This is a genomic window from Kocuria sp. 2SI (assembly GCF_005502825.1).
GTDB classification, from domain to species: Bacteria; Actinomycetota; Actinomycetes; order Actinomycetales; family Micrococcaceae; genus Kocuria; species Kocuria palustris.
In genome coordinates, this window is sequence record NZ_SCNB01000007.1 from 1 (window position 1) to 56281 (window position 56281).

Below are 56281 nucleotides of genomic sequence, written 5' to 3' on the forward strand. Positions count from 1 at the left end.
ACGGATGACACCTCATGGGATCACTATTGCACATTCGCGCACGCGCGTCGGCAATGTTTCTTCAGCGCCGCGCCCCTCGCTCACCCCGCAGCCTCTGCTTCACCTGGCCGTCGACATCCGAGCTGCGCACCGTCCGCTCGACGACGGCCGCACCCGCAAGCGTCGCGCGGGTGCGGCCGTCGTGCTGCGGAGCCGTCACGGTCAGGACTCCGAGTCGGAGGCCTCCGCAGATGCCTCATCCGAGGCGCCCTCCGACGGCTCGGCCGGACCCTCGACGAAGGTGGGTGCGATCTCCTCGAGCATCGAGGTGTAGTCGGTCGGCTCGGCGCTCTCCTCACCGCCCATGCCCGCGCTGGGATCCGAGATCGAGATGACGACGTTGCCGACGCTCATCATGGCGGTCGAGGTCGTGCTGGTCTGCCCCTGGGCCTCGACCTCGGCGTCCTGCGAGATGGCCGCGCCGGCACCCTCCACATCGACCTCCTCGGTGGTGGTCTTGATCCCCATCTCCTCGCCCATGAGGGTCATGGTGACGTCGCCGCAGTCCTTGTAGGCGTCGCGCAGGCCGTTGACGTGGTCGTCGGCCGCCTCCTTGGAGTCCATGGGGTAGGCCGTGATGGAGACGCCGTCGGCAGTGGTGCCCATGACCGAGTCCTCCATGACGTCCTCGAGCATGCCGCCCGTCAGCTGCCCCAGGAGCGGATCCTGGCACTCGGCCGGATCGATCTCGGCCTCCTCGAGGATGCCCTCCATCATGGAGATGCCCTCCTGGCTCATGTCCTCGCCCACGGCATCTGCCGCCGGAGTGACATTCGACAGCTCCTCGCCGTCGACCGTGGAGGCCGCCAGCGTGGACTCGACCTGCTCGGTCGTGTAGTCGGTGGGAGCCTCAGGCGCGGCGCTCTCCTCGCCGCCCGAGGAGTCGTCTCCCCCGCCGCCGCCGGCGCAGCCGGTGAGGGCAAGTGCGGCGATGGCGGTGCCTGCGAAGAGAGTGCGGAAGCGAAGCGATGCTGCCATGGGAGGTTCCAGCCTTTCGACGGCTCCGGGCGACGAGCGCCGGAGAAGAGCTTCATGGATGCGGGCGACGGCCGCCCTGAGGTGCATGTGATGCATGCCACCTCATGTTGATAACTATCGCACACGCAACAGCCCCCGCCGGAATGTTTCACCGGCGGGGGCTGTATGACTTCGAAAGGAAAAGCGTCGAGGCGGCTGCCCCGTCCTCGGGATCAGGACTGCGAGGCGGTCTCGAACAGGGACTGCATGCCCTCAAGACCGTCCTTGGTCTCCTGGCTCTGCAAGCTGCTGAGGCTGGAGACATCGGGGATGGACTCGCCACCGCACTGGCCGCATCCGGTCAGGGCGAGCGCCGCGATGGCGGTGCCCGCGAAGAGGGTGCGGAAGCGCAGCTGCTGGGCCATGGTGTGAGTGCCTCTCGCAGGCTCGCCGTTCGGCGGGCGCGGTCGGGGAAGGCAGACGAGCCAGCCGGGACGAGCTCCTCGGCGTCGAATGCCGGGAGCAGCAAAACTATTGCGAACCTGCCGCGCGAACCGGCACTCCGGCCTCAGAAGAGCACGGTCGCGAAGGTCCCGTGCCGCTGGAATCCCACCCGCTCGTACGTCCGCAGCGCGGCGGTGTTGTAGTCGTTGACGTAGAGGCTCACGGCCTGGAAGCGCTGCAGCGCCTGCTCCACGACGGCGGCCATGCAGGGAGCCGCCAGCCCCCTGCCCCGCAGCTCGGGGCGCACCCACACGCCCTGGATCTGGCAGACATCGCCCGCCGCGGCGCCGAGATCCGCCTTGAAGTCCACCCGACCGTCGCGCATCAGCACGAAGGTGCGCTGCCGGGCCAGCAGCTGCTGGACGCGGCGGACATAGGACTCCCTGCCCTCCACGTACGGGGAGAAGCCGACCTCCTCCTCGAACATGGCCGCACTGGCCGGCAGCACGGCTTCGATCTCGCCCGGACGCCCCAGGCGCACCTCGGGATGCCCTTCGATCGCAGGGGCCTGATCGATGCTCAGCAGCGGCTGGCACTGCCGGATGGCGAACGGGTCGCACCAGCGGCGCTGCACCGCTGCCCATAGCGCCAGGACGTCGTCGCGGGGGCCGAAGAAGGAGGCTCGGGCCTGGCGCGCGCCGACCAGGTGCGCCCCGACGGCCTCCGCCCCTCCTTCCCCCAGGTGGACGGGGACCACGTTGGAGCCGACCCAGCAGGCGCCCGAGAGCTCGAGCGAGCGCCCCGCTGCGCCGGGACGGGGACGACGACCGCGTGCGAGTCCGACGACCGGCTGCGTCGCGCGGGAGGGCACGTCGCGCAGCTGCGCCACGTGCTCGGCGACGAACACCGAGGAGATCGGATCCTGTCCGAGGAGCCGATCGAGCTCCGAGCGCGGAACGGCGTGGGGCGGGACGAGCCGCGTCTGCGCGTTCGAGAAGAGCTTCACCCGACGGTGACGGTGGGCGAGGCGCCGGACTCCTCGTCCTCCTCCAGGCCCATCTCCTCTGCAACGCGGTTGGCCTCGGTGATCAGGGTCTCCACGATCTGATCCTCCGGGACGGTGCGGATGACCTCGCCCTTCACGAAGATCTGGCCCTTGCCGTTGCCGGAGGCCACGCCCAGATCGGCCTCGCGCGCCTCACCGGGACCGTTGACGACGCAGCCCATGACGGCCACCCGCAGCGGCACCGTCAGGTCCTTGAGCCCCTCGGTGACGTCGTCGGCCAGCTTGTAGACATCCACCTGGGCCCGCCCGCACGACGGGCAGGAGACGATCTCGAGCTTCTTGGGACGCAGGCCCAGCGACTGCAGGATCTGGGCGCCGACCTTGACCTCCTCGACCGGAGGAGCCGACAGCGAGACGCGGATCGTGTCGCCGATGCCCTGGGAGAGCAGGGCGCCGAAGGCCGTGGCGGACTTGATGGTGCCCTGGAACGCCGGACCGGCCTCCGTCACGCCCAGGTGGAGGGGCCAGTCGCCGCGCTCGGCCAGCAGCTGGTAGGCGCGCACCATGGTCACGGGGTCGTTGTGCTTGACCGAGATCTTGAAGTCGTGGAAGTCGTGCTCCTCGAACAGCGAGGCCTCCCACTGCGCGGACTCGGCCAGCGCTTCCGGGGTGGCCTTGCCGTACTTCTCCATGAGGCGCCTGTCGAGCGAGCCCGCGTTCACGCCGATGCGGATCGAGACGCCGGCGTCCTTGGCCGCGCGGGCGATCTCGCCGACCTGGTCGTCGAACTTGCGGATGTTGCCCGGATTCACACGCACTCCGGCGCAGCCTGCGTCGATCGCGGCGAAGACGTACTTGGGCTGGAAGTGGATGTCCGCGATCACCGGGATCGGGGACTTCATGGCGATGATCGGCAGCGCGTCGGCGTCGTCCTGGGAAGGGCAGGCCACGCGCACGATGTCACAGCCGGCGGCGTTGAGCTCGGCGATCTGCTGCAGCGTGCCGTTGATGTCGGTGGTGGGCGTGGTGGTCATGGACTGCACGCTCACCGGAGAGTCCGAGCCCACACCCACCGAGCCCACGCGGATCTGCCGGGTCTTGCGGCGAGGCGAGAGGACGGGAAGGGGTGCGGCGGGCATGCCCAGGCTGACCGGACTCACAGTTGGCTCCTGATTGCGTCGAGGATGGATCGGCCTCCATTGTGCCCCAGCGGTCAACCCGGTTCGTCCGCTGAGTGAGCCACGGCTCATGCCTGACTGCGGCGCCTCAGAGCAGCTGCACCGGCTCAATCAGGTCTGCCAGCACCAGCACCGCGGTCATCCCGAGCATGGCCATCGAGACGGCGTAGGTCATCGGCAGCAGCCGCAGCGGATCGAACGGCCCGGGGTCCCTGCGGCCCAGCACGCGCGCGGCGGTGCGGCGGATCCGCTCCCACAGCGCACCGGCGATGTGCCCGCCGTCCAAGGGCAGCAGCGGGATGAGGTTGAAGGCGAACAGGGCCAGGTTCACCGACCCCACGAGCCCCACCAGGGTGGCGGTCTTCTCCCGCAGCTCGAGCTGATCCGAGCTGGCGACCTCACCGGAGATCCGCCCCACGCCCACGACGGACATGGGCCCCTCCGGATCGCGCGGGGCGTCCGTGAAGGTCGACACGGCCACGTTCCACACGTTGACCGGCAGCCGGATGAGCCCGCCGGCCACGCGCTCCAGACCGTTCAGCACCTCCCCCGGCACCGCGCTGATCGGCTGCTGGGTCAGCTCGGTGAGCGACGAGGCACCGATGAATCCCACGTCCTGCATGACGTAGCGCCCGTCCTCCACGATCGGGGCACCGGTGGAGTCGACGGCCGGACGCGAGGTCTCCACCGGAGTGATCGTGGTCGAAGCACGCTCGCCGTCGCGGTCGTAGACGACCTCGATCGGCTGGCCGGCCCCCTCCCGGACGATCTCGGTGAGCTCGTCCCAGGACTCGACCCGGCTGCCGCCCAGGGACACGACGACATCTCCGGGACGCAGCCCCGCCGCGTGCGCCGGAGCCGCGGGGTCGTCCTGCGCGCACTCCCCCTCGGAGGCCGGTGCGGACTCGGAGGCGTCGGCCGGGTCCACGGCCTGCACGCAGCGGCTCACCGAGGCCAGCGTGGTGGTGGGCTGCTGGGAGCCGAAGCCCGTGACGAGCACCGTGATGCACACGATCGCGATCAGCAGGTTCATGATCGGCCCGCCGAGCATGATCACGATGCGCTTCCACACCGGCAGGCGATAGAAGGCCCGGTCCTCGTCCCCCGGCAGCAGCTGGGCCGCTGCCACGGATCGGGTCTGCGACGTCATCTGCTGCATGACCCCGGTGGAGTCCACGCCGGCTCGGTGGCCGGCCACCGGCGGATACATGCCGACCATGGCCACGTAGCCGCCCAGGGGGACGGCCTTGATCCCGTACTCCGTCTCCCCGCGCACCCGCGAGAACAGCGTGGGCCCGAAGCCCACCATGTACTGCATCACCCGCACCCGGAACAGCTTGGCGGGCAGCAGGTGCCCCACCTCGTGCAGGGCGATCGAGGCGATGAGGGCCAGGGCTGCCAGCAGGACGCCGAGGACGAAGATCAGGACGCTCACGCGCATATCCCACCACACCGGCAGGACGGCGCAGGGGTTGCCTCGCCCTTGGGCTTCCGTGGGCTTCGCCCGTCGTCGTGGTCCCTCAGGACGGGGCCCGGGGAAGGATGAGGATCACGACGACGGGCGCGGGCCCGGCTCCCTTGGAGGAAGCCGGGGCCGCGCCCGTGAGGCGGTGCCGCTGACGGGTCAGCGGCGCATGATCCTGCGCGCCATGGCGTTGCCGACGAACTGCACGGTCTGCACCAGGACGATGATGACCGCGACCGCAGCCCAGGTGACCTCGTCGTTGAAGCGCTGGTAGCCCAGCCGCAGCGCGAAGTCGCCCAGACCGCCAGCGCCGATGGCACCGGCCATGGCGGACATGTCGGTCACACCGATGACCAGGAACGTGTAGCCGAGCACCAGAGGGCCCAGGGCCTCCGGCAGGATCACCGTGGTCATGATCCGGAACCGCGAGACGCCCATGGAGCGAGCCGCCTCGATCACACCGGGATCCACCGACATGAGGTTCTGCTCGACGATGCGCGCGACCGCGAACAGGGCGGCGATCGTCATGGCGAAGATCGCGGCGTTCTGCCCGAGCCTGGTCCCGATCACCGTCTCCGTCAGCGGGCCGAGGGCCGCCAGCAGGATGATGAACGGGATCGGCCGCACGAAGTTCACGATCAGGTTGATCGCGGTGTTCAGCGGGCGGTTCGCATAGATGCCGCCCGGACGCGTGACGTACAGCGCGACGCCGAAGACCAGGCCCAGGAACCCCGCGATGATCATGGTCACCACGACCATGTAGAGGGTCTCGCCGATGGACGTCAGCAGCTGAGGGCCGAGAACGGACCAATTGGTCATGCCGACACCTCCTTCACGGTCGTGGCCTCTGCAAGCCGGGCGATCGTGTCCTCCACGGCCTGCGGCTCGCCCAGCAGCTCGACGGTCAGGGAGCCGAAGGACTGCTCCTGCAGCACCGACACCCCGCCGAACACGATCCTGAAGCCCACGCCGCGCTCAGCAGCGGCGCGGCTGAGCACCGTGCCGACATCGACGCCCTCGCGGATCTCCATGACCACCAGGCGGCCGTGGTGGCGCGCGCGCAGGTGCGCGAGCTCCTCGGCGTCCGGCTCGGCGTGGACGACGGTGGAGACGAAGCGACGGGTCGTGGGCGACTGCCCGGCCGAGAAGATCTGGGCCGTGGGGCCCATCTCGACCACGCGTCCGCTGTCCATGACCGCGACGCGATCGGCGATCGAGCGCACCACGTCCATCTCGTGGGTGATCAGCACGACCGTGATCCCGAACTCCCGGTTGGCCCGGCGCAGCAGCGCCAGCACCTCCTGGGTGGTCTCCGGGTCCAGTGCGGAGGTGGACTCGTCGGCCAGCAGGATCTTGGGGTTGGCAGCCAGCGCCCGGGCGATGCCCACGCGCTGCTTCTGCCCGCCCGAGAGCTGCTCGGGGTAGTTGCCCGCCCGCTCGGAGAGCCCGACGAACTCGAGCAGCTCCTTCACGCGCGCCCTGCGATCGGCCGCCGACCAGCCCGCCTGCTTCAGCGGGTACTCGACGTTGCCGGCCACTGAGCGCGACGTGAACAGGTTGAACTGCTGGAAGATCATGCCGATGTCGCGACGGATCGGGGCCAGCTGATTCTCGGTGCGGCCGTCGACCCGGCGGCCGTCGACCTCGACGACGCCGGAGGTCACCGGCTCCAGGCCGTTGATCAGGCGCACGAGCGTGGACTTGCCGGCACCCGAGTAGCCGATCACGCCGAAGATCTCGCCTCGGCGGATGTCGAGGGTGACATCGTCGACTGCGGTCACGTCCCGCTTGGTCCTGCCCTTGCCCGTGGTGAAGGACTTGGTGACGCCGTCGAAGCGCACGATCGCCTCGGTCTCGGGCCCGGGCCGACGCCGCTGCGTGTCAGCGGCGTCGGCCACCGGCTCGCTGTCGGGGTGGAACTGCTCGGCCGGGGTCACTTCTGGAGGTCCTCCTCGTAATCGGAGAGGACCTGCTCCAGCTCCTCCTGCGAGAGTTCCATGGTCACCGCGGTGCCCTTGGTGTCCTCCTTCTCGGCCTCCTCGACCTCCGGGGTGTGGAAGAGATCGGCGACCTTGTGGAGGGTCTCGTCGTCCTTGTTGGCCTCGGTGGTGGCGAACAGGTTCACGTACGGACGGGCGTTCTCGTTCTCGGCGCCGTCGGAGGCCAGGGCCGAATCGGGATCGATGTCGCCGCGGGCCAGGAAGTCGTTGTTGATGACGGAGCCGGCCACAGAGTCCAGAGACAGCACGGTCTGCTCGGCCGAGACCGGGGTGACGGAGACCTTCGAGGCCTCGGTGTCGATGTCCGACTCGGTCGGGGCGGTGGTGTCCGAGGTGAACTCGACCAGGCCGTTGGCCTGCAGCAGCAGCAGCGCGCGCGACTGGTTGATCGAGTCGTTGGGGATGGCGATCTCGTCGCCGTCCTGGATGTCCTCGAGCGACTCGTACTCGTTGGAGTACAGGCCCAGCGGGTAGATCGAGGTCGAGGCGATCGGGGTGACGGTCTCCCCGGAGCTGTTGTTGTAGTCCGCCAGGTACGCGATGTGCTGGAACCAGTTCATGTCGACGTCGCCGGAGACGGTCGCCGGGTTGACCTGGCTGTACTCGGAGAGCTCGACCAGCTCGACGGTGATGCCCTCCTCCTCGGCCTTCTCCACGAGGGCCTCGTTCACGGGGGTGGTGCCGACGACGCCGATCTTGATGACCCCGTCGTCGTAGGGGGCCTCATCGGAGTCGCCGCCGCCGCAGCCGGCGAGGGTCAGGCCGAGGACTGTGGTCACGGCCAGGGCGGAGAGACGGTGTGCGCGCATGGGAGGGGTTGCCTTTCGTTCAGCGAGCTGTCCGATCCCATCGGGGTGACCGGCGGCGCTGAACGTCAGGCGTGCGCATCGATGCTGCGCACGAACCCAAATCCGTGCTTGCCGCGGTGCGGAACCGGAGCCGAATGGTCATCTGGGGCACCCCACCACGGTGAGAGGGTTGCCGTCCGGCCAGCCAGAGCTTCGCGCCGGATCTCGTCATCCGGCGCAGATCCTAGCATCTGAGTCCGGTGCGGGCGAGCCCCCCACGAGGCCTGGCACGGGCTCTGGCTCAGGCACCGGATGCACGTCGGCCGCGTCCCGGAGGCCGGCTCATCGACGCCTCTGCCTCACCAGCTCATCAGCGCGGGAGCGAGCCCAGGCCTCGGCTGCCAGCACCGATTCGAGGCTCAGCTCGTCGACGGGCTCATGCTCCCGCACGACTTCGGCCACGAGCTCGACGATCTCCAGGAAGCCCAGGCGCCCGGCGTGGAAGGCCAGGACCGCCTGCTCGTTCGCGGCGTTGAACACGGCAGGGCCGGTGGGCCCTGAAGCCGCCGCCTCCTTGAGCAGACGCACCGCTGGGAAGGCCTCCTCATCCAGCGGCTCGAAGCTCCAGGTCGCCGCCTGAGTCCAGTCGCACGGCGAGGCGGCGCCCGGGACCCGATGCGGCCAGCCGAGGCCCAGCGCGATCGGCAGGCGCATGTCCGGCGGGGAGGCCTGAGCCATGGTGGAGCCGTCCACGAACTGCACCATCGAGTGCACGACGGACTGCGGGTGCACCACCACGTCGATGCGCTCCAAGGGGATGTCGAAGAGCAGGTGGGCCTCGAGGACCTCGAGGGCCTTGTTGACCATGGTCGAGGAGTTCGTGGTCACCATCAGCCCCATGTCCCAGGTGGGATGAGCCAGGGCGTCCTGCGGGCGCACGTCCCGCAGGGAATCGCGCGAGCGCCCGCGGAAGGGTCCACCGGAGGCCGTCAGCACGAGCCGATCGACCTCTGCCGACGCGCCGCTGCGCAGCGCCTGGGCCAGGGCTGAGTGCTCGGAGTCCACGGGGATCAGCGGGTCGTCGTGCGGGGAGGCCTGCGCGGCTCGGCGCACCAGCTCACCGCCGGCGATCAGCGACTCCTTGTTGGCCAGGGCCAGCAGCTTGCCGGCCTCCAGGGCGGCAAGGGTGGGGGCCAGCCCGATCGAGCCGGTGATGCCGTTGAGGACGAGATCGGCCCCCGGCGCTCGCGCCGCCTGCACGGCGGCCTCCGATCCCGCGAGGATCTGCGGGGAATAGTCCTCCCCCAGCGCCAGGACCCGCGAGGCGATCATGCGCTCGAGCAGCGCCGCGTCCTGGACATCGCCGGACGTCGCCACGAGCGGGGCCCGGGTCTCGACGGCCTGCTCCGCGAGCAGCTCGAGGTTCGACGAGCCGGCCGCCAGGGCCACCACCCGGAATGGGGCCTGCTGATCGGCCGACGCCGCGGCGGTGCGCACGACGTCGAGCGCCTGCGTGCCGATGGAGCCGGTCGAGCCCAGGATGCAGATGCGGCGCTGGGACTCGGCCCACAGGGGAGCCTGGGGGGCGGGACGCTGTTCGCTGGAGATCTCGGACATGGCTCCAGTATGCCGACCTGCCTCCAGTGCTGCCGGAGCGCGTTGGACGCGCCCCCCCCTTCCGCGCACGCCCCCTGGCCCGGAGGAGACGAAGCGCCCCGCCCCTCTCGACGAGGGACGGGGCGCTTGCAGGTGCTGCGGAACGCGTCGGCTCAGCGCTCGACGGCACCGCCGCGGCTGCCCTTGGTGAGGGCGCCGTAGATGAACAGCACGACGAGCGCGCCGATGATGGCGAGCACGATCGAGCCGATGGACAGGGTGCTGCCGGCCGGGTGCAGGCCCGGGATGACCATGGCGATCAGGCCGCCGACGAAGGCGCCGACGATGCCCAGGATGATGGTCATCACGATGCCGCCGCCCTGCTTGCCGGGCATGATGAGCTTGGCGATGGCGCCGGCGATGATGCCGAGAACCAGCCAGGCGATGATGGATCCGATCATGGTGCTTCTCCTCTTCCGGGACGCAAGTGCGACGTCCCTGAACTGGGGGTCGAGTGCTCAGACTGCTGAGCATCTCCTCGAGAGTAGACCCTGAGCGGCTCGGGGGGAGCATCCTAGCCCCGAGCCGCTGAGGCGTCTCTCACACTTCTCTCAGATGCACTTGTGCATCGAATCGCCCCAGGTCAGCCCCGAGATGATCCGAGAGCCGCGCAGCTCAGTGATCGACCGGGGGCTCGGCCCCGACTCCCGTCATGGAGCGGACCTCCATCTCGGCCTGCTTCTCGCGGTTCTCGCGGCGGCTCTCCGTGAGCGAGCCGATGATGGCCAGCAGGAAGCCGACCGGGATCGAGACGATGCCCGGGTTGGTCAGCGGGAACCAGGCGAAGTCGGCGCTGGCGATCATTGAGGTCTCCGCCCCGGACATCACCGGGGAGAAGATGATCAGCACGACCGCGGTGATCAGGCCGCCGTACATGGACCACACCGCGCCGCGGGTGGTGAAGCGCTTCCAGTACAGCGAGAACAGGATCGTGGGCAGGTTCGCCGAGGCTGCGACCGCGAAGGCCAGGGCCACCAGGAAGGCGACGTTCTGCCCCTGCGCACCGATCCCGCCCAGGACGGCCACGACGCCGATCACGACCACGGTGATCTTGCCGACCCGCAGCTCCTCCTTGCCGGTGGCCTTGCCCTTCTTGAGCACGTTGCCGTAGATGTCGTGGGCGAACGACGCCGATGCCGTGATGGCCAGACCCGCCACGACCGCCAGGATCGTGGCGAAGGCGACGGCTGCGATGAACCCGAGCAGCAGGGATCCGCCGAGCTCGTAGGCCAGCAGCGGCGCCGCCGAGTTCACTCCGCCCGGAGCCGCCGCGATGCGGTCGGCGCCGATCAGGGCCGCGGCCGCATAGCCGAGCACCAGGGTGAAGAGGTAGAAGGTGCCGATCAGCACGATGGCCCAGACCACCGACTTGCGGGCCTCCTTGGCCGTGGGGACCGTGTAGAAGCGCATCAGCACGTGGGGCAGGCCCGCCGCGCCGAGCACCAGGGCCAGGCCGAGGGAGACGAAGTCGAGCTTGGTGACCTCGCTGAGCCCGTAGCGCAGCCCGGGCTCCAGGATCGCGTGGTCGCCTGCGGTGTCCACGGCTCCCCCGAGCAGGCCGGAGAAGCTGAAGCCGAACATTGCTAGTGCCCACACCGTCATGACCGCCACGCCGGCGACCAGCAGGCAGGCCTTGATGATCTGCACCCACGTGGTGCCCTTCATGCCGCCGATCAGCACGTAGGCGATCATCAGGACGCCCACGGCCAGGATCACCACGGACTGCCCGGTGCTGGAGGTCACCCCCAGCAGCAGGGACACGAGCGCACCCGCGCCTGCCATCTGCGCCAGGAGGTAGAAGAGCGTGACGCTGAGAGTGGAGATCGACGCCGCCATGCGCACGGGGGTCTGGCGCAGGCGGAAGGACAGGACGTCCGCCATCGTGAACTTGCCCGTGTTGCGCAGCGGCTCGGCGATCAGCAGCAGAGCCACGAGCCAGGCCACGAAGAACCCGATCGAGTACAGGAAGCCGTCGTAGCCCTGCACGGCGATCGCGCCCACGATGCCGAGGAACGACGCCGCCGAGAGGTAATCGCCGGCGATCGCCAGGCCGTTCTGGGTGCCGGTGAAGGAGCGGCCTCCGGCGAAGTAGTCGGCCGCGCTCTGCGTGGACTTCGAGGCGCGGATGACGACGACCAGGGTCACCGCCACGAAGGCCAGGAAGATCGACATGTTGATCCAGGGCGATCCGACCGTGCTCGAGGAGGTCTCCGCCAGGGAGATCTGGGGGCTCATGGGTTCAGGCCTCCTGTCCGGTGCTGCGGGAGCGGGAGGCGAAGTCGCCGGCCTCGAGATCGGCGCGGATGTCCTGCGCCTGGCTGTCGAGGTTCTTGTTCGCGAAGACCACGTAGGCCGCGGTGATGCCGAAGGTCGTCACGAACTGCAACAGGCCCAGGATCACTCCGAGGTTCACGTTGCCGAGCACCTCGCGGCCCATGAAGGACGGCGCGTAGATGGACAGCAGGACGTAGAGGAAGAACCAGACGAGGAAGAACACGGTCATGGGGAACACGAAGCGGCGGTGCGTGCTGCGCAGGGACTGGAACTGAGGCGAAGCCTGGGCCGCCATGAAGTCCTCTGCCGTCGGCTCCGCGATGCGGGGCTGGTCGGTCACGGGGATCCTCTCGATGAAGAGTCGACGTGAGCTCTGTTACTCACAGGTGTGACACACACCATAATCAGCGATCTTCAAGGTTGAGGGCGCCACTCCGAGACACGGCATCGAGTTGCCAAGACATCCCCCGGCCGGCGCTCAGTCCAGGATCAGCACCAGGTCCACGAGGGCATCCAGGAAGGCATCGACCTGGTTCTCCTCGTACACGTCCTGGCCGTAGGCGGGGTCGAACACCGCGCGGCGGATCATGTCGGCATCCGGGGCCTGCTGGCGATCGATCTCGGTGAGCACCGTCTCGCACAGCTCATCGACCTGTCGGGCGCTGTAGCCACGGGTCGAGGCCGACGACGGGGCGCGGAAGCGGTGTCCGCTCGGACGGCGGAGCCGGCCGTAGATCTGCTCGAGCCGGCGGTCCATGCGGTCGTCCCAGGCCTGGGGGCCGTCCTCCGCCTGACGGCGCCGGGCATGGGCTGCGGCCGCACGGTCCTCGAGCCGGTCGATCGCCGCGTCGACCTCGGCGGGGATGTAGCCGCCGCGCTGACGCCGGAAGGTTGCGGTGCGCAGCGTCTCGGGCTCGGGAAGCACGCTGTCGTCAGGCTCGTCATCCCCGGGGCCCGAGCCGAGCAGCGGCAGCAGCAGGGCGTCGACGTCGGCGACGCGGTAGCCCCACGAGCGCGAGGCGACCCGTCCCAGGCCCAGGCCGTCCTGCGGCGCCTGTGCGCCTGCGGTCCCCTCGGCGTCAGGGGTGTCGGCTGCGGTGCTCATGACGGATCAGCCTCCTTGTCCGAGCCTGCCGACCGCGACCAGCAGCTCGAAGACCACGTAGCCCACCGGGATCGCGAAGAGGATCGAGTCGATGCGGTCCATGACCCCGCCGTGGCCGGGAAGGAGATCGCCCATGTCCTTCACCCCGAGCTCGCGCTTGACCATGGACTCGGAGAAGTCGCCGAGTGCGGAGACGATGACGAGGAAGAAGGCCAGGACGGTGCTGTGCCACCAGGGGACGTCGAGCATGAGCGCGCCCAGCACCGTGCCGAGGATGAGGGAGCCCAGCATGGACCCGGCGAAGCCCTCCCAGGTCTTCTTGGGACTGATCCGCGGTGCCATGGGGTGCTTGCCCCACAGCACGCCGGCGATGTATCCGAAGGTGTCGTTGCCGACCGCCATGAGGATCACGAGCAGGACCTTGGCGGGGCCCTCCGGGGTGTGGAACAGCAGGACCGCCAGCGAGATCAGCAGGCCCGCCCAGGTCACCGCGAACAGCGACGACATCACGGACAGGACCATGCCGTCGGTCCGCCCGAAGACGCGGCAGAGGATCACGACGGTGCAGACCAGGATCAGCGCGATGATCAGCGCCTCGGACCCGCCGACGAAGGCGGCCAGCGGCAGCACGGCCGCGCCCACGGCGGCGGGAGCGCGAGGCACCTTGATGCCGCCGCGGGCCAGGGCGCCGCAGACCTCCCACACGCCCAGGCCCGCGGCCGCGGCGGCCAGGAGGGCGACCACCGGCGGCACCAGGAACAGGCCGACGAGGAGCACGACGATCAGCCCCGCGCCCACTCCGATCGCGGCAGGCAGATTGCGGCCTGCGCGGGAGGTCCTCTGGGCGGGGGCGGACGACGGCTCTTCGACGACGGTGGGCATCAGACCTTCAGCAGCTCTGCTTCCTTGTTCTTGGCCGCGGTGTCGATCTGCTCCGAGGCCTTCTTGGTCAGGGCGTCGAGCTCCTTCTCAGCGCGCTTGCCCTCGTCCTCGCCGATCTCCCCGTCCTTGACGAGCTTCTCGATGGCCTCCTTGGCCGCGCGGCGGATGCTGCGCACCGAGATGCGGCCGTCCTCGGCCTTCGAGTGCACGATCTTGACGTAGTCGCGGCGGCGCTCCTCCGTCAGCTCCGGCATGACCACGCGGATCACGTTGCCGTCGTTGGCCGGGTTGGCGCCGACGTCCGAGTTGCGCAGCGCCTTCTCGATCTCCCCCAGGGCGGAGCGGTCGTAGGGCGTGATGAGCAGCGTGCGGGCCTCCGGGTTCTGGAAGGACGCCAGCTGGTTCAGCGGCGTGGGGGCGCCGTAGTACTCGACCGTCACGTTGGCGAACAGGGAGGGGTTCGCGCGTCCGGTGCGGATGGCGGCGAACTCGTCGGCGGCGTGCGCGACGGCCTTGTCCATGCCGGTCTTGGCTTCGTTGTGGATCTCGTCGATCACTTCAAGCTCCTTGCGTGGTCTGCGGGATCGGTGCGAGGTCCGGACCGATCAGGTGGGCAGCGCGGCTGCGGGCACTGAGGCCCAGTCTAGCGAGGCGAGTGCACACGCCGCGGGACGACGGCGGCTCAGACGGTGATGAGGGTGCCCATGTCCTCGCCCAGGATCGCGCGCGTGACGCTGCCCTCGCCCTGCATGCCGAACACGCGCATGGACACGTTGTTGTCCCGGCACAGCGAGAACGCGGTCTGATCCATCACGCGGATGTTGCGGGTGATGGCCTCGTCGTAGGTCAGCGACTCCAGGCGCACCGCCGAGGGGTCCACGTTGGGGTCGGCGGTGTAGACGCCGTCCACGCCGTTCTTGCCCATCAGGACCTCGTCGGCCTCGATCTCCAGGGCGCGCTGGGCGGCGACGGTGTCCGTGGAGAAGTAGGGCAGGCCGGCTCCGGCGCCGAAGATCACCACGCGGTCCTTCTCCATGTGCCGGATCGCCCGCCGCGGGATGTAGGCCTCTGCGACCTGCTCCATGGAGATGGCCGACTGGACGCGGGTGTCCACGCCGCACTGCTCCAGGAAATCCTGCAGCGCCAGGCAGTTCATCACGGTGCCGAGCATGCCCATGTAGTCGGCGCGCGAGCGGTCCATGCCTGCCTGGGAGAGCTCTGCCCCGCGGAAGAAGTTGCCTCCGCCGACGACGATCGAGGTCTCGACCTGTCCGACCGTGGCGGCGATCTGCTCGGCGATGTTGCGCACCACCGAGGTGTCCACGCCCACGCGGCCGCCGCCGAACACCTCGCCGGAGAGCTTCAGCAGGATGCGGCGACGCTGCCCTCGCTCCCCCGGGCTCGTGGCCGAGCGATCGGTCTCGCGACCTGCGCGCAGCGCTCCGTCGCGGATCTCCGAGGGGGTAGTGGTGGGCATGGTGCCTCCTGGCAGTCGCTGACGTGCCCCGCGGCGATGGGCGAGGCCGCGGGCGCCGCGGCCGTGTCACGGCCGCTGGGCACGGACCAGCATAGCGGCCGGCTCGGATCTGCTCTGCGGCACGGACCGGGCTCTCCCTGCACGGCGAACTCGGTCGACGGGAAGCAGCGGCGCAGACCATGCCGGAGGCAGGCTCCGCAGACGACGAAGCGCCCCCGCCCGGTCCCGTGAGGGACGCGAGCGGGGGCGCTTGTGCGCTGAAGCGCTGCGGATCAGGCGCCGACGCGGAAGCGGGCGAACGCCTTGGGGGTCGCACCGGCGGCCTTCAGGACGGCGCCGACGGACTGCTTGGCGTCCTTGGCGAAGTCCTGGTCGACCAGCACGTTCTCCTTGTAGAAGCCGTTGAGGCGACCCTCGACGATCTTGGGGAGGATCTGCTCCGGCTTGCCCTCGGCCTTGGCGGTCTCCTCGGCCACGCGGCGCTCGTTCTCGACGGTCTCCGCCGGGACGTCCTCGCGGGTGAGGAAGTTCGGGGAGAGCGCAGCGATGTGCACGGCGACGTCGTGAGCGGCCGTCTCGGCCTCGGCGCCCTGGCCGTCCACGGCCAGCAGCACGCCGACCTGGGCCGGGAGGTCCTTGGAGGTGCGGTGCAGGTACAGCTCCACCAGCGGGGCCTCAACCCGGGCGATGCGGCGCACGACGACCTTCTCGCCGAGCAGCGCGCCGGTCTCGGTCACCAGGTCGGAGACCTTCTGACCGTCGACCTCGGCGGCCAGCAGGGTGTCCAGATCCTGAGCGTCGACGGCGACGGCGGCGTCCATGACCTTCTCGCCGAAGGCCACGAACGGCTCGGCCTTGGCCACGAAGTCGGTCTCCGAGTTGACCTCGACGAGGTAGCCCTTCTGGCCCTCGATGCGGCCGACGACGATGCCCTCGGCGGTCGCGCGGCCCTCGCGCTTGGAGACGCCCTTGAGACCCTTCACGCGGATGATCTCGAGCGCCTTCTGCTGATCGCCGTCAGCCTCGTCGAGGGCCTTCTTGACGTCCAGCATGCCGGCGCCGGTGCGCTCGCGCAGTTCCTTGATGTCCTTGGCGGTGTAGTTCGCCATGTGAGCTCCTTGATCGATCGTCGCCCTGTGCAGACCGTCGACGGTCCGCTCCGGGCGTGCTCCGCTCCCGATGATGCGGGATCGGAGCGAATGTCAGGTGAACAGCGGGTGGGATCGTCTCCGCCCGCGGGCTCCGTCCGGCGCCGGCGAGGGCACCGGACGGAGAGAGGATCAGCTCTCGGTGGACTCGGCGGTCTCCGCCTCAGCGGCCGGAGCCTCGGTCTGCTCGCCGGCGGCGGCGACCTTGGCGGACTCGGCGGCCGACTCGGCGGACTTCTCAGCTTCGGCGGCGGCGTTGTGCTGCTCGAGCAGCTCGCGCTCCCACTCGGCCATGGGCTCCTCGGGAGCCTCCGAGCCGCCCTTGGCACCGCCGCGGGCCAGCAGGCCCTCGGCGACGGCGTCGGCGACCACGCGGGTCAGCAGGTTCACGGAGCGGATGGCGTCGTCGTTGCCCGGGATCGGGAACGTGACCTCATCCGGATCGCAGTTGGTGTCCAGGATCGCGACGACCGGGATGCCGAGCTTCTGCGCCTCGTCGATGGCGAGGTGCTCCTTCTTGGTGTCCACGACCCAGACCATGGAGGGGGTCTTGGACAGGTTGCGGATGCCGCCCAGGGTGCGCTCCAGCTTCTCCGCCTCGCGGCGCATGAGCAGGAGCTCCTTCTTCGTGTACTGCGAGCCGGCGACGTCGTCGAAGTCGATCTGCTCGAGCTCCTTCATGCGGTCGATCCGCTTGGAGACCGTGGAGAAGTTGGTGAGCATGCCGCCGAGCCAGCGGTGGTTCACGTAGGGCATGTTCACGCGGGTCGCCTGCTCGGCGATGGTCTCCTGCGCCTGCTTCTTGGTGCCGACGAACAGGATGGTGCCGCCGTGGGCGACCGTGGACTTGACGGCCTCGAACGCGCGATCGATGTAGGCCAGCGAGCCCTGGAGGTCGATGATGTAGATGCCGTTGCGCTCGGTGAGGATGAAGCGCTTCATCTTCGGGTTCCAGCGACGGGTCTGGTGGCCGAAGTGGACGCCGTTGTCGAGCAGCTGGCGCATGGTGACGACAGACATGTCGTGCTCCTTCATTTCTGCGCTCGCGCACCCCTGGTCCGGGCATGCGGAGCGCGGTCTGCGGTTGGTCGACGGGTCCGCCGGGTCGGCGGATCGTCCCTGGCGCACCGCGTGGAGCGGCCCCGGGAACCGGGGATGGCTCTCCGTCCGCCGCCTGCGACCGGGAGGCCGAGGACCGTGGCGGGCGGGTCGGGTCTGCGAGAGGACGGAGCCTGACGGATCCCGACGACGATGCGCGCGAAGTCAGTGCCCAGCGCCGCTGCCGGTACCTGATTCAGGCATGCGGACAGCGCAGGTGGTGACACTGCGGGAGCAAGGGTACTACATGAACCGCGTCATGACGGGCCAGGCGCGGGGACTCCACAAGCGCCTGTCCGGGCCGTGACGCGGGGCTCGAGACTCCGCTGCATCCACAGTCGGAGCCGCGCTGCCGCGATCCACCGCATCCTGCCCGCATGAACGCACTCGCCTCCCACGCAACCGCTTCCGCCGGCCCCGAGCAGCCCTCGCCGTCCCCCAGGGCCCGACGATCGCGCAGCACGCTGCTGGTCGCGGCTGCGGTGCTGGTCAGCTGGGCGCTGTCCGCTCCGGAGACTCCCCCATCGGCACATGCCGCCTCCGGCCAGCCTGTCCGAGCTGCGCCGATCTCCACCGCGCTGCCGCTGGTCCCGGGCTCCCTCGATGCCGCCGATCAGCAGCTGCTGGCCGCCGTGCACGGGACCTGGCAGTGGCCCGTGACCATCCACCCCAGGGTGGTCCGCGACTTCGATCCGCCGTCCGAGCGCTGGCTGGCTGGGCACCGAGGCGCGGATCTGACCGTCGGCCTCAACGGCGAGATCCTGGCTCCGGCGGACGGGCGCGTCAGCCACGTGGGCACGGTCGTGGACCGGGCGACCATCACCATCGATCACGGCGACGGCCTGCGCTCGAGCTTCGAGCCGGTCGAATCGGATCTGAAGAAGGGCGATCGCGTGCGCAAGGGACAGGTCATCGGCGTGCTCTCCGGCCGCAATCACTGCCTCACCACAGTGCGGGCCTGCGTGCACTGGGGCGTGCGCCTGGACGACGACTACGTCCATCCCCTGCCGTTCGTGGGGGCCCAGCGACCGTCGGTCCTGCTGCCCGTGCCATAGGCCGCGCCTGCCGCGCGAAGCGCCCCGAGCCAGGGTGCTCGGGGCGCTGAGGTTCGCTGCGTAGGGCGGGCGGGGCTTGAACCCGCGACCCAAGGATTATGAGTCCTCTGCTCTGACCAGCTGAGCTACCGCCCCTCGTCGGCCCCGGGCGCCTGCACTGCGGTGCGGGCGCGAGGACGACGACTTGACAGTCTAGTCGAGCCGTCGGGTTGGGCCTGATCAGTCGCCCGATCCTGGGCCCGAAGCCGGCGGGACGATCGGGAGGGGTCCGGTCTGCGGCCAGGACCCCAGCAGCAGATCCGGGTCCACGCCGCGGTAGAGCTGCTCGAAGACATCGATCGTGGCCGAGAAGCTGTGCTCGGCGACCATCCTCCTGCTCGCCGCTCCCATCTCGCGGCGCTGGTCCTCCGGCAGCTCGAGGAGCCGCAGCAGGAGCCTGCCCAGCTGCTCGTGATCGCCGGGCGGGAACAGCCAGCCGTTGACGCCCTCGTCCACCAGGTGCGGAAGGGCGCGCGCATCGGCGAGCAGCACCGGAGAGGAGGCCGCCATGGCCTCGAGGGACACGAGGGACTGCAGCTCGGCGGTGCCGGGCTGGCAGAAGGCATCGGCGCGCAGGTAGGCCACCCGCAGCGCCTCATCGGAGACGAATCCCCGGAACACGGTTCGATCCGCGATGCCCAGCTGCTGCGCCAGCTCGGCCAGCCGGTCGTACTCACCGCCCTGGCCCACGATCTCCACGCCGACGTCGCTGCGATCCGCGATGTTCGCCACGGCCCGCAGCAGGACGTCGATGTGCTTCTCCGGGTCCAGCCGCCCGACGAACAGGACGGTCGGGCGGTCCCGCGGAGGCAGGACCTCCCCGGGCTTGAGGTCGTACTGGGCGGCGTCGATCCCGTTGGACAGCGCATGCATGGGGAAGTCGAAGCCGTTGGCTCGCATGGACTCCACCGCCAGCGGGGTGGGTGCCGTGACGACGTCGCAGCGGCGGAAGACCGAGGCCATATCCCGCCACGAGAACCTGCGGTACAGGCGTCGGAGCGGGTCCGGCAGCGGGAGGTACTGCTCGATGTTCTGCGGGATGAAGTGGTTGGTGCCGATCAGGCGGATGCCGCGCGACTGAGCCTCCTTGGCGAAGTACCTGCCCAGGATGTAGTGGCACTCGATATGCACCACGTCAGGGCGCAGCTCGTCCATCAGCCGAGAGATCTCGCCCCGCACCTCCCACGGGAAGCACAGGTGGAACGTGTCGTAGGTGAAGGCGGTGTGCGAGCGGAAGCGGTGCTCGGTGACCGCGCCGTCCATCCGGGTCATGGTCCGTCCCTTGCTGGGACGCGGTGCGGCGATGTGGACGTCGTGGCCCCTGCCCGCCATGGCCTGCGCCAGGCGGTGGGAGAACTGCGACGAGCCGTTGATGTCCGGCGGGTAGGTCTCCGCCACCACCAGGACCCGAAGGCGCCCGTCGACAGGCTCCGGCACGCCGTCCAGCGGGAGCTCCGGGAGCATGTAGTCATCCCGGATCACCCCGCGGGGGTCCTGGGGCGGCTGCGGATCTGCCGGGGAAGGGCTCACGGAGAATCGACTCCCGAAGGGTTGAGGGTCAGGGCGGGGTCCGCGGTCCGTCGGGCCAGGACCTCAGGGTGGAACTGGGACATCACGAAGACGCCGCTGATCGAGGCTGCGGCGCACACCATCAGCAGCACCGCGGGACCGGGACCGAAGTCGGGCCCGGCCTCGCCGAGCACCGACAGGCCGATCAGCACGCCCACCATGGGGTCGACGACCGTCAGTCCAGCCATCACGAGCTCCGGCGGTCCACTGGCGTAGGCGGACTGCACGAGCCAGCCTCCCACAGCGGCGGCCACCAGCAGGCCTGCGACGTTCACCGGGTCGATGCTCTGCCACCACGGGCCGTCGCCGATGCGCAGCTGCGCGGTGATGATCTTCATCTCCAGAGCCACGAAGCCGTAGAGCGTGCCGGCCGAGACGAGCAGCATCAGCGCGCGCCCTCTGTGCCGCAGGAGGAGCAGGGCCAGCGCGACGACGAGCAGCACCACCGCCAGGATCACCGTCACGGCGGTGCCGGCGCGGTGAGTGATGCGAAGGGCCGGATCCGTGAAGCGGACGGCGCTGAGCACGAACAGCGCCGCTCCCCCGGCGCACAGACCGAGCGCGCGCCAGGTCGCGGCATTGATCGTCAGGCCCGCGTGACGGCAGTGCAGCAGGGTGACCAGGGCCAGGCCCAGCACGCCCACGGGCTGGACGACGCTCACCGGAGCCAGGCTCAGCGCGGTCACGTTGAGGGCTGTTCCGAGGCCCAGGCAGATCAGGCCGGTCGCCCAGCGAGGGGAGCGCAGCAGGCCGAGCATGATCGGAAGCGTGAGCTTCCCATCAGCGGCGCCGGCCACGACCGCGATCGACTGCAGATGCGTCCCGAGGGCCATGAAGACCGCCGACAGCACGGCGAGTGCCAGGGCGCACCAGACCATGCGGGGACCTCCAGCCCTCTGCTTGCGGCTTCCGTGCGACGAGCCGTGAAGGCGCGTCGCAGCCCCGGACCGGTGGGTGCGGGACGAACACTGCCCGCCAGTGTAGGGACGATGCACGCTGGTGCGTCGGATCCGCACCGCTCGCCCAGTACCGCATGAGCAGACTCACAGTCGGCTCACCGCCGTGTGCGGATCGGCCGCCGCCCGGGCGTCGACCTCGGGCGAGCCCCTCGAGGCATCCTCGCATGACGTGCCCGACTCAGACCCGGACAGTCCGAAGGCCCGGCCCCCTTGCGGGAGCCGGGCCTTCGGACGGGGACCTGGCGCCTTGCGACGGCAGGAAACGGATCAGCGGCGGATGAGCCGGATCAGCAGGACCAGGAACGCAGTGCCGGCTGCGGCGGCGACGCCCATCGGCGCCGCACGGCCGCCGAGGGCCTCCTCCTTGGCCGCCTTCTTGAGGTCGACGCCCGAGGCGGAGCTGCGGGTGCGGTCCACGAAGCCCTTGGTGGTGGACTGGACCTTGTTCTTGCGGCCCTCGACGTCGTCGCGCAGCTCCTTGAGCCGGTCGCGACGGACCTTCAGGCGCTGACGCAGCTGAGCCTCGGTGGGCGCGGGCGGCGCGGTGGCGGCCTCGTCGGCCTTCTTGCGCTTCTCCTCGGCCTTGCGCTCCTTGGCCTCGGCCTCCTCGCGGCGCACACGGGCCTCGGTGTAGGCCGAGCCCTCCTTGACGACGCCGAGGTCGTACTTCAGGCCGCGGATGGTCTGGACCGGGTTGATCGGCATGGCCTTCTTGATCTGCAGGAAGCCGATCAGGCCCAGGATCGCGAGGACCACCAGGAAGAAGGCGGCCACGATCAGCGCCGAGAGCCACAGGGGCATGACGGTCGCCAGGCCGGCGATCGCCGCGGCGACCAGCGCGATGACGAGCAGAGCACCGAAGGCCAGCGCGGCGCCGAGCAGCGCGGCACCCTTGCCGAGGCTGACGCCCTTGTCCTTGAGCTCGAGCTTGAGAAGTGCCAGCTCATCCTGGAGCTGACGGGGAAGAAGCTTGCCGAAGACCTTCACGACATCCGCTATGGGTGCCGAACCCGTCTCGGCCGAACGGCCCTGATCAGAGCCCGCCGCGTGGGACATTCCCGCCTCCGTGGGGGTATCGATGGTTCATGGGCAGTGGCCACTCGGACACCGCAGTGCGCGAACAAAGTATCACTGCTGACAAGCCGATCCGATGCGCCGCGCGCGAGACCCGCCCGAGCGGCAGATCCACAGTGACAAACGCCCCGCATTTTGGTACATGCAAAGTAATATACACTTGCGACCAGGCGATTCGCGTCCGAAGCCAGGGAAAATCACCCCAAATTAACGCGGCGGCAACCGAGCCTTCTTCCCCCTCCCCGGAGCACACCCTAGAGTCATCCGCGTTACTCAACCGTGATCTTCAGTCGCCCGCGACGCTGAGCATCGGACGAGGTGACACGGAACCCGTCAGCACCACAGCGAACTGGCCTGCGGGCAGGTTCCCGACCGCTTCCCCACGGTCCTCGGACCAGTTCATAAGAGCCCCGGCTCGGATACCGATGCACACCCCCCCTTCAGGAAGTTGCAGCACCACATGAGATCTCCCCGCGCCCTCAGCGTCGCAACCACCGTCGCAGTCACCGGCGGCACCCTCGCAACCCTCGGCGCGGTTCCCGCGCAGGCCGCGCCCGAATCCGACTGGGACAAGCTCGCGCAGTGCGAGTCGAGCGGCAACTGGGCCATCGACTCGGGCAACGGCTTCTACGGCGGCCTGCAGTTCACCCAGTCGACCTGGTCCTCGTTCGGCGGCACGGGCCAGCCGCAGGACGCCAGCCGCGAGCAGCAGATCGCCGTGGCCGAGAACGTCCTGGCAGGGCAGGGCTGGGGCGCCTGGCCCGCCTGCTCCTCCCGTCTGGGCCTGAGCAGCGCAGCCGAGCCCGTCGCCGACCCGATGGCGGCCGGCCCCGTCTCGACCTCCTCGTCCTCGTCCGAGGCCGCGACCGACTCCGCAGCCGCCGGCACGGCGGTCTCCACGCAGTCCGTGGTCCCCCGCCCCACCGGTCCCATCGACTTCCGCGACGTCGCCGACGCCTACTGGGCCTCCGCCGACATCGACTGGGCGTCCTCGACCGGAGTCATCGTCGGCCACCGCGACGGCACCTACCGCCCCGACGCCGATGTCACCCGCGCCGACTTCCTGACCATGCTCTACCGGCTCGCCGGTCAGCCCGAGGCCGATCTCAGCGTCCTCGAGGGCTACGCCGACAGCTCCGACCACCACCAGAAGCGTGCACTGGCCTGGGCCGCCGAGGAGGGCCTGATCAACGGCTGGGGCGACGGCACCCTGCGTCCGGACGCCCCGGTGGACTCCACCGCCCTGGGCTTGATCCTGCACCGCTCGGCCGGCGCGCCGGCCCACACCGCCCCGGAGACCAGCCGCTTCCAGGACGTCTCCGCCTCGCAGGCCGGATACACCGAGCTGGACTGGCTGCACGACGAGGACGTCCTGCCGGACACCGACGGCCGACTGGGCGTCGGGGACGGCATCACCCGCGCAGAGGCCGTCTCCGTGCTCAACGCGGCGGTCGCCGCCGGTGTCGTCGCCGACGACACGGAGCAGACTCCCTGGGGCTCCGGCGGCGCAGCTTCGGGCTCCGGTTACGAGACCTCGGCCCAGGCCCAGGCTCAGGCGGCCTCGAACGACGACACCATGGCTGTCGACGTGCAGTCGATCACCGACGGTGCCTCGAGCGCCGACGGCAAGGCCATCGTCGAGACCGCCATGCGCGGTCTGGGCGGCAACTACGTCTGGGGCGGCACCGCGTACAAGAACTGGGACTGCTCCGGCTTCACGCAGTGGGTGTACGCCCAGAACGGGGTCTCCATCCCCCGCGTGACCTGGCAGCAGTTCGGCGCCGCGCAGAAGACCTCGACCCCGCAGGTCGGCGACCTGGTCTCCCAGAACAACGGCTCCCACGTGGGCATCTACCTGGGCGACGGTCTCATGATCTCGGCCCTGAACCCGGACCAGGGCACCCTGGTCCACCCGGTGAACGCCATGAAGGTGGACGGCTTCTACACCTTCCTCTGACCCGCCTGCTCGAAGGGCCCGGCCTCTCGCTGAACTGGTGAGGGACCGGGCCCTTCGTCCTGTGCGGAGGACTCTCTTCCGCACTTCCCCTCCGTCCAGACGGCTCGCGATCCGCCCGACGACTCCCCGCCATGAGCGTCGGCGCACGCGCAGGGGCCCTCGGGGACGTATTCTGTGCAGGACACTCGCAGCACCCCCTAGACCCGCAGGAACGCCCACCGTGCCTCAGCCCCAAGACCACGCCGGCTCGACCGACGATCAGCCTCGCGTCCCCTGGGCGCGCCGCAGCGCCGCAGCGCTCGGCTGGGTGATCGGCTTCGCCGTCGCCATCGGACTGGTGGTCGCCGCCGTCATGATCCCCACGGCGTTCGTGGTCAACACCGCCTCGGCTGACGACGGCGCCTCGGACGATGCCTCGGCCATGACCGAAGAGACCGAGCTGCCGGACGAGGCCATGCAGAAGGTCACGCTTGAGGCCGCCGCCAGCTCCGGCGGGTCGGTCGAGTGGGAGGTCGACGGCCAGGTCGAGACCGAGGAATTCAGCGATAGCTGGTCCAAGGAGATCGAGATCCCGTCGGGCAGCTGGCCCCGCCTGGTGGTCACGGGCGACACGAAGGACAGCGACCTGTCCCTCGAGTGCTCGATCAAGCTCGACGACGAGGTCGTGTTCGAGCGCAAGGGCACCGATTCCTCGAAGACCGCGTCCTGCAGCGTCTTCGTCTGATCACTCCCGGCATCAGTCCTGCGGGCGGCCCAGCCCCCGCTCCAGCGCCGCGGTGACCTCGCGGTCCAGCGGCACCGGGCGGCCGTCGAGCTCGATCACCGGCACCGCGCGCCGCCCGCTCGACAGCAGCCACAGGGCATCGCAGTCCGAGAGCTCGGCAGCCGGAAGCGCACGAGACTCCAGCGGCATCCCCAGCTCCGACAGAACCGCGGCAGCGCGGGTCACCGTGGTGCCCTGCAGGATCCCGTGCTCCTGCGGCGGCGTGATCATCCGCCGCCCTCGACGCACCAGCACGGAGGCCGTGGTGGCCTCGAGCACGAAGCCGTCGGTGCTCACGAACACGGCATCATCCGCCCCGCGGCGCCGCGCCTCCCGAGCTGCCGCCGCGTGGATCGCATAGGACAGCGTCTTCACGCCGGTGAGCAGCCAGGGGGCCTCTCGTCCAGCATCCGAGCGCATGCCGCGATCGAGCAGGACCACTCGCACTCCGTCGCGGCGCTGGTCGGACAGATCCGCAGCAGGGGCGGCAGTGACCCAGGCGGTGGGCTCGGAGGCGCCCTCCGGGCCGCGGGTCACCACGATCCGCACGGTCGTCTCCCCCGCTCCGGCCGTTTCGAGGGCGCGGCGCACACCTGCCTCCACGACGGCGCCCGAGATCTCCGGCAGCTCCAGGCGGTCGGCAGAGCGGGCCAGTCGCTGCAGATGCGCCGGCAGATCCACGGGGTCTGCGTCGTAGGCCGTGAGGGATTCGAACACGCCGTCACCGCGGGAGACGCCGCGATCCTCGACCCGCAGGGCCGGTGCCTCAGCGGGCAGCGGATGGAGGCACTCGCTCACGGGACGACCTGCCGCCGCGCGGGCGCTCACGGGGTGCAGGACGACCAGCGCCTCGATCGGGCTCATGCTCCGCCTCTCGACTGCGGGACTGACGGGGTGATCCGCCCCACGCTACCGCGCGGCGTCCGAGTCAGGTCGCATACTGGGGAGCCGACGGCGATGTCCGGGCCACGGGCCCGAACACCCTGCCGAGCCACCAGATCTCACCGACCGCCTTCTGCGAAGGAGCGCCATGTCCCCGCTGTCCGCCTTCCGCCGCCGCATCCCGGCGCCCGACGGGATGTCCTGGCCGCACGTCGTGATCATCGGCGGCGGGTTCGCCGGAGCCAATGCCGCGCTCGAGCTGCGGGATGCGCGCGTTCGCGTGACCCTGATCGATCGCAACATCTACAAGACCTTCCAGCCCCTGCTGTACCAGGTGGCCACCGGCGGCCTGAACCCCGGCGACGTCACCATGGTGCTGCGCGGGCTGTCACGGAAGGCCCCCAACCTCCGCGTGCGCCAGGGCGACGTGGTGGGCGTGGATCCGCAGCGCCGCATCGTGTCCGTCGAGGACGGCGGTGCGCAGACGCAGCAGATCTCCTTCGACCACCTGATCATTGCCAACGGCATCTCGGCCAACTACTTCGGCACCACGGGGGCACGACGCCACGCCATGCCCATGTACACCCGCCAGGACGCCACGGCCATCCGCGATCGGATCTTCGCAGAGCTCGAGCGCTCGACCCGCTCCGATCCCGATGACTTCCTGCACGTCTCGATCGTCGGCGGCGGGGCCACGGGCGTGGAGGTCGCCGGTGCTCTGGCCGACTTCCGCCGCGACGAGCTGATGACCATGTACCCGGAGCTCGACGAGCGCGTCCTGCAGATCCGGATCCTGCAGCGCGGCAAGGACATCCTCAAGCAGTTCGAGGACCAGAAGCTGCGCGACTACGCGGCCGACGAGCTGCGCGAGCGCGGCGTGGAGCTCAGCACCGGCCAGGGGGTCAAGGCCGTCGGCTACGACTTCGTGGTGCTGGCCGATGACACCGTGCTGGAATCGGACATCACGATCTGGGCCGCCGGCACCGGCCCGGAGAAGCGGGTCTCCGAATGGGGCCTGCCCGTCACGGGCCGCGGTGCGCTCGCCGTCGAGGAGACCCTGCAGGTCAAGGGCCATCCGGGCATCTACGCCGCAGGAGACATCGCTTCGCTCGACGAGCCCCTGGCCCAGCTCGCACAGCCGGCCATCCAGACCGGCGTCCATGCTGCGCGCATGGTCCGCGCCGAGGTCGAGGGCCAGCCGCTGCGGCCGTTCCACTACACCAACCTGGGCGAGGCGGCCACGATCGGACGACGCGCTGCGATCGTGGTCGCCCCCGGCGAGGTCGCGATCACCGGCACCGCCGGATGGTTCGCCTGGCTGGGAATCCACGTCATGAAGCTCATGGGCGGACGCAATCGCCGCGCCGTGACCATGAACCTGATCTCCCTCTACGCCGCCCGCAGCCGGCACCAGCCGAATCCGGTCACCGGCAACGTCGATTCCATGCGCGCCGCCGCGGAGTTCACCGAGCACTCGAACAGGCGGAGGTTCGGGCCGGGACACCAGGGCTGAGCCCCGGCCGGCGGGCCCGTCCACTCGGACGCTCAGGGCTCGCCGAGGGCCTCGGCGGGATCGATCCCATGCCGCGAGCGCAGCCGCTCGAGCAGCCCGCGGCGCACCGTCGGCCATTCCGCAGCAGTGATCGAGAAGACCACGGTGTCGCGCAGGGAGCCGTCGTCCATGAGCTGATGACTGCGCAGCACGCCGTCCTGCTTGGCCCCCAGTGCGGCGATCGCGGCCCGGGACTGCCGGTTGTGCCAGTGCGTGCGGAACTCGACCGCGATGCAGTCCAGGTCCTCGAAGGCACGGGCCAGCATCAGCAGCTTGATCTGCGGGTTGACCCCAGTCCCCTGCACGCTCGGGGCCAGCCAGGTGGAGCCGATCTCCAGGCGCCGATGCTCGGACTCGATGTGCATGAACGTGGTCATCCCGACCGCACGGCCGTCGGCATCGAGCACGGCCCACGGGACCATGGAGCCCTCGGCGTGCTGGCGGTGGCGCAGCGCGATCTCCTCGGCCACGGACGCTGGTTCGGCAGCCGGGATGCGGGTGTACCACAGCGACTGCATGCCCTTCTGGCCGGCGGCAGCCGCCAGGTCCTCGGCATGCTCGTCCCCCAGGGGGACCAGCGAAGCCAGCGGACCCCGCAGGGCGGGGATGCTCAGGAATGCGCTCATGGGGCCATGCTAAGTTGCGCCCGGGCCGCGCCCGCTGCGGCTCACCCGACGGCGGCCACCGCCTGTGCGGCCAGTTCGTGGAGCATCCTCTGGGCGTGGACCACGGCCCCCAGGAGAGCCGGATCGGGATCTGAGGGCAGCACCATGGAGGCTGGAAGGGATTCCTCGTCGATGGTCCGGACCACCCGACGGCGAAGGATCGCCAGCGCCTCCGAGTCTTCTGCCAACGGGCCGCTGAGCACAGTGTGCTCGGGATCGATCATCAGGATGGCGTTTCCGATGGCCTCGGCGAGCACCTGCCTCAGGTCCTCGGACTGCGCGTCGTCGGCCTTGAGCACCTCAGCCGTTCGCTCGACATCCAGCGAGTGGCCGGAACCTCCCAGCACGGCCAGCTGCTCGAGCCGGGCCGAGACCGTGCGGCCGGCCCCGCGGAGCCGGCCGATCTCGCCGAACGCCCCGCGACGTCCCCGTACCAGTCGTCCATCCACGGTGAGCGCAGCACCGAGCCCCGTCCCCAGATGAAGGTGCAGGCTGAGTCCGCGGGCGATCTCAGGGTGCAGCTCGCACGCTGCCGCTGCGGACCAGTTGACGTCGTTGTCCACGACCACGTGGCCGCTGACCAACGGCGTGAGGATGCCCACCACGTCCACATCCGCAGCGCGGAAGGGCGCCTCCTCCAGGCGAACGGGCCGGGAGGTCCGAGGATCTACGGGTGCCGCCACGGAGATGGCTGCGCACAGGGGCGGAGCCGCTGCGCTGCAGAACTCTCGCGCGGAGGAGGCCAGCACACGGGCGAAGTCATCCTCGGTGATGCGCAGATCGAGCGGAAAGCGCTGCTGGCGCACGAGGTCGCCGCGCAGGTCCACCTCCCCCAGCGTCAGGGAGCCTGCCCGAGCCGCTCCCACCACAGCGGTCCCGAACTCCGGCGACACCTCGTAGATCTGAGGCGACCTGCCTCGGCCCCCTTGCCCTTTCCCGACATCGCGGACGACGCCCGCCGACTCCAGGCGGGAGGCGGCGGCCGACGCAGTGGGCTTGGAGACCCCGGTGACCGTCGCGGCCTCGGCGCGAGAGATGGAGCCGTGCTCGATCACGGCGCGCAGAAACGCCAGATCGCTGTCGCGAGGCTCCCCTCTGACCTGCTTCTGCTCCGCTTCGATCATCGACGCGCCTCTCGCTCGGGCCTCGACACTACCGCAGGGCTGTCCAACCGGAACGCCGCGAGCCTCCCGCACGTTTCTAGGAAAGTCACTTTACTATGTGCTGCGTCACCTGTACCGTTGCACCCACGGGGCTCCTAGTAAAGCCCCTTAACTAGAACTGGGAGACAATGATGTCACAGCAGCCCACAGCCCCCGCCGCACCGAAGGTGCCCGAGGACGTCGCCGGCGAGATCCGCGCGATGAAGCAGAAGATCCGCTCGCAGATCGACGTGAAGGACGCCTTCGAGCGCCTGTCGAGGATCGTCGAGCAGAAGGTCGAGCGCATCGAGGCCCTGCGAGCCGAAGGCGATCCCGTATGGCCGGTCGTCGACTACGCCGACCTCGAGGGCGGCAAGGTCCCGGAGGACACCGCGGCGCTGCTGCGCGAGCGCGGGTGCCTGGTCGTGCGCGAGCACTTCCCCCGGGACCTGGCCCTGGAATGGGACCAGAAGCTCGTGGAGTACATCGAGCTCAACGACTTCGACAGCAAGTACCGCGGCCCCGGCGACGACTTCTTCGGAACCCTCGGCCAGAGCGCCTCGCGCCCGGAGATCTTCCCGATCTACTGGTCGCGCCCTCAGATGGAGGCTCGCCAGGACAAGCGCATGGCAACCGTCCAGTCCTTCCTGAACCACAGGTGGGACTTCGAGTCCGAAGGCAGGACCTGGTTCGACCCGGATCAGGACGCCATGTACCCCGACCGCGTCCGCCGCCGCGCCCCGGGCACCGACTCGGGCGGCCTTGGTCCGCACACCGACTCAGGATCCCTCGAGCGATGGCTGCTGCCTGCCTACCAGAGGGTCTTCCGCCACGTCTTCGACGGCGACATCGAGGACTACAACCCCTGGGATGCCGCATACCGCACCGACGTCTTCGAGTACGAGGGCGGGACGACCATGTGCTCGATGTTCCGCACCTTCCAGGGCTGGACAGCGCTGTCCGACATGGACAACGACCAGGGCGTGCTGCACGTGGTCCCCATCCCCGAGGCGATGGCCTACATCCTCCTGCGCGCACTGCAGGACGATGTCCCGGAGGACGAGCTGTGCGGCGTCACGCCCCAGCACGTGCTGCCCATCTCCGAGCAGTGGCACCCGCTGCTGATGCGCGCGCTCACCCCGATCCCGAACCTGCAGGCCGGCGACTCGGTGTGGTGGCACGCCGACGTCATCCATTCGGTCGCCCCGGTGGACGATCAGAAGGGCTGGGGCAACGTCATGTACATCCCGGCCGCCCCCATGTGCGAGAAGAACCGCGCCTACGCCGCCGCGGTGGCTCAGGACTTCCAGGAGGGCCGCTCCCCGAGCGACTTCCCCGAGGAGGACTACGAGACTGACTGGCAGGAGCGGTTCCAGCCGGAGGAGCTCAACGAGGTCGGCCAGCGCGGTCTCGGGCTGGGTGTCGACTGATCCATGGAGACCACGGAAATCTCGACGAGCAGCGGGCGGCTCTCGGGCCGCCTGCTGCTCGCCGTGTGCATCGCCGCCCTGGGCGGCTTCCTGTTCGGATTCGACTCCGCGATCATCAACGGCGGTGTCGACGCCATCCAGCTGGCCTTCGATCTGAGCCCGGGGATGCTCGGTGTCGCCGTGTCCTGCGCGCTGCTGGGCGCCGCTCTGGGCGCCTGGTACGCGGGCGTCTTCGCAGAGCGCGTGGGACGCGTGCGCACCATGCTGATCGCTGCCGGCCTGCTGGCAGTTGCCGCGATCGGCTCCGCCTTTGCCTTCTCGGTCTGGGATCTGATCCTGTGGCGCTTCGTGGGAGGCGTGGGCGTGGGCTTCGCCTCCGTGATCGCTCCCGCCTACATCGCGGAGGTCGCTCCCGCGCATCTGCGCGGACGGCTGGGCACCCTGCAGCAGCTGTCGCTGGTCACCGGCATCTTCCTGGCGCTGCTGGTGGGCGCTGCCCTGGCACGCGTGGCCGGCGGCGCCGCCGAGCCGTGGCTCGGTCTGGCCGCGTGGCGATGGATGCTGCTCTCGGCGCTGCTGCCCTCGATCGTCTACGGGGCGCTCGCACTGAGCCTCCCGGAATCCCCGCGGTACCTGGTCGAGAAGAACCGGCCTGACGAGGCACGACGGGTGCTCACCGGCTTCGTGGGCATCGCCTCCGGCCCGGCCGTCGAGCAGAAGATCGAGGAGATCCAGCAGACCGTCGACACCGAGCGCCGGCAGCGCTTCAGCGACCTGCTGGGCGGGCGCTTCGGGCTGAAGACGATCGTGTGGGCAGGGATCCTGCTCTCGGTGCTCCAGCAGTTCGTGGGCATCAACGTGATCTTCTACTACTCGACGACCCTCTGGAAATCGGTCGGATTCCAGGAGTCCGACTCGTTCACGATCTCCGTGATCACCTCGCTGACGAACCTCGTCTCGACGGTGATCGCCATCGCGCTCGTGGACATCCTGGGCCGCAAGCTCCTGCTGATGATCGGCTCGGTCGTGATGACCGTGTCGCTGGGAACCATGGCGATCGCGTTCTCGCAGGCGACCACGGTCGACGGCGCGCTGTCGCTGCCCGATCCGTGGGGTGTGATCGCCCTGATCGCCGCCAACCTGTTCGTCGTCGGCTTCGCGGCGTCATGGGGACCGCTGGTCTGGCTGCTGCTGGGCGAGATGTTCCCGAACCGCATCCGAGCCATGGCCCTGGGCATCGGAGGTGCCGCTCAGTGGGTCGCGAACTTCGTGGTCACCGCGACGTTCCCGGTCCTCTCGGCGGCCAGCCTGGCCCTGGCCTACGGCCTCTATGCGGGCTTCGCGCTGATCTCGTTCTTCGTGGTCCGGCTCATGATCCGCGAGACCAAGGGCAGGGAGCTCGAGGACATGGTGGCCTGAGTCTGAGCGTCCTGCTTCAGGCGCAGCACAGGGCCCCGCACCGGCAACTTTCCGAGGCGGGGCCCTCGCCGCATGCCTCGGCGAGGCTCATGGGCTCGCACGCCGGCCTCACGTCGATCGGCTCACCCCTGGAGGTGCTTGGCCCGAGGCGTCTCGGCGCGGTGGCGGACCACCGGCTCGCCGGTCAGCGGGGAGATCCGCACCGGCTTGAACCCGGGCAGCAGCAGCCCGGCCAGTGTGGCTGCGGCCAAGGCGATGGCACCGGCCGCGATCGCGGGAACGGCGCCGTCGCTGAAGCCGTCCGGGCTCAGCTCGCCGCCTGCGGTCATGAACACGGCCGACAGCGCCGCGATGCTCAGGGCCACGCCGATCTCACGGGCCGTCGAATTCGTCCCGGAGGCCACGGCCTGGTCCTCCGGGACGATCCCCTCCAGCACGGCGGAGGCGATCGGGGCGAACACCAGCCCCATGCCGATCCCCGCGAGCGAGTAGGGAGGCACCAGCCGGATGTACTCGACGTCCGCATCCAGCACCAGCGCGATCCAGATCAGGCTGGCCCGTCATGCAGGCCAGCCCGGCCACGATCGCAGGGCGCACGCCGATCCTGGGCGTGATGAGCCCAGTCAGCGGCGCCATGGTCCACGGCATGGTCCGCACACCGGCCTCCAGCGCCGTGGCCCCCTGGGCCACCTGCAGGAGCTGGATGAGGATGAACACCGCCCCGAAGATGCCCAGCGAGAACAGCACCCCTACGACGTTTGCCGCACGGCTTCTTGAGCATCTACCGCCTGCTGCGCGTCGAGATCGGGCTCTCAGCGCAGCGCACGGAGACGCTGTTGGCACGCGGGATGCTGATCAACACCCTGCTCAGCCTGCGGCTGCCGGACCTGGTGGAGACCGACCAGGACGCGGGCACGCTGCTGCGCTGCATCTTCCGCGACATGTTCGACGACGTCGTGGCCACGGCCTCGCAGCGCGCTCCGCTGCCGGAGGCCCACCGCTCCGCGGAGACCTCCGACCGAACCCAGCGACGCCGGTGAGCGCTGGCGGGAGTCAGCCCGAATGGGCGATTAGGGCCCAGATCCGCTCACCGACCAGCCACGGGCCCATGGCGACCATGGCGATGCCCGTGATGCGGCTGATGATGCCGGCGGCCGAGGGCTGGCCGGTGAGCAGGCGTCGGGAGGCCAGGCCCAGGAAGACGTTGAAGACCGCCGCCAGCGCGGCCCAGGTGAGCCCGAGCGCCGCCAACTGCCTCCACAGCGGCAGGGGCGCCGCCGCGATGACGAACTGCGAGAGGAAGGCCGCGAAGAACACGAGCGACTTGGCGGTCAGGGCGATCGGCACGACGGCGATCAGCGGGCCGCCTGGCAGCCCCCACGAAGGCCACCACGACGTAGCCGATGCTGAGCCCGAGGACCGGAGCGGCCACCCCGCCGCCGTGCCCTGTTCCGCCTGGAGCACGCCGGTCGCCTCCGCCGCAGGAATGTTGCTCATCACACCGTCCGTCGGCAGACCCTGCCCCTCCTCGCTGCCGATCATTCAGTTCCAGATATTGGACCCCGGCGTGTGATCTACGTAACGTTCAAGATGTCCCGATACCTACCGCGTCGTCAGGACCGCAGATCGATCCGATCCGTCCGACGACCGCAGCATCACCCGGCGAGGAAGACAGAGGTGCACTGTGCAGTACCACCATCACGGATACGTCGCCCATGATCCGCTCGTGAAGGAGCCGGCCGGCACAGGAGTCGATCGGCCGACGGACCTGCCGGACACCATGGACGTGCTCATCGTGGGCGCGGGACCGGCCGGGATCATCCAGGCCGCCCAGCTCTCGCGCTACCCCGGCATCAGCACGCGAATCATCGACTCCCGCCCGGGCCGCCTGGAGGTAGGCCGCGCCGACGGACTCTGGGCCCGAAGCAGCGAGACCTTCCAGGCCTACGGCTTCTTCGATCGCATCAACGCCGAGGCGCACCGGCTGGTCGATGTGCACTTCTGGGGGCCCGATCCCGAGGATCCCAGCCGGATCATGCGCGGCGTGCGAGCCGAGGACCCGCCCTCGGGCGTGAGCGAGTTCCCGTTCCTGATCGTCAACCAGGCACGGGTCATCGACTACTTCGCCGAGTACGCCGAGCGCGGCCCGGCCAGGATCACGCCCGACTACGGATATGAGTTCCTGGAGCTGGAGGTGGACGAGTCCCAGGAGCATCCGGTCAAGGTGCTGCTGCGCGATCCTCAGGGCCAGGAGCGCACGGTGCGCGCCAAGTACGTCATCGGCAACGACGGCGCCCGCAGCCGAGTGCGCGACTGCACGGACATCGAGGTCGAGAAGGACCCCTCGGCCCACGCCTGGGCCGTGATGGACATCCTGGCCGAGACCGACTTCCCGGACATCCGCCAGAAGTGCGGGATCCTCTCGGACAAGCACGGCTCGATCCTGCTGATCCCCCGTGAGGGCGGCTTCCTGTTCCGGTTCTACGTGTCCTTGGGCGATATCGACGACAGCAACCGCGAGCAGCTGCGCGCCACGACCGTCGAGGAGGCCGCCGAGCGCGCCAATCAGATCCTGCACCCGTACTCGATCGAGGTGAAGGAGGTGACCTGGTTCAGCGTCTACGAGGTGCGCCACACTGTCGCCAAGAAGTTCGACGACGTCCCCGTGGACCGGGTCGGCGCCCAGCTCCCCCGGGTGTTCATCGCCGGCGACGCCTGCCACACCCACAGCGCCAAGGCGGGTCAGGGCATGAATGTCTCCATGCAGGACGGCTGGAACCTGGCCTGGAAGCTGGGTCAGGTGCTCGAGGGCCGCAGCGATCCCTCTCTGCTGGCCACGTACTCGGCCGAGCGGCAGCAGATCGCGGAGAATCTCATTGCGTTCGACAAGGAATGGTCGTCCATGATGTCCAAGCGCCCGGAGGAGCTCGAGGACCCCGAGGAGATCGGGCGCTTCTACGCCGAGAACGCCGAGTTCCCCAACGGCTTCGCCACGCAGTACCCGGCGTCCTCGATCATCGGCCAGGACACCCACCAGCATCTGGCCGCCGGCTTCCCGATCGGCAAGCGCTTCCACTCCGCGCCCGTGCGCAGGGTGGCCGACACCTCCCCGCGGGAGCTGGGGCACCTGTTCGAGGCCGATGGCCGGTGGCGCCTGTACGCGTTCGCCGACCAGGACGGCTCGGCCGTCCGGGAGCTGGCCGAATGGCTGGAGGGCTCCGAGGACTCGCCCGTGCGCCGCTTCACGCCGCAGGGCTCCGATCTGAACAGCGTGTTCGACGCCAAGGTGATCTACCAGCAGCCGTACACGGAGATCGAGCTGGCCGATGTCCCGTCGCTGTTCCTGCCGAAGGTGGGACCGTACGCGCTCACCGATCGCGAGGAGGTCTTCGCCGCCGATCAGGACGCCGACATCTTCGACCTGCGCCAGGTGGACCGCGCGGGAGCCCTGGTCATCCAGCGCCCGGACATGTACGTGGCCCACGTCCTGCCGCTGAGCGCCCGGGAGGAGATCACCGAGTTCTTCGCGCAGAACATGGTGGTTCCGGCGACCTGATCCGTCGCCGAGCACGACAGCGCCCCGGCTGCCGTACGGCGGTCGGGGCGCTGTCCTTCAGGTTCGGGGATGCTCCACGGCACCGAGGCGGGCGCTCACTCCACCGGCTCGAGCTCGCTGCCGACGACCCACTTGTGGTTCGTCATCTCCATGCCGTCCATCGTCATGTCGACCATGTAGACGGTCTCGTCGGTGGAGCTGTCGATGGTGGCCTCGGCGCCCTCCATGCCCTCCATGTGATCTGCCTGGAGCACGACCTCGGTGCCGTCGGCCAGCGGTGCCTCGCCCGGGTCCTGCAGCTCCTCGTGCACGACCCACTTGTGGTCCTCCACGGGCTCGCCGCCATCAGTCGGGGTGTAGGACACGGCATAGGTGGTCGTGTCGAAGGCCCCGGAGACGGTGGCCTCCGCGCCCTCCATGCCGGGCATGTGATCGGCAGTGACCCGGACCGTGTCCCCCACGGCGAAGGTCGGGTCCGACGCCTCCTGGATGCCCTCGGGCGCAGGCCCGCCGTCAGGATTGTGGGCGTGCCCGCCCTCCTCGGAGTGGCCCTCGTGCGCGTTGTCGGAGGCTGCGCCCGAGGACTCCGAGGTCGACGACGCAGCGGCCGAGTGGCCCTCGTGGCCGCCTCCGGCGCTCTGGTCCTCTTCACCGGTGCCGCACGCGCTCAACAGCAGCAGCCCTGCCGCTGCTGCAGCGGCCGCGCCGGTGGTCCTGAAGGTCCTGTTCATGTGATCGATCTCCTCTGATTCTTGAGTTGCCGTGCTGGATAGCGGGCCTTGCGGCCCTGTGGGGAGGGCGTCAGCCCTGGCGTGAGGCCCACTGCACGGACGCCTCCGGCGAGAGGTCCAGTCCGCGCAGGGTCTGGGCGTTGAGCGCGACCACCACGGTCGAGGCGCCCATCAGCAGCGCGCCCACGGCCATGGGCATCACGAAGCCGATCGGGGCGAGCACACCGGCGGCCAGCGGCACCGAGATGAGGTTGTAGCCGGCGGCCCACCAGAGGTTCTGCACCATCTTCCGGTAGGACGCCTTGGACAGCCGCACCACGGAGACCACGGAGCGGGGATCGTCCGAGGCCAGCACGATGCCGGCCGAGGCCATTGCCACATCCGTGCCCGCACCGATCGCCAGGCCGACGTCGGCCTGAGCCAGGGCGGGGGCGTCGTTCACGCCGTCGCCCACCATGGCGACCTTGCGGCCCTTCGACTGCAGATCGCTGACGCGCTCGTTCTTGTCCTCGGGACGCACCTGCGCCTCGATGCGGTCGATCCCGAGCTCGCGGCCCACGGCCTCGGCCACGTTCTGGGCGTCGCCGGTGAGCATGGCGGTCTCAATGCCCAGATCGTGCAGGGCCTGGATCGCCTCGCGGGCGGCCGGGCGCACTTCGTCGGCCAGGGCGAGCGCGCCGATCGTGCGACCGTCGCTGAGCACATGGAGCACGGTGCGTCCGTCGCGGTCCCACTGCTCGCTCGGCAGGGCCTGCGCACCGGTCTGCTCGAGCAGCCCGGGCCCGCCCACGCCGATCTGCGCGCCGTCGACGACGGCGGACACGCCGATCGCCGTGGAGCTGTCGTGCCCCGAGGCCTGCGGAACCTGCAGCCCGCGCTGCTCGGCGGCAGCGGCAATGGCTCGGGCCAGCGGGTGCTGGCTGCGAGCCTCCGCCGCAGCCGCCAGGGCGATCAGCCGGTCCTCGTCGAGACCCTCGGGGGCATCGTCGGCCAGCTGGACGCCCAGCAGAGCTGGCTCGCCGCGGGTCAGGGTGCCGGTCTTGTCGAAGACGACGGTGTCGATCCCGCGCATGGTCTCCAGCGCGCTGCGGTCGGTGACCAGCACGCCCTGACGGGCGGCCCGACCGGTCGAGATGGACACGACCAGCGGGATCGCCAGGCCCAGGGCGTGCGGGCAGGCGATGACCAGCACCGTGACCACGCGGGTCAGGGCCATGTCCGGCGTGCCCACGATCGTCCAGACGACCGCGGTGATCACCGCGACCCCCAGGGCGAACCAGAACAGCAGCGCCGCGGCACGGTCGGCCAGGCGCTGCGCGCGGGTCGACGACGACTGCGCCTGCTCGACCAGACGGCGGATCCCGGCCAGGGCGGTGTCCTCGCCGATCTCGGTGACCTCGAGGGTCAGGGGCCGGTCGGTGGCCACGGTCCCGGCCACGACCCGCTCGCCCTCACCACGGGACACCGGGGTGGACTCGCCGGTGACCATGGACTCGTCGACGTCTGCCTGGCCGTCGATGACGCGACCGTCGGCCGGGATGCGTCCACCCGGGCGAACGACCACGCGGTCCCCCACGCTGAGCTCCGAGGGCGCGACGGTGCGCGTGGAGCCGTCGTCCTGGAGCAGCTCGGCCTCGTCGGGCAGCAGTGCGGCCAGCTCATCGAGAGCGCTAGATGTCCGCGCCAGGGAGGCCATCTCGACCCAGTGGCCCAGCAGCATGATGACCACCAGCAGCGCCAGCTCCCACCAGAACTCGAGCTGCGGGTCCAGCAGGCCCAGGTGGCTTCCCCACGAGGCCAGGAAGGCCACGGTGATGCCCAGGGCGATCAGGGTCATCATGCCGGGGCTTCGCTGCTTGATCTCGTCGACCGCGCCCGTCAGGAACGGGCGGCCGGTCCAGAGGTACAGCACGGTGCCCAGGACCACCGGGATCCAGGCGATGACAAGGCTGTCCGGCAGGTCGTAGCCCACCAGATGCGCGAAGGCCCCGCTGAGCAGGACCGTGGGGATCGCCAGGACCACCGAGATCCAGAACAGGCGGCGGAACATGGCCACATGGTCGTGATGACCCCCGTGGCCTTCATGGCCGCCATGACCCCCGTGGCCCTCATGGCCGCCATGGACCTGGTGGTCATGCTCCTCGTGCGCGGCGGGATGACCGTTCCGCTGATGCTGTGAGTGCGTCGCTTCCATGATTCCTCCTCCCGATAAGCATACCCCCATGGGGTATATGTTCCAATTGGTCGGCGCCACCCGCCCCCAGCGGCACCAGCTCCGCCGAGCCGCCCCGTCGGCCGCCTGTCGACGAGCAGGAGAACGAGGCCAACCTCGGCGGCCAGGCGCACTGGGCGTTCGGGGGCCTGTTCCTGGTCGACTCCCCCATGCAGCGCCGGCTGGGCGTTCGCGACTCCTTCGACCTCGCCTGGCAGGACTGGCAGGGCTCGGCAGCCTGGGATCGCCTGGAGGGCGAGCACCCCGAGGACGAATGGGCCCGGCAGTGGGGACGCGCCTACGTCGATTTCGCAGCCACGGCAACTCCGTGCCCAGGTTCCACATCCCCTGGGGCACCGGCACCGGCATCTCCGAGCCGTTCGTCAAGAAGGCTCGCGCCGCAACCGAGTCGGGTCTGGTGCGATTCGCCTTCCGGCACCAGGTTGACGGCCTGATCTTCGACGGCGACCAGGTGAGCGACGTGCATGGGACAGTGCTCGAGCCGGACACCGCTCGTCGCGCAGCGGCCTCGAACCGGACTGCCGTCGGCAGCTTCGAGTTCCGGGCCCAGGCCGTCGTCATCGCCACCGGGGGCATCGGCGGCAATCACGAGCAGGTGCGCAGGTGGTGGCCGCCGCGACTGGGCACGCCGCCGCAGAAGATGATCACAGGGGTCCCGGAGTACGTCGACGGGCGCATGCTCGACATCGCGACCGAGCAGGGCCTCCGGCTCATGAACCGGGATCGGATATGGCACTACACGGAGGGCCTGCAGAACGGGGATCCCGTCTGGCCCGCATGCAGATCGAGCTGCACGGCCCCGAAGTGCGCATGGAGACCATCGCCGGCGAAGCAGGGGTAGCCGTCGGGACGCTCTATCGTCACTTCCCGACCAAGGTCGACCTCGTCGCCGCCGTGCTCTCGGAGTACGCCGATCAGATGACCGCAGGCGCCCGTCACGCTCTTGCGCGCGCGCAATCCGGAGAAGTGACACCCCTGGAAGCGCTGGCGGACTATCTCTTCGAGGTCATCCGTGCCACAGCTCAGAACGCCGCGGCCAAGTCTGCCGCCCCCGCCCTCGGCGCAACGATCAACATCGACGAGTCCGAAGCAGCGAAGCACTTGTCAGACCTGATAGGGCTGGGGATCAACAGCGGCGAGGTTCGCACGGATCTCACGGTGACGGACGTGTACCTGCTGGTCACCGGTTCACCATTCGGAGCGGGTCAGGACGACGCAGAACACTGGGCAGAACTGGTCCTGCCCTGCATCTCCGCAACCGCCGCGGCCATGAACATCCACCGTGAGCCTTCGACAACAACGGAATAGCCTCGGACGTCGAGACTGCACCCGGTCGACAGCTGTCGATGACCTCTTGGTCGGCAATCACTAGAGGCCGCACAGACCGAGCTCGGCAGAAGTGCTGGAACGCGCGTCAGCGCAGGGGGCGAGCCTGACCTGGGAGGCGCCAGAGGACGCACTGCGATCTCGCTTGACATCACCCTCGCTGGCCTTCTTGGACTGGGGCCTCTGAGGACACGAAGAAGCCCCCGTGATGACTTGGTCACCACGGGGGCTGAGCTGCTCCCCCGACTGGACTCGAACCAGTAACCCTTCGATTAACAGTCGAATGCTCTGCCAATTGAGCTACGGGGGAAGGTGCACGTCGCCGTGCAACAGACAGACACCCTACCCCGTGCGGTGCGCCCGCGCAAAACCCGTCACAGGCTCGGCTCAGGCCGGACGCAGCTGGCGACGGCGGGCCTCCAGATCGAGCAGGCTGCGGCTGATCTCGCGGAAGCGCTCCGGCTCCTGGACCGACGACGTCCGCTGCAGCTCGGCTCGCAGATCCGCCTGGCGCCGGTTGATCTGGCGGTCGAAGAGGTGGTTGATCACCCCGGTGGCGTAGCGCTCGAGCTGCTGCTCGGAGGACGCCGGCAGGGCCCGCATGGACAGTCCCGCCAGATAGCCGTGCAGCTCCTGCGGAAGGGCCGCGCGAAGGGCCTCGATCCAGCCTCGCCCCGGGGTGATCTGCTGATCCGCGCCGATACCGGCGAGCACCTGGACCACCCCGCGATGCACCGCGGTGTGCACGGGATGCGCGCACTCGGCCTCGGTGAACTGCTGCCACTCGGCCGGGCCCAGCAGGTGCGGGACCTGCACGACGACCTCCAGCGCCTCCTTCTCCGTGCGCAGCAGCGGATCGCGGGGATCCGGCCACTCGATGCGCGGAGGCTGTGCGGCCCCGTCGTCGGGCGGGCCGTCGGAGTCCTGAGGGCCGCGCGGACGCTGGTCCGAGCCATCGACCGGGCGGTCGAACGTGCGCTGCTGCCCGGGGCCGGCCCCGCTGCCGTCACCGCGGGCCTCCGCCCGCGCAAAGGTCTCCACAGCCTGGACGACGTCCGGGACCTCCAGCCCCAGCCACCCGGCGAGCTGGCGGGCGTAGGCCGGGCGCAGCGTGGTGTCGCGGATGCGGGCCACGATGGGGGCGGTCGCGCGCATGGCCTGGACGCGCCCCTCGAGGGATTCGAGGTCGTAGCGCTTCATGGCCGCGCGGATGGCGAACTCGAACAGCGGTCGCTTGGCACTGAGCAGTGAGCGCACCGCGGCGTCCCCGCGGGCCAGGCGCAGCTCGCACGGATCCATGCCGTTGGGCTCCACAGCCACGAAGGTCTGGGCCATGAAGCGCTGGTCCTCCTGGAAGGCACGCAGGGCGGCCTTCTGCCCGGCCTCGTCGCCGTCGAAGGTGAACACGACCTCGCCGCCGGAGCCGTCGTCCGAGAGGAAGCGGCGCACGACCTTGATGTGCTCGGCGCCGAATGCGGTGCCGCAGGTGGCCACGGCGGTGGGCACCCCGGCCAGGTGCATGGCCATCACGTCCGTGTAGCCCTCGACCACGACCACCTGGCGCTGCTTGGCGATCTGGCGCTTGGCCTTGTCGATGCCGTAGAGCACGGTGGACTTCTTGTAGAGCTGGGTCTCGGGGGTGTTGAGGTACTTGGGGCCCTGGTCGTCGTCGTAGAGCTTGCGGGCGCCGAAGCCGATGATCTCCCCGCCGATCCCCCGGATGGGGAAGATCAGCCGGCCGCGGAAGCGGTCGATCAGCCCGCTGCGCCCGGAGGAGAACATGCCGGTGCCCTCGAGCTCATCGTCCGTGTAGCCGCGCTTGCGCAGGTGATCCAGGAGCTTGGTCCAGCCCTGCGGGGCGTAGCCGACGCCGTAGTCGGCGGCGTCCTGCGGGGAGAAGCCGCGATCGCCCAGGTAGGTGTGGGCGGCTCGTGCTCCGGCGGTGCGCAGCTGGGCCTGGAAGTACTCGGCGGCGACCTTGTGGGCATCGAGCAGCCGCTGCCGACGCCCCACCATGGCCTTGTCCGGCCCGCTGCCCTGCTCGTAGTGCAGCTCGTAGCCGATCCGGGCGGCCAGCCGCTCGACGGTCTCCGCGAACGTGGTGTGCTCCATGGCCTGGATGAAGGCGATGACGTCGCCGGACTCGTCGCAGCCGAAGCAGTGATAGGTGCCGTACTGCGGGCGGACGTGGAAGGACGGGGTGCGCTCGTCGTGGAAGGGGCACAGGCCCTTGTAGGAGCCGATGCCGGCCGACTTGAGCGTGACGTAGCCCTCGACGATCTCGCGGATGTCCGTCCGCGAGCGCACTTCGTCGATGTCCTCGCGCTTGATCAGTCCTGCCACCGCACCAGTCTACGACCCGCCGCCAAGCCCCCGATCAGTCGATCGGCTGCCTGTGGACGGGGCTGTCCTGGGCCTCGGGGTCCAGGGTCCGGGTGGCCGACAGCGCCCCGCCGCCCAGCAGCGCGGCCAGCGCGAAGGCGAAGAAGCCCCACGGGTAGGCCAGCCCGGCGGAGAGCAGGGTGCCGCCCACCAGCGGTCCGGAGATCGCGCCCAGGCGCCCCGTGCCGGCCGACATGCCCAGCGCGGTGGCCCGGACCTGCGCAGGGTAGTTGGAGGCGGTGAAGGCGTAGACCAGCACCTGCGCGGAGAACACGAAGCAGCCGGTGATGAAGACCATGACGTAGATCCCGCCCAGCGGCAGTCGGATCACCAGCGATGCGAGCATCACGGCAGCGCCCAGGAACCAGACGATGCCCGCGACCCGCGGGGTGAACCGATCGGCGGCCCGTCCGGCGATGAACAGCCCGACGATCGCGCCCACGTTGAGGATCAGCAGGAAGCCCAGGGCATTGCCGAGGTCGTAGTCGGCGGCGCGCATGATCTGCGGCAGCCAGGTGTTCAGGCCGTAGACCAGCAGCAGGCCCATGAAGGAGGCGATCCACAGGATCACGGTGTTGCGGCGGTACGGACCGGACAGCAGCAGGCCGGCCCCGACCTTCTCCTGCTGGGCATCCGATCCGGCCCGGGTGAGGGCCTCCTGGCGCTCCAGCCGCGCGGCGAAGTCGATCCCGTAGTGCTCGGCAACCGCCCGGGCCTCGTCGCGGCGGCCCTGGGAGAGCAGGAACTCCGGGGACTCCGGCAGGTAGCGCAGCATCAGCGGCACCAGGATCACGGCCGGAAGGGCGCCGGCGATGAACATGGCGTGCCAGGACAGCTGCGTCACGATCCAGATCGCCAGGGCGGCGGTGAGCACCGCCCCCACGTGGTAGCCGGTCATGACCGTGGTGGTTGCGTTGCCTGTGCGACGGGCGGAGGAGAACTCGGTGACCATGGAGATCGCGGTGGGCAGGCAGCCGCCCAGGCCCACGCCGGCCAGGAAGCGCAGGATCCCGAACACGGCGATCGAGTCGGTGAACGCCATGGCCAGGGTCAGCAGGGAGAAGATCGTCACCGCGCCGATCAGCATCCGACGGCGGCCGAAGCGGTCAGTGGCCCACCCCATCCCCAGAGCGCCGACCATCATGCCGAACAGCCCGGCGGTCGCCACGGCCGTGCCGGAGGCGGGCGTGAGGCCGAAGCCCGGGTCCTCGATCATGGACGGCATGACCGCACCCAGCACGACGGCGTCGAACCCGTCGAGCAGCACGGCGATCCAGCACAGCGGCGCCACCCAGGCGCGGCCGCGCAGGACCTGGTTCACGGGGGTCTCAGCGGGCACGGTCGTGTCTCCTTCGCGCAGGGCGATTCGGGGTTCGGACCCACGGGACGCGGGCCGGTTCACTGTAATCCGCGTCACTCGCCGCGCGAAGGCCGGTTCCGTTCAACGGGATGACGGCATGCCGACAGTCGCTGCCGCCGGAGGGCCGTCTTCAGCGCCGGCTGATCGACTGGCGGCGCAGCTCCTGGACGAAGACCACGGTGCCCACGCCGATCAGGATCAGGCCGACGATCAGCCCGAGCATGCGCACCCACGCAGCCACCTCGATCAGGTGCGGCACCACGATCGACAGCGCGGCGATCAGCAGGACGATGGCGGAGACGATCATCCCGGGGGCGCGCGATGCCTCCTGGAGCTCAGACGAGTCGAGCCCGGCGGGGACGCGGCCGTTCGGGGACTGCTGTGCCGATGCCATGATCTGGCGCTCCTTGGAGGGTGGGTGCGGGCGGGGCCCGGTGCTGGGCGGCTGGTCCGGTCTCGGGCCGGCGGCAGACAATGACGCGGCCCCTCGGCGCCCCATCCTACTGAGGTCTCCGACGGGCCGCGTCGCGCGCGCCTGAACCGCTCAGGCGAGCATGATGCCGGCGATGGCCGCGGACATCAGGTTGGCCAGCGTGGCCGCCAGGATGGCGCGGATGCCGAGCTCGGCGATCTCCGGACGGCGCTCCGGGGCCAGCCCGCCCAGGCCGCCGAGCAGGATGCCCAGCGAGCTGAGGTTGGCGAAGCCGGTGAGGGCGAACGTGGTGATGGCCGCCGTCTTGGGGCTGAAGCTCTCGATCTGCGGACCGAAGTCGGCGAAGGCCACGAACTCGTTGACCACGACCTTCTGCCCCACGAAGCTGCCGGAGGCCACGGACTCGTTCCACGGCACGCCGATCATGGTCATGATCGGGGCGAAGACCCAGCCCAGGATCTGCTCGAAGGTCAGATCGGGAGCGCCGAACCAGCCGCCGATGGTCCCGATGAACAGGTTGATCAGGGCGATCAGCGCGATGAACGCCAGCAGCATGGCGCCCACGGTCAGCGCCAGGCGCAGGCCGTCGCTGGCGCCGGCCGCGGCGGCGTCGATCACGTTGCGGTGCTTGAGGGCGTCTCCCGGATCCTCCACGACGACGGCCTCCTCAGGCCGCTCGCGATCGGCCCAGGGGGCATCGGCTGCGGCGTCGTCGGTCGCTGCGACGACGGGGACGTCGCTGTTCTCGGCGGCCAGCTTGGCGGCACCGGCCTTCTCCAGGCGGTCGGCCTCCTCGTCCGAGACCGTCTCCGGCTCGAGGATCTTGGCCATCAGCAGCGCGCCCGGCGCGGCCATGAAGGAGGCTGCGATCAGGTACTCGAGCGGGGCGCCCAGCAGGGAGTAGCCGACCAGCACGGAGCCGGCGACGGTGGTCAGCCCGCCCACCATGACGGCGAACAGCCCGGAGCGGGTGAGCCCGGGGATGTAGGGGCGGATGACCAGGGGCGCCTCGGTCTGCCCCACGAAGATGTTGGCCGCCGTGTTGACGGACTCGGCGCGGCGGGTGCCCAGCAGCCAGCCGATGCCGCGGCCCAGCCAGTTCACGACGAACTGCAGGATGCCCCAGTGGTAGAGCACCGCGGTCAGCGAGGCGAAGAAGATGATGACCGGCAGGACCTGCAGCGCGAAGACCACGCCGTCCTCCGGCACGAGTCCGCCGAAGACGAAGCTGATGCCGGCGTTGGCCGAGCCGATGACCTCCTGGACCCCGTTCGAGACGACCTCGAGGACCCGCTGACCGAACGGCCAGTAGAGCACGGCGATGCCGAACACGACCTGCAGGCCGAGCGCGGCCACGACGGTGCGGAGCTTGATGGCCCGCCGGTTCGAGGAGAGGAGGAAGGCGATCAGCAGGATCCCTGCCATGCCGCCGATGCCCCAGAGGATTCCGATCACGGTGTGCTGCCTGTTCCCGCGTCCTGCGCGTGTCGTCGGTGCCTGTCGGCGAAACGATGGTGCGGGAGCTCACCTGCAGAGTCCCGCTGTGCCTCCGCCATGATGCGGACGCGGGGGAAGTCTAAGGGAGCTGAGCGCGGGCTGAGGAGAACCTGGCAGTTCGGCCCGTCGCGCTGGTACGGACGCCCTCGAAGGAATCACCAGAGTGGGGTGTCCCCCAGCCGCCGGTCGGTGCCCAGGATGCGGTGATGCAGCCGCACCGCCGAGGTGTCGGTCAGCGAGGCCACCTGGTCGATCACGATGCGCAGGCGCAGGGCCTCGGCACCGGGACCTCCGCCGACGTCGTGCCAGTCGCCGCGGAACTCCGGGGCCAGGTAGCGGCCGTCCGAGTCCATCATGGCCTCCACCAGCAGGCGAAGGGTCTCGCGCTGGCGGTCGTAGACCACCTGCGAGTCGCGCTCGGTCATCACGTAGGTCACGGCGATGCCCTTGAGCACGGCGATCTCCACGTCGGTCTCGTGCGGGACCACCAGGGAGGCGTCGTAACGGGTCAGCGGATCCGAGCCGGTCACCCGACGGGTGGCCGCCACGGCCGAGGTGGCGAAGCGCCCGATGAGCTGGGAGGTCATGTCCTTGAGCCGAGCCAGGTCCTGGCGCGATCCCCGCATCTCGGAAGCCCATTCCGGGGCGTTCTCCAGGCGGGTCAGCGCTTCGTCCAGCTCGGCGTCCTCCGCACCCGGGAGGTACCACTCGCGGGTCTTGTCGAACACGCGCTCGCGCTGGGCGGGGTCCTTCAGCCGGGACAGCCGCACGGCTCCTGCGGCCACGGCGTCCTCGACGTCGTGCACCGAGTAGGAGATGTCATCGGCCAGGTCCATGACCTGGGCCTCGAGGCACTTGGTGCGCGCCGGGGCGCCCTCGCGCATCCATTCGAAGACCGGCAGGTCGTCCTCATAGACGCCGAACTTCCGCGAGCGTGTCCCGTCCGCCTGCTGGGGCGCCTCCGAGGCCCGCCACGGGTACTTGCATGTGGCATCCAGTGCGGCGCGAGTGAGGTTCAGCCCGGCGGGGCTGCCGTCCGGGGCGATGACCTTGGGCTCCAGGCGCACGAGCAGCCGCAGGGTCTGCGCGTTGCCCTCGAAGCCGCCGATGTCCCCAGCGAGCGCGTTGAGCTCGGTCTCCCCGTTGTGCCCGAACGGCGGGTGGCCAAGGTCGTGGGACAAACAGGCGGCGTCGACGACGTCCGGGTTGCAGCCCATGAGCCGGCCGATCTCCCGGCCGATCTGGGCGACCTCGAGCGAATGCGTGAGGCGGTTGCGCGCGAAGTCGTCGGCCCCGGGGTCGACCACCTGGGTCTTGGCGGCCAGTCGGCGCAGAGCCGAGGAGTGCAGCACGCGGGCGCGGTCGCGCTCGAAGTGCGAGCGGTACTTATTGTGGTGATCCTCGCGCACCCGCCGCTCGATGTCGCGGGCGCTGTAGCCCGGCTCGGCCTCGCGGGTGCGGTCGACGGCAGCGAGCATCTCCGCCACGCCCTCGAGGGGAAGCTCCTGCTGGTTCTCGTGGCTCAGCTCATCCATCACCAGGCCATTGTGCCCGCTCGGGGGCGCCTCAGCCGCCGGAGACGTCGAGCTCTGCGTCGACCAGACCCAGGCGCTGGTCGTCGTGGATCTGCCGGTCCTCGAGCCAGCGGTCCGGCAGAGCGGCCTTCTTGGGGTTGCCGGCGCGACCGCGCGGCCCCTCCACATCAGCACCGGGGTACGGCTGATCCAGGTCCATGGAGGAGAGCAGCTCCTCGAGCTGATCCAGCGTCTCGACCAGGGACAGCTTCGCGCGCAGGTCGCCGCCGACCGGGTAGCCCTTAAAGTACCAGGCCACGTGCTTGCGGATCTCCCGCAGGCCCTGCAGCTCGTCGCCGTCCTGCTCGGCCAGCAGCTGGGCGTGGCGGTAGATGGTGGCGGCCACGGCGCGCAGTCCGGGGCGGGCTCGCTCCCGGCTGCCGTCGAAAGCGGCCTGCAGATCGCCGAACAGCCAGGGCCGCCCCTGGCAGCCGCGGCCGATGACCACGCCGTCCACACCCGTCTCGTTCACCATGCGCACGGCGTCCTCGGCGGACCAGATGTCGCCGTTGCCCAGGATCGGCATGTCCGGGATCGCCTCGCGCAGCCGCGCGATCGACGACCAGTCGGCCTGGCCGGAGTAGTGCTGCTCCAGGGTGCGCCCGTGCAGGGTCATCCCGGCGATGCCGAGGTCGCGGGCCATCCGACCCGCCTCGAGGTAGGTGAGGTGGTCGTCGTCGATGCCCTTGCGGGTCTTGATCGTGACGGGCAGCCCCTGGGCCTCGCGGACGGCGGCGGAGAGGATCGCCTCGAAGAGATCCGTCTTCCACGGCAGCGCCGATCCCCCGCCGCGCTTGGTGACCTTGGGCACGGGGCAGCCGAAGTTCAGGTCGATGTGATCGGCGATGTCCTCCTCGACCACCATCCGCACGGCCTTGCCCACGTTGACCGCGTCCACGCCGTAGATCTGCACCGAGCGCGGGGTCTCGTGCGGGTCGTGGTGGACGATCTGCAGGGACTTCTCCCGCCGCTCCACCAGGGCGCGGGCGGTGACCATCTCGGTCACATACAGCCCGCCGCCGTGGGCGCGGCACAGCGCGCGGAAGGCCTTGTTGGTCACCCCGGCCATGGGCGCGAGCACCACGGGGACATCGATCGTCAGCCCGCCCAGCCGCAGCGGCGGCAGGTCCAGGGTCACGGCCTCGTCGGCAAGCGTGGTCTCGATCGTCCCCGGGCCGAACGGCTGACGATACGACGACGGCCCCTGCGCTTGCTGCGCGAGGGCGGTCTCCTGGCGGGGCTCGGCGGTGGTGGTCATCCGGGCATCTTCCCACAGGACCGTCGCCCTGTTCGGGCGATCTCCGGCACATTCCAGTGGCGCCGATGCCTCGTCCGGAATCCCGGCATGGAGTTCACATGCGCAAATCAGTCGCCTAGGATGGGAGCAGACCCGGCGGTGCACCCCGATGCCGCTCCTCCCCCACCGACAGGAGATCGCCGTGACGCACATCCCGACCGGCTCGCAGCCGACCCCCGATGCGGGGCAGGGCCCCTGGGGTCACCAGCCTGCGCACGGGACGCCCGGACAGGCAGCGGCTCCGCAGCCGGGACCGCATCAGGGCTGGGGCGCTCCCATGGATCCGGCGGCCACACAGGCCGCCTGGCGCTACTCGGCACGCTCCAAGAACAACACCGTGGCCTGGCTGCTGTGGCTGGGCGGGCCGTTCCTGATCGGCCTGCCCATCCACGACTTCTACTTCGGCGCCGTGGGACGCGGTCTGCTGAAGCTGGGGCTGATCATCTTCGCGTTCATCGCCCTGTTCGGCGGGATGATCGGCGGGGCCGCGGCCTCCGGCAGCAGCGAGAGCACCGCTGGCGTGCTGATCATTCTCGGGGTCGTGCTGTGCATCGGCTCGTTCGTCGCCATCCTGATCTGGTGGATCGTCGACGGCGTGACCATGACCTCGCGCCTGGAGCGCACCAACGACCGCATCCGCCGCGAGATCGCCGCCCAGCAGGGCGTCGATCCCTGGTCGTTCTGAGCCGGCCATGACCTACCCGCACCCCGCCGGGCCCTGGCCCGCACGCCCCGGCCCCTGGACCCCTGCGCCCATGGATCCCGCGCACCGCCAGGCGGCGGTGCGCTACGAGGCCCGCGCGAAGAAGCCGATCGCGGCCTGGATCCTGTGGATCCTCGGCCCGTTCATGCTCCACGTCCCCGTGCACGACTTCTACCTCGGCGCCGTCGGCCGCGGGCTGGTCAAGCTGATCCTGGCGGGCATCGCCTGGGCGGGGGCCATCACGGCCTACGCCATGCTCATGGTCACCTACGAAGAGGGCTTCGACACCGGCGAGCCCGGAAGCGTCGGGGACGCGGCCATCACCGAGCCGGGCCCCGTCCTCTGGGCCGCGCTGATCGTCATGGCTCTGACTGGGCTGGTGACCGTCATCTGGTGGATCGTCGACGGCGTGGGCATGAGCCGACGGCTCGAGCGCCTGGACGCGCAACTGCGGCAGGAGCTCTCCCGCGACCACGGGGTGGATCCCTGGTCCTTCTGAGGACCTGCCCGCTGCAGCAGCCGTCTCGGCCGCCCAGCCGTCCCAGCCGATGGACCCGGAGGTTGTCCGGGCCGGCTGGCGCTACAGCGCCCGGTCCAAGAACCAGGGACTGGCGCGGGGCCTGTGGGCGGGTTCCGCGCTTCTGATCGGGCCGTTCGCCCTGGCCTTCGTCGTCTACATCGCGACCTTCGCCCTCGCCATGAACGCGGATCTCGAGGGGCAGGATCCCGTCAGGCTCATGATGCCGATCTTCATCGCCTGGGCCCTGCTGATCCTCGCCGGGTTGGCGGCCTTCATCTGGTGGCTCGTGGACGCCGCGAAGATGAACCAGAGCCTGGAGGCCGCCGACGAGGAGATCCGCCGAGAGGCCGCCGCCGAGCACGGCGTCGATCCCTGGGCGTTCTGAGCGGCGCGGCCGTCGCGCGCTTCCCATGCCACGACAGCGGCCGGTGCCTCCCCGCTGAAAGGGAGGCACCGGCCGCTGTCGTCAGCCCAGAAGGTGCGGGCTCAGGCGGAGAGGCTCACTCGGTCGGATCGGCGTAGGTCACGGACTCGTCCACGACCTTGGCCACCCCGTCCGCGACGAGCTGGGCGCACACGATCGCCAGCGGGCGCATGGCGTCGGTGACCTCCACGCGCACCGGGTAGCGGGCCACGAGCAGACCCAGCAGCTTGGCGACCGCGATCGCCGCGTCCTCATCGGACAGCGACGGATCCCAGCCGACCAGGACATCCGTGGGCAGGTCGTCGAGCTCGGCTAGGCGCTCAGGATCGGCCTGCGAGCGCTCCTGATCCAGCTCGAGCGAGCGGTAGCTGATCGCGAAGGCGCCGATGCTCCCGCTGCGCCCCGCCCCGCGGTCGATCCCGCGGCGCAGCACGATCGCCCCGTAGGCCTGCGAGGTCTCGGAGAGGAACTGCTGGTTCACCTTCCCCAGCGACAGCTCGGCCGGGGCGTCCCAGGCGTTGACGGCGCGGTAGAACTCCCCCACCGCCCTGGTGAGCTCGACGGAGCCGGTGGCCAGGTCCTCGATCGCCTCGGTGGCCGAATCGCCCTCCTCGATCGGCTGCGGCGGCAGGGCGCCGGGCGCGATGACGACATGGCGGTGCGTCATGACCGGCACCATGCCGGAGTGCTCGGCGAAGCCCGCCCCCGATGTGCCGGGTGCGGCCTTGGTGCGCAGCGGCTTGCCCGGGAAGGCCTCGGCTGCGATCTGCCGCAGGCGGTCCGCGATCAGCCGGCCCGTGCCCTCGCCGCGGTTGGCCGTGGCGACCTCCGCGAAGGCCCACACCCGCTCCGGGTGCAGCGGGTGCAGCTGCACGGCTCCGCCGCCGATCACCACGTCGTCGTCGACGGCCACGACCGTGCGCGACCACGCGGGCTCGTCGGTGTCCGGACCCATCAGTGCCCGCAGGGCGACGACGGGGTCGGCCTCGGGCGCAGGCAGGACCTCGAGCAGGGCGAGGTCATCGCCCTGCTCCCAGGAGCGCAGTTCCACACTCATGCGATCCCCCGCTCAGCAGCCCAGCTTGTCGGCCAGGTATGAGCTGACCTTGTCCAGGGAGACGCGCTCCTGGGTCATCTCGTCGCGCTCGCGGATGGTCACGGCCTGGTCCTCGAGGGTGTCGAAGTCCACCGTCACGCAGTACGGCGTGCCGATCTCGTCCTGGCGGCGGTAGCGGCGGCCGATGGCCCCGGCGTCGTCGTAGTCGATGTTCCAGCGGCGCCGCAGCTCGGCGGCCAGGTCCCCGGCCACGCCCTTGAGGTCGTCCTTCTTGGACAGCGGCAGGACTGCGGCCTTGACCGGGGCGAGGCGCGGGTCCAGGCCCAGCACGGTGCGCACATCCGTGCCGCCCTTGGTGTTGGGAGCCTCCTCCTCGCGGTAGGAGTCCACCAGGAACGCCATCATGGAGCGCGTGAGACCGAAGGACGGCTCGATCACGTACGGGGTGTAGCGCTCGCCGGAGGCCTGGTCGAAGTACTGCATCTTGGTGCCCGAGGCCTCGGTGTGGTTGCTCAGGTCGAAGTCCGTGCGGTTGGCCACGCCCATTAGCTCGCCCCACTCGGAGCCCTGGAAGCCGAAGCGGTACTCCAGGTCGATCGTGGCGTCCGAGTAGTGGGCGCGCTCGCCGTCCGGGACGTCGAAGCGGCGCAGGTTCTCGGGGTTCACGCCCAGATCGGTGAACCAGCGCTCGCAGTCATCGACCCAGGTGTCGAACGAGGGCTTGGCCTCGTCCGGGTGCACGAAGTACTCGATCTCCATCTGCTCGAACTCGCGCGTGCGGAAGATGAAGTTGCCCGGGGTGATCTCGTTGCGGAAGGCCTTGCCGATCTGGCCGATCCCGAACGGCGGACGCTGACGGGCCGCGGTCACCACGTTGAGGAAGTTCACGAAGATGCCCTGGGCGGTCTCCGGGCGCAGGTAGTGCTTGCCCTTCTCATCGTCCACCGGGCCCAGGTAGGTCTTCATCAGGCCCGAGAACTGCTGCGGGTCCGTCCACTCGCCCTTGGTGCCGCAGTTGGGGCAGTTGATCTCCGCCATGGACTCGGGCGCGCGGCCCTTCTTGTCCTCGAAGGCCTCCTCCAGGTGATCCTGGCGGTGGCGGGTGTGGCACGAGGTGCATTCGACCAGCGGATCCGTGAACGTGGCGACGTGCCCGGAAGCCTCCCACACGGCCGAGGGCAGGATGATCGAGGAGTCCAGGCCCACCATGTCCTGGCGCCCACGCACGAAGGACTGCCACCACTCGCGCTTGATGTTCTCCTTGAGCTCCGCGCCCAGGGGGCCGTAGTCCCAGGCCGAGCGCGAGCCGCCGTAGATCTCACCCGCCTGGAACACGAAGCCGCGTCGCTTGCACAGCGAGATGACGTTGTCCAGCGTGGACTTGGGGGCCATGAGATGCACACTCCGGTATCTGCCGCGACCGCTGGCTGCGGCCTGGCGTGGGGTTTCCGTACGGGGTCCTCGGGTGCACGAAGGCACCGACCGCCAGGGTAGTCAACGACGACGACGGCCCGCGACTCCCGGTGCGCTCAGCGGTGCTCAGCTCTCCAAACGGCGGATGCGGTCATGTCTGCTCCCTGTACGGCGACCCTGATCAGCCGCTGCGACCGAGCAGCTCGACCAGCTGCGCCTCGCTCAGCGGCGGATGCTCGGAGGTCGCCTCGGGAAGGGAGATCGCATCCAGCAGCAGATCCGCGTAGCGGTGCACGAGCTTCGGATCCACAGACCCGGCGCGCTCCTGCACCGCCCCGAGCATCGTGAAGAACATCGGCAGGTCGGCAGAGCTGAAGTCGGCGCGGATCTGGCCGTCGCTCTGAGCGCGCGCGATCAGCTGCTCGATCAGCGGGATGGACTGCGCGCGGACCCTGAGCAGACGCGCCTGGTGCTCCGAGCGCCCGTCGAGCAGCTGCCCGATGGCCACGGAGTCGCTGATCCAGCCCACCACGGTGCGCAGGAAGCGGAAGAGACCCTCGCGGGCGTCGTCGTGCTCGGCGCACGAGCGCGCCAAGCTGAGCATGCCGTTCAGGCGATCCGCCAGGACCGCCTCGATCAGCTCCCCCTTGTTCGCGAAGTTCCGGTACACGGTCCCCACGCCCACGCCCGCCTCCTGGGCGATCCGATCGAGCGTGACGCCGACGCCCTCGGCGGCGTAGACCCTGTCTGCGGCCGCCAGGATCTTTCTGCGGTTGGCGCGGGCGTCGCTGCGGGAACCGGATGAGGGAGATGACATAGGTCCCATGGTCGCACAACCGGAGACGCCATCTCCATCTGCGTGCTAGCCTCCCAGGCGGAGATCAGCTCTCCGTTTCCCATCCACGGCGCCAGTGCCGGTCGAGAGGTCTCCCCATGTCCAGTCCCAGCCTGGAAGTCCACGGCCAGCTCAGCGCCAAGCCGGTCACGCCGTGGCCCAAGGTCCTCATCACGGCGCTGATGTCCTCCGTGGTCATCTCGATCATCGTCCTGGCCTTCTCCTGGCCCACGGTGACCTCCGAGCCCAAGTCGATCCCGCTGATGATCGCCGGCCCCGAGCAGCAGGTCGAGATGGTCCAGGAACACCTCGAGGACGCCCAACCGGACCTGTTCGACATCACGACGGGCGATGACCGCGACGCCGCCGTCGAGGCCATCGAGCACCGCGACGTCTACGGCGCCATCGTGATCGGCCAGCCCGTGGAGGTCCTCTCCGCCTCGGCGAACAACGCCGCGACCGGCCAGATCCTGCACCGGGTGGGCGAGCAGCTGGGGCAGAAGACAGGCATGCCCGTGACCCAGACGGACCTGATCCCGTTCAGCGAGAACGACCCCAACGGCGCCGGGCTCGGCGTGCTGTCCTTCCCCATGGTCATGGGCGGGCTCGCCGGAGGCATCGTGATCGGGCTGCAGGTGATCGGCGGCGGCCGCAAGATCGTGGCAGTGCTGCTCTACGGCGTGCTCGCGGGCTTCGCCGTGACCGCTCTGGGCGGGCCGCTGCTCGACGTCTTCCAGCGCGAGTTCGAGCTGACCTGGCTGGCCGTCGGACTGGCGTTCGCGGCGATGTCCGCGACCGTCGCCGGTCTGGTGACCGTGCTGCGCACCCCCGGCATCCCGGTGGCCGCGCTGCTGTTCATGTTCTTCGCCAACCCGATCTCCGGCACCAACTCCCCCAAGGAGTTCCTGCCCGGCCCGTGGGGCGAGATCGGGCAGTACCTCCCGCCGGGGGCGATCTCCACGCTGATCCGCGACATCTCCTACTTCCCGGAAGCCGACACCACCATGCAGTGGCTCGTGCTCTCGGGGTGGCTGGTGCTCGGCATCGTGCTGATCGGCATCGGGCTGGCCTCCGAGCGACGCGCGGTGCGCCGTTCGGGCGGCTCCAAGCCGGCCGCCCAGGACACGTCGATCGACTACTCGTCGGGCTCTTCACCGACCGCCGCTCAGAGCGGACGGCACGCAGCCCGCTGACCCGACCGCTCACGTCGGCCGCCGCGCTCCCTGACGAGCGCGGCGGCCGTCGTCGTCTCAGGCGGTGCTCGCCCGCCGCTTCCAGGGCAGGGACACGACGACGAGGCCCACGAAGGTCAGCGCCGTCCCCAGCACCGTCAGCGGGGCGACCACCGCGCCGCTGGTCGGCACGAGAAGATCCAGCAGCAGCGCGCCGGTGAGCATCCCGGCGGTCAGGGACAGGCTCGTGCGCAGGATCCCGATGATCCGCGAGAGCACCGCTCCTGCCGCCACGAACAGCACGCCGCACACGCCGCCCAGGTAGAGCCACCATTCGGAGGGGAAGTGCCACGGCGGCAGGTCAGCGGTGAGCCGGTGGATCACCGTGGCGACGATCAGCGCCAGCACGCCCTCGGCGAAATTCAGCACGGTCGGGGTGATCGGCGTCCCGGCCTCCGCCCCGATCCGCCCGTTGAAGGCCGTCTGCAGGGCGGAGCCGAGCCCGGCCAGCACCGGCAGGAGCAGCAGCGCCAGGACCACCGCCATGCTGCGCTGAGGAGCTCCCTCCTCGCCGCCCAGGTGGGGCAGCTGCGCGATCAGCACCGCGACCACGATGATCGCCGTGCCCAGCAGGCGCCAGCCGGTCAGCGGCTTCATGCCTCCCGGGCCGATGCCCGCACGATCCACCCCGAGCCCGCCGACGGACTGGCCCACGACCATACCCAGGATGAACACCGAGACGCCCACCATCGGCGTGGTCACGGTCTGCACCACCACCAGGAACGCGCCGAAGACGCCGGAGAGCAGGAAGATCGCGGGCAGGCGTCGGGCCCGGAAGGCGCCCAGCGCCGTGATGAGGCCGCGCCGCCCGGCGGGGATCAGCGCGGTGCCCAGCAGCACGATCGCGAAGCCCACGGAGAAGCCGGTGAGGCCTGCGGCCACGGAGTCCCCGGTGCGCGCGCCCAGCTCGCCGTTGACGCGCGACTGGACGGCCATGGCGCCGCCTGCGAGCACGGCTGCGATCTGGGCGATCAGCACCGTGACGGGACTGTGGGTCTGCGCCGGGGCCATCACGACATCCTGGGGCGGCTGCGGGTCCTCGGGCTGGTCGGCATTCTCGGGGAGGGGTTCTGAGGTGGGCACCGGATCAGGCTACTCCCGGGCCCTTCCGGTCCTCCCCGAGCTGGGCTCATGGCCTCGGTGGGCCACAATGGAGCCATGACCACCACCGGAAGCACCCCCGAAGAGCTGCCCATCCGCGACGAGATGATCCGACTGGGCCAGGCCCTCAAGCTCGGCAGCCTGGTCGAGGACGGCGCCATGGCGCGCACCGCCGTCGAGGAGGGCATGGTCCAGGTCAACCACGACATCGAGACCCGCCGCGGCCGACAGCTGCACGACGGCGACGTCATCACTTACAACGGGACCTCGCTGGTCATCCGCGCCGAGGGCTGAACGGGCCCCGGCCTGGCTCAGCGTCCCAGGACCATGCGGGTCAGGTACTCATTGACGTGCCCGATCTCCTGCGGCGAGACGCTGTGGCCGATGCCCTGGTAGTGGACCTTCATGGTGTCCGCATGCTCCACGAGCCACTCGGCGGTCATGTCCACCAGCTGGTCGTTGACGATGGGGTCCTGCGGGTCGCGGCCCCAGAAGAGCTTGAAGGGCTTCTCCTTCAGCTCGTCGTCGCGGAAGATCTCCAGCGGCTCCGGCACCACGAAGCCCGACAGCCCGATGACCGCAGT

Annotated in this window: 54 protein-coding genes, 2 tRNA genes, 1 pseudogene and 1 riboswitch (1 of these 58 cut by a window edge); of the genes and pseudogenes, 16 read left to right on the forward strand and 41 right to left on the reverse strand. The window is 69.9% G+C overall.

What is annotated here, in order from left to right; genetic code table 11:
* Positions 1-201: 201 nt before the first annotated feature.
* From FFS25_RS05515 to rpsB, 18 genes are all read right to left on the reverse strand, one after another.
* The gene (locus FFS25_RS05515; RefSeq protein WP_137802166.1) at positions 202-1017 is read right to left on the reverse strand and encodes a hypothetical protein; all 816 of its coding nucleotides are present in this window, start codon (positions 1015-1017) and stop codon (positions 202-204) included.
* Between the two features lie 212 nt (positions 1018-1229).
* Positions 1230-1421: a hypothetical protein gene (locus FFS25_RS05520; protein ID WP_137802167.1), complete on the reverse strand. Its 192-nt coding sequence runs from the start codon at positions 1419-1421 to the stop codon at positions 1230-1232.
* 143 nt (positions 1422-1564) lie between these two features.
* A complete protein-coding gene (locus tag FFS25_RS05525; protein ID WP_137802168.1) occupies positions 1565-2446 on the reverse strand; it encodes a GNAT family N-acetyltransferase in 882 nt (293 codons plus the stop codon).
* A complete protein-coding gene (ispG, locus tag FFS25_RS05530; protein WP_006214458.1) occupies positions 2443-3606 on the reverse strand; it encodes a flavodoxin-dependent (E)-4-hydroxy-3-methylbut-2-enyl-diphosphate synthase in 1164 nt (387 codons plus the stop codon). Before ispG ends, FFS25_RS05525 begins: the two co-directional genes overlap by 4 nt.
* A 106-nt stretch (positions 3607-3712) precedes the next feature.
* Complete coding sequence (locus tag FFS25_RS05535; protein ID WP_137802169.1) at positions 3713-5065, reverse strand: site-2 protease family protein; 1353 nt, start codon at positions 5063-5065, stop codon at positions 3713-3715.
* Between the two features lie 183 nt (positions 5066-5248).
* Positions 5249-5908, reverse strand: coding sequence for a methionine ABC transporter permease (locus FFS25_RS05540; RefSeq protein WP_137802170.1), 660 nt, complete (start codon positions 5906-5908; stop codon positions 5249-5251).
* Complete coding sequence (locus FFS25_RS05545; RefSeq protein WP_212742723.1) at positions 5905-6987, reverse strand: methionine ABC transporter ATP-binding protein; 1083 nt, start codon at positions 6985-6987, stop codon at positions 5905-5907. The genes FFS25_RS05540 and FFS25_RS05545 overlap by 4 nt, the downstream gene beginning before the upstream one ends.
* A 35-nt stretch (positions 6988-7022) precedes the next feature.
* Positions 7023-7898, reverse strand: a complete 876-nt coding sequence (locus tag FFS25_RS05550) for a MetQ/NlpA family ABC transporter substrate-binding protein (RefSeq protein WP_137802172.1) — start codon at positions 7896-7898, stop codon at positions 7023-7025.
* A gap of 99 nt (positions 7899-7997) precedes the next feature.
* A riboswitch (SAM riboswitch) is annotated at positions 7998-8110 on the reverse strand.
* Positions 8111-8219: 109 nt separating this feature from the next.
* Positions 8220-9494 (reverse strand): 1-deoxy-D-xylulose-5-phosphate reductoisomerase, encoded by a 1275-nt coding sequence (gene dxr, locus FFS25_RS05555; RefSeq protein ID WP_249933788.1) that lies wholly within the window; start codon positions 9492-9494, stop codon positions 8220-8222.
* A 152-nt stretch (positions 9495-9646) separates the two neighbouring features.
* On the reverse strand, positions 9647-9934 hold the full coding sequence (locus tag FFS25_RS05560) for a GlsB/YeaQ/YmgE family stress response membrane protein (RefSeq protein WP_137802173.1): 288 nt from the start codon (positions 9932-9934) through the stop codon (positions 9647-9649).
* A gap of 214 nt (positions 9935-10148) precedes the next feature.
* On the reverse strand, positions 10149-11768 hold the full coding sequence (locus tag FFS25_RS05565) for a monocarboxylic acid transporter (RefSeq protein ID WP_137802174.1): 1620 nt from the start codon (positions 11766-11768) through the stop codon (positions 10149-10151).
* Positions 11769-11772: 4 nt separating this feature from the next.
* Positions 11773-12102: a DUF485 domain-containing protein gene (locus tag FFS25_RS05570; RefSeq protein ID WP_053448291.1), complete on the reverse strand. Its 330-nt coding sequence runs from the start codon at positions 12100-12102 to the stop codon at positions 11773-11775.
* Positions 12103-12285: 183 nt separating this feature from the next.
* Positions 12286-12912: a DivIVA domain-containing protein gene (locus FFS25_RS05575; protein ID WP_137802175.1), complete on the reverse strand. Its 627-nt coding sequence runs from the start codon at positions 12910-12912 to the stop codon at positions 12286-12288.
* A gap of 6 nt (positions 12913-12918) precedes the next feature.
* On the reverse strand, positions 12919-13794 hold the full coding sequence (locus FFS25_RS05580; protein ID WP_024290136.1) for a phosphatidate cytidylyltransferase: 876 nt from the start codon (positions 13792-13794) through the stop codon (positions 12919-12921).
* Positions 13794-14351 carry a ribosome recycling factor gene (frr, locus tag FFS25_RS05585; protein ID WP_137802176.1) on the reverse strand — a complete coding sequence of 186 codons (558 nt, stop codon included), beginning with the start codon at positions 14349-14351 and terminating at the stop codon, positions 13794-13796. Before frr ends, FFS25_RS05580 begins: the two co-directional genes overlap by 1 nt.
* 125 nt (positions 14352-14476) lie before the next feature.
* Positions 14477-15271 (reverse strand): UMP kinase, encoded by a 795-nt coding sequence (pyrH, locus tag FFS25_RS05590; RefSeq protein WP_006214446.1) that lies wholly within the window; start codon positions 15269-15271, stop codon positions 14477-14479.
* Positions 15272-15543: 272 nt separating this feature from the next.
* On the reverse strand, positions 15544-16380 hold the full coding sequence (tsf, locus tag FFS25_RS05595; protein ID WP_006214445.1) for a translation elongation factor Ts: 837 nt from the start codon (positions 16378-16380) through the stop codon (positions 15544-15546).
* Positions 16381-16551: 171 nt separating this feature from the next.
* Positions 16552-17439 carry a 30S ribosomal protein S2 gene (gene rpsB, locus FFS25_RS05600; RefSeq protein WP_137802177.1) on the reverse strand — a complete coding sequence of 296 codons (888 nt, stop codon included), beginning with the start codon at positions 17437-17439 and terminating at the stop codon, positions 16552-16554.
* A gap of 455 nt (positions 17440-17894) precedes the next feature.
* Here rpsB and FFS25_RS05605 point away from each other — a divergent pair, with 455 nt between their 5' ends.
* The gene (locus tag FFS25_RS05605) at positions 17895-18572 is read left to right on the forward strand and encodes a M23 family metallopeptidase (RefSeq protein ID WP_137802178.1); all 678 of its coding nucleotides are present in this window, start codon (positions 17895-17897) and stop codon (positions 18570-18572) included.
* 61 nt (positions 18573-18633) lie between these two features.
* Here FFS25_RS05605 and FFS25_RS05610 read toward each other — a convergent pair.
* The 4 genes from FFS25_RS05610 to FFS25_RS05625 all read right to left on the reverse strand — a co-directional run bounded on the left by FFS25_RS05610 (position 18634) and on the right by FFS25_RS05625 (position 22195).
* A tRNA-Ile gene (locus FFS25_RS05610) sits at positions 18634-18707 on the reverse strand.
* 84 nt (positions 18708-18791) lie between these two features.
* Positions 18792-20075: a glycosyltransferase gene (locus FFS25_RS05615; RefSeq protein WP_137802253.1), complete on the reverse strand. Its 1284-nt coding sequence runs from the start codon at positions 20073-20075 to the stop codon at positions 18792-18794.
* 62 nt (positions 20076-20137) lie between these two features.
* Complete coding sequence (locus FFS25_RS05620) at positions 20138-21058, reverse strand: DMT family transporter (RefSeq protein ID WP_053447622.1); 921 nt, start codon at positions 21056-21058, stop codon at positions 20138-20140.
* 348 nt (positions 21059-21406) lie between these two features.
* Complete coding sequence (locus tag FFS25_RS05625; protein WP_006214438.1) at positions 21407-22195, reverse strand: phage holin family protein; 789 nt, start codon at positions 22193-22195, stop codon at positions 21407-21409.
* A gap of 478 nt (positions 22196-22673) precedes the next feature.
* On the opposite strand from FFS25_RS05625, the gene FFS25_RS14005 reads away from it, so the two are divergent.
* Positions 22674-24170, forward strand: coding sequence for a transglycosylase family protein (locus tag FFS25_RS14005; RefSeq protein WP_349654412.1), 1497 nt, complete (start codon positions 22674-22676; stop codon positions 24168-24170).
* Positions 24171-24390: 220 nt separating this feature from the next.
* Positions 24391-24894, forward strand: coding sequence for a hypothetical protein (locus tag FFS25_RS05645; RefSeq protein ID WP_137802179.1), 504 nt, complete (start codon positions 24391-24393; stop codon positions 24892-24894).
* Positions 24895-24906: 12 nt separating this feature from the next.
* Here FFS25_RS05645 and FFS25_RS05650 read toward each other — a convergent pair whose 3' ends face one another.
* Entirely contained in the window at positions 24907-25797 is an 891-nt protein-coding gene (locus tag FFS25_RS05650) for an aminotransferase class IV (RefSeq protein ID WP_137802180.1), read from the reverse strand.
* A gap of 166 nt (positions 25798-25963) precedes the next feature.
* Here FFS25_RS05650 and FFS25_RS05655 point away from each other — a divergent pair, with 166 nt between their 5' ends.
* Positions 25964-27328, forward strand: coding sequence for an NAD(P)/FAD-dependent oxidoreductase (locus FFS25_RS05655; RefSeq protein ID WP_006214432.1), 1365 nt, complete (start codon positions 25964-25966; stop codon positions 27326-27328).
* Between the two features lie 32 nt (positions 27329-27360).
* Here the strand turns inward: FFS25_RS05655 and FFS25_RS05660 are convergent, their stop codons facing one another.
* Both FFS25_RS05660 and FFS25_RS05665 read right to left on the reverse strand, forming a co-directional pair.
* Positions 27361-27993 carry a GNAT family N-acetyltransferase gene (locus tag FFS25_RS05660; RefSeq protein ID WP_137802181.1) on the reverse strand — a complete coding sequence of 211 codons (633 nt, stop codon included), beginning with the start codon at positions 27991-27993 and terminating at the stop codon, positions 27361-27363.
* Positions 27994-28034: 41 nt separating this feature from the next.
* On the reverse strand, positions 28035-29156 hold the full coding sequence (locus FFS25_RS05665; RefSeq protein WP_137802182.1) for an ROK family transcriptional regulator: 1122 nt from the start codon (positions 29154-29156) through the stop codon (positions 28035-28037).
* Between the two features lie 167 nt (positions 29157-29323).
* On the opposite strand from FFS25_RS05665, the gene FFS25_RS05670 reads away from it, so the two are divergent.
* Both FFS25_RS05670 and FFS25_RS05675 read left to right on the forward strand, forming a co-directional pair.
* Positions 29324-30604 carry a DUF1479 domain-containing protein gene (locus FFS25_RS05670; RefSeq protein WP_212742718.1) on the forward strand — a complete coding sequence of 427 codons (1281 nt, stop codon included), beginning with the start codon at positions 29324-29326 and terminating at the stop codon, positions 30602-30604.
* Between the two features lie 3 nt (positions 30605-30607).
* Positions 30608-32023: a sugar porter family MFS transporter gene (locus tag FFS25_RS05675; protein WP_137802183.1), complete on the forward strand. Its 1416-nt coding sequence runs from the start codon at positions 30608-30610 to the stop codon at positions 32021-32023.
* Between the two features lie 122 nt (positions 32024-32145).
* Here FFS25_RS05675 and FFS25_RS05680 read toward each other — a convergent pair whose 3' ends face one another.
* Positions 32146-32556 (reverse strand): MFS transporter, encoded by a 411-nt coding sequence (locus FFS25_RS05680; protein WP_137802184.1) that lies wholly within the window; start codon positions 32554-32556, stop codon positions 32146-32148.
* A 240-nt stretch (positions 32557-32796) separates the two neighbouring features.
* On the opposite strand from FFS25_RS05680, the gene FFS25_RS05685 reads away from it, so the two are divergent.
* On the forward strand, positions 32797-33063 hold the full coding sequence (locus tag FFS25_RS05685; RefSeq protein ID WP_137802185.1) for a hypothetical protein: 267 nt from the start codon (positions 32797-32799) through the stop codon (positions 33061-33063).
* Positions 33064-33076: 13 nt separating this feature from the next.
* On the opposite strand, the gene FFS25_RS05690 is transcribed toward FFS25_RS05685, so the two are convergent.
* Positions 33077-33520 carry a hypothetical protein gene (locus FFS25_RS05690; protein ID WP_137802186.1) on the reverse strand — a complete coding sequence of 148 codons (444 nt, stop codon included), beginning with the start codon at positions 33518-33520 and terminating at the stop codon, positions 33077-33079.
* Between the two features lie 187 nt (positions 33521-33707).
* Here FFS25_RS05690 and FFS25_RS05695 point away from each other — a divergent pair, with 187 nt between their 5' ends.
* Complete coding sequence (locus tag FFS25_RS05695) at positions 33708-35579, forward strand: FAD-dependent monooxygenase (protein ID WP_137802187.1); 1872 nt, start codon at positions 33708-33710, stop codon at positions 35577-35579.
* Positions 35580-35674: 95 nt separating this feature from the next.
* On the opposite strand, the gene FFS25_RS05700 is transcribed toward FFS25_RS05695, so the two are convergent.
* Positions 35675-36310 (reverse strand): YdhK family protein, encoded by a 636-nt coding sequence (locus FFS25_RS05700; RefSeq protein ID WP_137802188.1) that lies wholly within the window; start codon positions 36308-36310, stop codon positions 35675-35677.
* 70 nt (positions 36311-36380) lie between these two features.
* Complete coding sequence (locus FFS25_RS05705; protein ID WP_502704720.1) at positions 36381-38360, reverse strand: heavy metal translocating P-type ATPase; 1980 nt, start codon at positions 38358-38360, stop codon at positions 36381-36383.
* 6 nt (positions 38361-38366) lie between these two features.
* Here FFS25_RS05705 and FFS25_RS14125 point away from each other — a divergent pair, with 6 nt between their 5' ends.
* From FFS25_RS14125 to FFS25_RS05715, 3 genes and pseudogenes are all read left to right on the forward strand, one after another.
* Positions 38367-38489: a hypothetical protein gene (locus FFS25_RS14125; RefSeq protein ID WP_502704721.1), complete on the forward strand. Its 123-nt coding sequence runs from the start codon at positions 38367-38369 to the stop codon at positions 38487-38489.
* Positions 38490-38599: 110 nt separating this feature from the next.
* Positions 38600-39318 (forward strand): annotated as a pseudogene (locus FFS25_RS05710) (FAD-binding protein); the annotation flags it as partial.
* Positions 39319-39320: 2 nt separating this feature from the next.
* Positions 39321-39851 carry a TetR/AcrR family transcriptional regulator gene (locus tag FFS25_RS05715; protein WP_212742719.1) on the forward strand — a complete coding sequence of 177 codons (531 nt, stop codon included), beginning with the start codon at positions 39321-39323 and terminating at the stop codon, positions 39849-39851.
* 255 nt (positions 39852-40106) lie between these two features.
* Here the strand turns inward: FFS25_RS05715 and FFS25_RS05720 are convergent.
* The 7 genes from FFS25_RS05720 to dusB all read right to left on the reverse strand — a co-directional run bounded on the left by FFS25_RS05720 (position 40107) and on the right by dusB (position 48280).
* A tRNA-Asn gene (locus FFS25_RS05720) sits at positions 40107-40179 on the reverse strand.
* A gap of 77 nt (positions 40180-40256) precedes the next feature.
* Positions 40257-42212, reverse strand: coding sequence for a DNA primase (gene dnaG, locus FFS25_RS05725; RefSeq protein ID WP_137802191.1), 1956 nt, complete (start codon positions 42210-42212; stop codon positions 40257-40259).
* 34 nt (positions 42213-42246) lie between these two features.
* On the reverse strand, positions 42247-43590 hold the full coding sequence (locus FFS25_RS05730) for an MFS transporter (protein ID WP_137802192.1): 1344 nt from the start codon (positions 43588-43590) through the stop codon (positions 42247-42249).
* Between the two features lie 151 nt (positions 43591-43741).
* Positions 43742-44005 carry a hypothetical protein gene (locus FFS25_RS05735; protein ID WP_137802193.1) on the reverse strand — a complete coding sequence of 88 codons (264 nt, stop codon included), beginning with the start codon at positions 44003-44005 and terminating at the stop codon, positions 43742-43744.
* 150 nt (positions 44006-44155) lie between these two features.
* Positions 44156-45499, reverse strand: coding sequence for a NupC/NupG family nucleoside CNT transporter (locus FFS25_RS05740; RefSeq protein WP_137802194.1), 1344 nt, complete (start codon positions 45497-45499; stop codon positions 44156-44158).
* 197 nt (positions 45500-45696) lie between these two features.
* Positions 45697-47019 carry a deoxyguanosinetriphosphate triphosphohydrolase gene (locus FFS25_RS05745; protein WP_137802255.1) on the reverse strand — a complete coding sequence of 441 codons (1323 nt, stop codon included), beginning with the start codon at positions 47017-47019 and terminating at the stop codon, positions 45697-45699.
* Positions 47020-47107: 88 nt separating this feature from the next.
* Positions 47108-48280 carry a tRNA dihydrouridine synthase DusB gene (gene dusB, locus FFS25_RS05750; RefSeq protein WP_040561109.1) on the reverse strand — a complete coding sequence of 391 codons (1173 nt, stop codon included), beginning with the start codon at positions 48278-48280 and terminating at the stop codon, positions 47108-47110.
* A 274-nt stretch (positions 48281-48554) separates the two neighbouring features.
* On the opposite strand from dusB, the gene FFS25_RS05755 reads away from it, so the two are divergent.
* The 3 genes from FFS25_RS05755 to FFS25_RS05765 all read left to right on the forward strand — a co-directional run bounded on the left by FFS25_RS05755 (position 48555) and on the right by FFS25_RS05765 (position 50020).
* Positions 48555-49097 (forward strand): TM2 domain-containing protein, encoded by a 543-nt coding sequence (locus FFS25_RS05755; protein ID WP_137802195.1) that lies wholly within the window; start codon positions 48555-48557, stop codon positions 49095-49097.
* Positions 49098-49167: 70 nt separating this feature from the next.
* Positions 49168-49614, forward strand: a complete 447-nt coding sequence (locus FFS25_RS05760; RefSeq protein ID WP_171004106.1) for a TM2 domain-containing protein — start codon at positions 49168-49170, stop codon at positions 49612-49614.
* A gap of 49 nt (positions 49615-49663) precedes the next feature.
* Positions 49664-50020: a hypothetical protein gene (locus FFS25_RS05765; protein ID WP_137802197.1), complete on the forward strand. Its 357-nt coding sequence runs from the start codon at positions 49664-49666 to the stop codon at positions 50018-50020.
* A gap of 115 nt (positions 50021-50135) precedes the next feature.
* On the opposite strand, the gene FFS25_RS05770 is transcribed toward FFS25_RS05765, so the two are convergent.
* From FFS25_RS05770 to FFS25_RS05780, 3 genes are all read right to left on the reverse strand, one after another.
* Positions 50136-51116, reverse strand: coding sequence for an N-acetyltransferase (locus tag FFS25_RS05770; RefSeq protein ID WP_137802198.1), 981 nt, complete (start codon positions 51114-51116; stop codon positions 50136-50138).
* Between the two features lie 12 nt (positions 51117-51128).
* On the reverse strand, positions 51129-52508 hold the full coding sequence (locus tag FFS25_RS05775) for a glycine--tRNA ligase (RefSeq protein ID WP_006214991.1): 1380 nt from the start codon (positions 52506-52508) through the stop codon (positions 51129-51131).
* Positions 52509-52710: 202 nt separating this feature from the next.
* Complete coding sequence (locus tag FFS25_RS05780; RefSeq protein WP_171004107.1) at positions 52711-53346, reverse strand: TetR/AcrR family transcriptional regulator; 636 nt, start codon at positions 53344-53346, stop codon at positions 52711-52713.
* 116 nt (positions 53347-53462) lie between these two features.
* Between FFS25_RS05780 and FFS25_RS05785 the strand changes: the two genes are divergently transcribed.
* Positions 53463-54557, forward strand: coding sequence for an ABC transporter permease (locus tag FFS25_RS05785; protein WP_137802200.1), 1095 nt, complete (start codon positions 53463-53465; stop codon positions 54555-54557).
* Between the two features lie 57 nt (positions 54558-54614).
* On the opposite strand, the gene FFS25_RS05790 is transcribed toward FFS25_RS05785, so the two are convergent.
* Entirely contained in the window at positions 54615-55679 is a 1065-nt protein-coding gene (locus tag FFS25_RS05790; RefSeq protein WP_137802201.1) for a DMT family transporter, read from the reverse strand.
* A gap of 75 nt (positions 55680-55754) precedes the next feature.
* Between FFS25_RS05790 and FFS25_RS05795 the strand changes: the two genes are divergently transcribed.
* Positions 55755-55991, forward strand: a complete 237-nt coding sequence (locus FFS25_RS05795; protein WP_053447689.1) for an RNA-binding S4 domain-containing protein — start codon at positions 55755-55757, stop codon at positions 55989-55991.
* 17 nt (positions 55992-56008) lie between these two features.
* On the opposite strand, the gene FFS25_RS05800 is transcribed toward FFS25_RS05795, so the two are convergent.
* A protein-coding gene (locus tag FFS25_RS05800) for an alpha/beta hydrolase (RefSeq protein ID WP_058871882.1) crosses the window boundary here: on the reverse strand, positions 56009-56281 show its final stretch. 363 nt of this gene lie beyond the right edge of the window; only the last 273 of its 636 coding nucleotides appear in the window; its start codon lies off the right edge, out of view; it ends in the stop codon at positions 56009-56011.

Coding starts and splice junctions, on each gene's coding strand:
- FFS25_RS05515 (WP_137802166.1), bottom strand. CDS start 1,017: ATGGCAGCATCGCTTCGCTTCCGCACTCTCTTCGCAGGCACCGCCATC.
- FFS25_RS05520 (WP_137802167.1), bottom strand. CDS start 1,421: ATGGCCCAGCAGCTGCGCTTCCGCACCCTCTTCGCGGGCACCGCCATC.
- FFS25_RS05535 (WP_137802169.1), bottom strand. CDS start 5,065: ATGCGCGTGAGCGTCCTGATCTTCGTCCTCGGCGTCCTGCTGGCAGCC.
- FFS25_RS05540 (WP_137802170.1), bottom strand. CDS start 5,908: ATGACCAATTGGTCCGTTCTCGGCCCTCAGCTGCTGACGTCCATCGGC.
- FFS25_RS05550 (WP_137802172.1), bottom strand. CDS start 7,898: ATGCGCGCACACCGTCTCTCCGCCCTGGCCGTGACCACAGTCCTCGGC.
- dxr (WP_249933788.1), bottom strand. CDS start 9,494: ATGTCCGAGATCTCCAGCGAACAGCGTCCCGCCCCCCAGGCTCCCCTG.
- FFS25_RS05560 (WP_137802173.1), bottom strand. CDS start 9,934: ATGATCGGATCCATCATCGCCTGGCTGGTTCTCGGCATCATCGCCGGC.
- FFS25_RS05565 (WP_137802174.1), bottom strand. CDS start 11,768: ATGAGCCCCCAGATCTCCCTGGCGGAGACCTCCTCGAGCACGGTCGGA.
- FFS25_RS05570 (WP_053448291.1), bottom strand. CDS start 12,102: ATGGCGGCCCAGGCTTCGCCTCAGTTCCAGTCCCTGCGCAGCACGCAC.
- FFS25_RS05575 (WP_137802175.1), bottom strand. CDS start 12,912: ATGAGCACCGCAGCCGACACCCCTGACGCCGAGGGGACCGCAGGCGCA.
- FFS25_RS05580 (WP_024290136.1), bottom strand. CDS start 13,794: ATGCCCACCGTCGTCGAAGAGCCGTCGTCCGCCCCCGCCCAGAGGACC.
- pyrH (WP_006214446.1), bottom strand. CDS start 15,271: ATGCCCACCACTACCCCCTCGGAGATCCGCGACGGAGCGCTGCGCGCA.
- tsf (WP_006214445.1), bottom strand. CDS start 16,380: ATGGCGAACTACACCGCCAAGGACATCAAGGAACTGCGCGAGCGCACC.
- rpsB (WP_137802177.1), bottom strand. CDS start 17,439: ATGTCTGTCGTCACCATGCGCCAGCTGCTCGACAACGGCGTCCACTTC.
- FFS25_RS05605 (WP_137802178.1), top strand. CDS start 17,895: ATGAACGCACTCGCCTCCCACGCAACCGCTTCCGCCGGCCCCGAGCAG.
- FFS25_RS05615 (WP_137802253.1), bottom strand. CDS start 20,075: ATGCTCCCGGAGCTCCCGCTGGACGGCGTGCCGGAGCCTGTCGACGGG.
- FFS25_RS05620 (WP_053447622.1), bottom strand. CDS start 21,058: ATGGTCTGGTGCGCCCTGGCACTCGCCGTGCTGTCGGCGGTCTTCATG.
- FFS25_RS05625 (WP_006214438.1), bottom strand. CDS start 22,195: ATGTCCCACGCGGCGGGCTCTGATCAGGGCCGTTCGGCCGAGACGGGT.
- FFS25_RS14005 (WP_349654412.1), top strand. CDS start 22,674: ATGAGATCTCCCCGCGCCCTCAGCGTCGCAACCACCGTCGCAGTCACC.
- FFS25_RS05650 (WP_137802180.1), bottom strand. CDS start 25,797: ATGAGCCCGATCGAGGCGCTGGTCGTCCTGCACCCCGTGAGCGCCCGC.
- FFS25_RS05655 (WP_006214432.1), top strand. CDS start 25,964: ATGTCCCCGCTGTCCGCCTTCCGCCGCCGCATCCCGGCGCCCGACGGG.
- FFS25_RS05660 (WP_137802181.1), bottom strand. CDS start 27,993: ATGAGCGCATTCCTGAGCATCCCCGCCCTGCGGGGTCCGCTGGCTTCG.
- FFS25_RS05665 (WP_137802182.1), bottom strand. CDS start 29,156: ATGATCGAAGCGGAGCAGAAGCAGGTCAGAGGGGAGCCTCGCGACAGC.
- FFS25_RS05670 (WP_212742718.1), top strand. CDS start 29,324: ATGATGTCACAGCAGCCCACAGCCCCCGCCGCACCGAAGGTGCCCGAG.
- FFS25_RS05675 (WP_137802183.1), top strand. CDS start 30,608: ATGGAGACCACGGAAATCTCGACGAGCAGCGGGCGGCTCTCGGGCCGC.
- FFS25_RS05690 (WP_137802186.1), bottom strand. CDS start 33,520: ATGAGCAACATTCCTGCGGCGGAGGCGACCGGCGTGCTCCAGGCGGAA.
- FFS25_RS05700 (WP_137802188.1), bottom strand. CDS start 36,310: ATGAACAGGACCTTCAGGACCACCGGCGCGGCCGCTGCAGCAGCGGCA.
- FFS25_RS05705 (WP_502704720.1), bottom strand. CDS start 38,360: ATGTTCCGCCGCCTGTTCTGGATCTCGGTGGTCCTGGCGATCCCCACG.
- FFS25_RS14125 (WP_502704721.1), top strand. CDS start 38,367: ATGGTCGTGATGACCCCCGTGGCCTTCATGGCCGCCATGACCCCCGTG.
- FFS25_RS05715 (WP_212742719.1), top strand. CDS start 39,321: ATGCAGATCGAGCTGCACGGCCCCGAAGTGCGCATGGAGACCATCGCC.
- FFS25_RS05735 (WP_137802193.1), bottom strand. CDS start 44,005: ATGGCATCGGCACAGCAGTCCCCGAACGGCCGCGTCCCCGCCGGGCTC.
- FFS25_RS05745 (WP_137802255.1), bottom strand. CDS start 47,019: ATGCTCGCTGCCGTCGACCGCACCCGCGAGGCCGAGCCGGGCTACAGC.
- FFS25_RS05760 (WP_171004106.1), top strand. CDS start 49,168: ATGGATCCCGCGCACCGCCAGGCGGCGGTGCGCTACGAGGCCCGCGCG.
- FFS25_RS05765 (WP_137802197.1), top strand. CDS start 49,664: ATGGACCCGGAGGTTGTCCGGGCCGGCTGGCGCTACAGCGCCCGGTCC.
- FFS25_RS05770 (WP_137802198.1), bottom strand. CDS start 51,116: ATGAGTGTGGAACTGCGCTCCTGGGAGCAGGGCGATGACCTCGCCCTG.
- FFS25_RS05775 (WP_006214991.1), bottom strand. CDS start 52,508: ATGGCCCCCAAGTCCACGCTGGACAACGTCATCTCGCTGTGCAAGCGA.
- FFS25_RS05780 (WP_171004107.1), bottom strand. CDS start 53,346: ATGTCATCTCCCTCATCCGGTTCCCGCAGCGACGCCCGCGCCAACCGC.
- FFS25_RS05785 (WP_137802200.1), top strand. CDS start 53,463: ATGTCCAGTCCCAGCCTGGAAGTCCACGGCCAGCTCAGCGCCAAGCCG.
- FFS25_RS05795 (WP_053447689.1), top strand. CDS start 55,755: ATGACCACCACCGGAAGCACCCCCGAAGAGCTGCCCATCCGCGACGAG.